54 protein-coding genes and 5 pseudogenes are annotated in these 56,175 nt (G+C 71.5%); 25 read left to right on the forward strand and 34 right to left on the reverse strand.

Annotated elements, in window-relative coordinates:
* Positions 1-139: 139 nt before the first annotated feature.
* Positions 140-391: an STAS domain-containing protein gene (locus ACA361_RS12215; RefSeq protein ID WP_375012017.1), complete on the forward strand. Its 252-nt coding sequence runs from the start codon at positions 140-142 to the stop codon at positions 389-391.
* Between the two features lie 39 nt (positions 392-430).
* On the opposite strand, the gene ACA361_RS12220 is transcribed toward ACA361_RS12215, so the two are convergent.
* From ACA361_RS12220 to ACA361_RS12230, 3 genes and pseudogenes are all read right to left on the reverse strand, one after another.
* The gene (locus tag ACA361_RS12220; protein WP_375012018.1) at positions 431-589 is read right to left on the reverse strand and encodes a hypothetical protein; all 159 of its coding nucleotides are present in this window, start codon (positions 587-589) and stop codon (positions 431-433) included.
* A gap of 55 nt (positions 590-644) precedes the next feature.
* Positions 645-779, reverse strand: a pseudogene (locus ACA361_RS12225) (STAS domain-containing protein); the annotation flags it as partial.
* Positions 780-1,386: 607 nt separating this feature from the next.
* The gene (locus tag ACA361_RS12230) at positions 1,387-1,794 is read right to left on the reverse strand and encodes a VOC family protein (protein WP_375012019.1); all 408 of its coding nucleotides are present in this window, start codon (positions 1,792-1,794) and stop codon (positions 1,387-1,389) included.
* 226 nt (positions 1,795-2,020) lie between these two features.
* Between ACA361_RS12230 and ACA361_RS12235 the strand changes: the two are divergent.
* The 4 genes and pseudogenes from ACA361_RS12235 to ACA361_RS12250 form a co-directional block, all read left to right on the forward strand.
* Positions 2,021-2,195, forward strand: a pseudogene (locus ACA361_RS12235) (HTH domain-containing protein); the annotation flags it as partial.
* Positions 2,196-2,365: 170 nt separating this feature from the next.
* The gene (locus tag ACA361_RS12240) at positions 2,366-2,620 is read left to right on the forward strand and encodes a hypothetical protein (protein ID WP_375012020.1); all 255 of its coding nucleotides are present in this window, start codon (positions 2,366-2,368) and stop codon (positions 2,618-2,620) included.
* A 210-nt stretch (positions 2,621-2,830) separates the two neighbouring features.
* A complete protein-coding gene (locus ACA361_RS12245; RefSeq protein ID WP_375012021.1) occupies positions 2,831-3,655 on the forward strand; it encodes a YihY/virulence factor BrkB family protein in 825 nt (274 codons plus the stop codon).
* Positions 3,656-4,248: 593 nt separating this feature from the next.
* The gene (locus tag ACA361_RS12250; RefSeq protein ID WP_375012022.1) at positions 4,249-5,901 is read left to right on the forward strand and encodes a SpoIIE family protein phosphatase; all 1,653 of its coding nucleotides are present in this window, start codon (positions 4,249-4,251) and stop codon (positions 5,899-5,901) included.
* 65 nt (positions 5,902-5,966) lie between these two features.
* Here ACA361_RS12250 and ACA361_RS12255 read toward each other — a convergent pair whose 3' ends face one another.
* Positions 5,967-6,284, reverse strand: coding sequence for a hypothetical protein (locus ACA361_RS12255; RefSeq protein ID WP_375012023.1), 318 nt, complete (start codon positions 6,282-6,284; stop codon positions 5,967-5,969).
* Between the two features lie 763 nt (positions 6,285-7,047).
* On the opposite strand from ACA361_RS12255, the gene ACA361_RS12260 reads away from it, so the two are divergent.
* Complete coding sequence (locus tag ACA361_RS12260) at positions 7,048-7,950, forward strand: hypothetical protein (protein ID WP_375012024.1); 903 nt, start codon at positions 7,048-7,050, stop codon at positions 7,948-7,950.
* Here ACA361_RS12260 and ACA361_RS12265 read toward each other — a convergent pair.
* On the reverse strand, positions 7,893-8,441 hold the full coding sequence (locus ACA361_RS12265) for a PadR family transcriptional regulator (protein WP_375012025.1): 549 nt from the start codon (positions 8,439-8,441) through the stop codon (positions 7,893-7,895). The two genes, ACA361_RS12260 and ACA361_RS12265, sit on opposite strands and share 58 nt — an antisense overlap.
* A 94-nt stretch (positions 8,442-8,535) precedes the next feature.
* Here ACA361_RS12265 and ACA361_RS12270 point away from each other — a divergent pair, with 94 nt between their 5' ends.
* On the forward strand, positions 8,536-8,979 hold the full coding sequence (locus ACA361_RS12270; protein WP_375012026.1) for a hypothetical protein: 444 nt from the start codon (positions 8,536-8,538) through the stop codon (positions 8,977-8,979).
* A 162-nt stretch (positions 8,980-9,141) separates the two neighbouring features.
* Here ACA361_RS12270 and ACA361_RS12275 read toward each other — a convergent pair whose 3' ends face one another.
* The 4 genes from ACA361_RS12275 to ACA361_RS12290 all read right to left on the reverse strand — a co-directional run bounded on the left by ACA361_RS12275 (position 9,142) and on the right by ACA361_RS12290 (position 15,391).
* Positions 9,142-10,506: an FtsX-like permease family protein gene (locus ACA361_RS12275; RefSeq protein WP_375012027.1), complete on the reverse strand. Its 1,365-nt coding sequence runs from the start codon at positions 10,504-10,506 to the stop codon at positions 9,142-9,144.
* 2 nt (positions 10,507-10,508) lie between these two features.
* Positions 10,509-11,348, reverse strand: coding sequence for an ABC transporter ATP-binding protein (locus ACA361_RS12280; protein WP_375012028.1), 840 nt, complete (start codon positions 11,346-11,348; stop codon positions 10,509-10,511).
* 34 nt (positions 11,349-11,382) lie between these two features.
* Positions 11,383-14,496: a BTAD domain-containing putative transcriptional regulator gene (locus tag ACA361_RS12285; RefSeq protein ID WP_375012029.1), complete on the reverse strand. Its 3,114-nt coding sequence runs from the start codon at positions 14,494-14,496 to the stop codon at positions 11,383-11,385.
* Between the two features lie 82 nt (positions 14,497-14,578).
* On the reverse strand, positions 14,579-15,391 hold the full coding sequence (locus ACA361_RS12290; protein WP_375012030.1) for a sensor histidine kinase: 813 nt from the start codon (positions 15,389-15,391) through the stop codon (positions 14,579-14,581).
* 292 nt (positions 15,392-15,683) lie between these two features.
* Between ACA361_RS12290 and ACA361_RS12295 the strand changes: the two genes are divergently transcribed.
* Positions 15,684-16,265: a TetR/AcrR family transcriptional regulator gene (locus ACA361_RS12295; RefSeq protein WP_375012031.1), complete on the forward strand. Its 582-nt coding sequence runs from the start codon at positions 15,684-15,686 to the stop codon at positions 16,263-16,265.
* A gap of 631 nt (positions 16,266-16,896) precedes the next feature.
* Here the strand turns inward: ACA361_RS12295 and ACA361_RS12300 are convergent.
* Together ACA361_RS12300 and ACA361_RS12305 are read right to left on the reverse strand one after the other, a co-directional pair.
* On the reverse strand, positions 16,897-17,274 hold the full coding sequence (locus ACA361_RS12300) for a hypothetical protein (protein WP_375012032.1): 378 nt from the start codon (positions 17,272-17,274) through the stop codon (positions 16,897-16,899).
* Between the two features lie 411 nt (positions 17,275-17,685).
* Positions 17,686-18,048 (reverse strand): MerR family transcriptional regulator, encoded by a 363-nt coding sequence (locus ACA361_RS12305; protein ID WP_375012033.1) that lies wholly within the window; start codon positions 18,046-18,048, stop codon positions 17,686-17,688.
* A 70-nt stretch (positions 18,049-18,118) separates the two neighbouring features.
* Between ACA361_RS12305 and ACA361_RS12310 the strand changes: the two genes are divergently transcribed.
* Positions 18,119-18,982 (forward strand): NAD(P)-dependent oxidoreductase, encoded by an 864-nt coding sequence (locus tag ACA361_RS12310; RefSeq protein ID WP_375012034.1) that lies wholly within the window; start codon positions 18,119-18,121, stop codon positions 18,980-18,982.
* A gap of 159 nt (positions 18,983-19,141) precedes the next feature.
* Here the strand turns inward: ACA361_RS12310 and ACA361_RS12315 are convergent, their stop codons facing one another.
* The 3 genes from ACA361_RS12315 to ACA361_RS12325 form a co-directional block, all read right to left on the reverse strand.
* Positions 19,142-19,834, reverse strand: a complete 693-nt coding sequence (locus ACA361_RS12315) for a hypothetical protein (RefSeq protein ID WP_375012035.1) — start codon at positions 19,832-19,834, stop codon at positions 19,142-19,144.
* Positions 19,835-19,898: 64 nt separating this feature from the next.
* On the reverse strand, positions 19,899-20,213 hold the full coding sequence (locus ACA361_RS12320) for an NAD(P)-binding domain-containing protein (protein WP_375012036.1): 315 nt from the start codon (positions 20,211-20,213) through the stop codon (positions 19,899-19,901).
* Between the two features lie 13 nt (positions 20,214-20,226).
* The gene (locus ACA361_RS12325; protein WP_375012037.1) at positions 20,227-21,396 is read right to left on the reverse strand and encodes a lactonase family protein; all 1,170 of its coding nucleotides are present in this window, start codon (positions 21,394-21,396) and stop codon (positions 20,227-20,229) included.
* 352 nt (positions 21,397-21,748) lie between these two features.
* Here ACA361_RS12325 and ACA361_RS12330 point away from each other — a divergent pair, with 352 nt between their 5' ends.
* Positions 21,749-21,994, forward strand: a complete 246-nt coding sequence (locus ACA361_RS12330; protein WP_375012038.1) for an SCO4226 family nickel-binding protein — start codon at positions 21,749-21,751, stop codon at positions 21,992-21,994.
* Between the two features lie 203 nt (positions 21,995-22,197).
* A complete protein-coding gene (locus ACA361_RS12335; RefSeq protein ID WP_375012039.1) occupies positions 22,198-22,383 on the forward strand; it encodes a hypothetical protein in 186 nt (61 codons plus the stop codon).
* Positions 22,384-22,835: 452 nt separating this feature from the next.
* On the opposite strand, the gene ACA361_RS12340 is transcribed toward ACA361_RS12335, so the two are convergent.
* Positions 22,836-23,762 (reverse strand): NAD-dependent epimerase/dehydratase family protein, encoded by a 927-nt coding sequence (locus ACA361_RS12340; protein ID WP_375012040.1) that lies wholly within the window; start codon positions 23,760-23,762, stop codon positions 22,836-22,838.
* A gap of 66 nt (positions 23,763-23,828) precedes the next feature.
* Here ACA361_RS12340 and ACA361_RS12345 point away from each other — a divergent pair, with 66 nt between their 5' ends.
* Positions 23,829-24,425, forward strand: a complete 597-nt coding sequence (locus ACA361_RS12345) for a TetR/AcrR family transcriptional regulator (RefSeq protein WP_375012041.1) — start codon at positions 23,829-23,831, stop codon at positions 24,423-24,425.
* A gap of 128 nt (positions 24,426-24,553) precedes the next feature.
* Here ACA361_RS12345 and ACA361_RS12350 read toward each other — a convergent pair whose 3' ends face one another.
* Together ACA361_RS12350 and ACA361_RS12355 are read right to left on the reverse strand one after the other, a co-directional pair.
* Positions 24,554-25,453 (reverse strand): zinc-binding dehydrogenase, encoded by a 900-nt coding sequence (locus tag ACA361_RS12350; RefSeq protein WP_375012042.1) that lies wholly within the window; start codon positions 25,451-25,453, stop codon positions 24,554-24,556.
* Between the two features lie 29 nt (positions 25,454-25,482).
* Complete coding sequence (locus tag ACA361_RS12355; RefSeq protein ID WP_375012043.1) at positions 25,483-25,914, reverse strand: pyridoxamine 5'-phosphate oxidase family protein; 432 nt, start codon at positions 25,912-25,914, stop codon at positions 25,483-25,485.
* Between the two features lie 139 nt (positions 25,915-26,053).
* Here ACA361_RS12355 and ACA361_RS12360 point away from each other — a divergent pair, with 139 nt between their 5' ends.
* Positions 26,054-26,914, forward strand: a complete 861-nt coding sequence (locus ACA361_RS12360) for a helix-turn-helix domain-containing protein (protein WP_375012044.1) — start codon at positions 26,054-26,056, stop codon at positions 26,912-26,914.
* A gap of 76 nt (positions 26,915-26,990) precedes the next feature.
* Here ACA361_RS12360 and ACA361_RS12365 read toward each other — a convergent pair whose 3' ends face one another.
* The 4 genes from ACA361_RS12365 to ACA361_RS12380 all read right to left on the reverse strand — a co-directional run bounded on the left by ACA361_RS12365 (position 26,991) and on the right by ACA361_RS12380 (position 31,358).
* A complete protein-coding gene (locus ACA361_RS12365; RefSeq protein WP_375012045.1) occupies positions 26,991-28,019 on the reverse strand; it encodes an NADP-dependent oxidoreductase in 1,029 nt (342 codons plus the stop codon).
* Positions 28,016-29,104, reverse strand: coding sequence for an alkene reductase (locus ACA361_RS12370; protein ID WP_375012046.1), 1,089 nt, complete (start codon positions 29,102-29,104; stop codon positions 28,016-28,018). The genes ACA361_RS12365 and ACA361_RS12370 overlap by 4 nt, the downstream gene beginning before the upstream one ends.
* A gap of 605 nt (positions 29,105-29,709) precedes the next feature.
* Positions 29,710-30,087, reverse strand: coding sequence for a hypothetical protein (locus ACA361_RS12375; protein ID WP_375012047.1), 378 nt, complete (start codon positions 30,085-30,087; stop codon positions 29,710-29,712).
* An 89-nt stretch (positions 30,088-30,176) separates the two neighbouring features.
* Positions 30,177-31,358: an NAD(P)/FAD-dependent oxidoreductase gene (locus ACA361_RS12380; protein ID WP_375012048.1), complete on the reverse strand. Its 1,182-nt coding sequence runs from the start codon at positions 31,356-31,358 to the stop codon at positions 30,177-30,179.
* A gap of 682 nt (positions 31,359-32,040) precedes the next feature.
* Here ACA361_RS12380 and ACA361_RS12385 point away from each other — a divergent pair.
* Positions 32,041-32,202: pseudogene (locus ACA361_RS12385) on the forward strand (IS3 family transposase); the annotation flags it as partial.
* Between the two features lie 194 nt (positions 32,203-32,396).
* Here ACA361_RS12385 and ACA361_RS12390 read toward each other — a convergent pair.
* Positions 32,397-32,885, reverse strand: coding sequence for a pyridoxamine 5'-phosphate oxidase family protein (locus ACA361_RS12390; RefSeq protein WP_375012049.1), 489 nt, complete (start codon positions 32,883-32,885; stop codon positions 32,397-32,399).
* Between the two features lie 267 nt (positions 32,886-33,152).
* On the opposite strand from ACA361_RS12390, the gene ACA361_RS12395 reads away from it, so the two are divergent.
* Positions 33,153-33,494, forward strand: coding sequence for a hypothetical protein (locus tag ACA361_RS12395; RefSeq protein ID WP_375012050.1), 342 nt, complete (start codon positions 33,153-33,155; stop codon positions 33,492-33,494).
* On the opposite strand, the gene ACA361_RS12400 is transcribed toward ACA361_RS12395, so the two are convergent.
* The 3 genes and pseudogenes from ACA361_RS12400 to ACA361_RS12410 form a co-directional block, all read right to left on the reverse strand.
* Positions 33,475-33,906, reverse strand: a complete 432-nt coding sequence (locus ACA361_RS12400; RefSeq protein WP_375012051.1) for a YybH family protein — start codon at positions 33,904-33,906, stop codon at positions 33,475-33,477. The two genes, ACA361_RS12395 and ACA361_RS12400, sit on opposite strands and share 20 nt — an antisense overlap.
* A gap of 217 nt (positions 33,907-34,123) precedes the next feature.
* Entirely contained in the window at positions 34,124-34,762 is a 639-nt protein-coding gene (locus ACA361_RS12405) for a CU044_5270 family protein (RefSeq protein ID WP_375012486.1), read from the reverse strand.
* Positions 34,763-34,767: 5 nt separating this feature from the next.
* Positions 34,768-34,989, reverse strand: a pseudogene (locus ACA361_RS12410) (RNA polymerase sigma factor); the annotation flags it as partial.
* A gap of 219 nt (positions 34,990-35,208) precedes the next feature.
* Here ACA361_RS12410 and ACA361_RS12415 point away from each other — a divergent pair.
* From ACA361_RS12415 to ACA361_RS12440, 6 genes and pseudogenes are all read left to right on the forward strand, one after another.
* A complete protein-coding gene (locus ACA361_RS12415) occupies positions 35,209-36,690 on the forward strand; it encodes a cytochrome ubiquinol oxidase subunit I (RefSeq protein WP_375012052.1) in 1,482 nt (493 codons plus the stop codon).
* A 20-nt stretch (positions 36,691-36,710) separates the two neighbouring features.
* Complete coding sequence (cydB, locus tag ACA361_RS12420; protein WP_375012053.1) at positions 36,711-37,709, forward strand: cytochrome d ubiquinol oxidase subunit II; 999 nt, start codon at positions 36,711-36,713, stop codon at positions 37,707-37,709.
* Entirely contained in the window at positions 37,706-41,107 is a 3,402-nt protein-coding gene (cydC, locus tag ACA361_RS12425; protein WP_375012054.1) for a thiol reductant ABC exporter subunit CydC, read from the forward strand. Before cydB ends, cydC begins: the two co-directional genes overlap by 4 nt.
* 88 nt (positions 41,108-41,195) lie before the next feature.
* Positions 41,196-41,867: an SUKH-4 family immunity protein gene (locus tag ACA361_RS12430; protein WP_375012055.1), complete on the forward strand. Its 672-nt coding sequence runs from the start codon at positions 41,196-41,198 to the stop codon at positions 41,865-41,867.
* 68 nt (positions 41,868-41,935) lie between these two features.
* A pseudogene (locus ACA361_RS12435) lies at positions 41,936-42,153 on the forward strand (response regulator transcription factor); the annotation flags it as partial.
* A gap of 22 nt (positions 42,154-42,175) precedes the next feature.
* Positions 42,176-43,279 (forward strand): sensor histidine kinase, encoded by a 1,104-nt coding sequence (locus ACA361_RS12440; protein ID WP_375012056.1) that lies wholly within the window; start codon positions 42,176-42,178, stop codon positions 43,277-43,279.
* A 57-nt stretch (positions 43,280-43,336) separates the two neighbouring features.
* Here the strand turns inward: ACA361_RS12440 and ACA361_RS12445 are convergent, their stop codons facing one another.
* The 9 genes from ACA361_RS12445 to ACA361_RS12485 form a co-directional block, all read right to left on the reverse strand.
* Positions 43,337-43,921: a hypothetical protein gene (locus ACA361_RS12445; RefSeq protein WP_375012057.1), complete on the reverse strand. Its 585-nt coding sequence runs from the start codon at positions 43,919-43,921 to the stop codon at positions 43,337-43,339.
* Between the two features lie 58 nt (positions 43,922-43,979).
* On the reverse strand, positions 43,980-44,588 hold the full coding sequence (vanX, locus tag ACA361_RS12450; protein WP_375012058.1) for a D-Ala-D-Ala dipeptidase VanX: 609 nt from the start codon (positions 44,586-44,588) through the stop codon (positions 43,980-43,982).
* The gene (vanA, locus tag ACA361_RS12455; RefSeq protein ID WP_375012059.1) at positions 44,585-45,625 is read right to left on the reverse strand and encodes a D-alanine--(R)-lactate ligase; all 1,041 of its coding nucleotides are present in this window, start codon (positions 45,623-45,625) and stop codon (positions 44,585-44,587) included. Before vanA ends, vanX begins: the two co-directional genes overlap by 4 nt.
* On the reverse strand, positions 45,622-46,674 hold the full coding sequence (locus ACA361_RS12460; RefSeq protein WP_375012060.1) for a D-isomer specific 2-hydroxyacid dehydrogenase family protein: 1,053 nt from the start codon (positions 46,672-46,674) through the stop codon (positions 45,622-45,624). The genes vanA and ACA361_RS12460 overlap by 4 nt, the downstream gene beginning before the upstream one ends.
* 178 nt (positions 46,675-46,852) lie before the next feature.
* Positions 46,853-47,245 (reverse strand): terpene synthase family protein, encoded by a 393-nt coding sequence (locus ACA361_RS12465; protein ID WP_375012487.1) that lies wholly within the window; start codon positions 47,243-47,245, stop codon positions 46,853-46,855.
* Positions 47,246-47,556: 311 nt separating this feature from the next.
* The gene (locus ACA361_RS12470; RefSeq protein WP_375012061.1) at positions 47,557-48,339 is read right to left on the reverse strand and encodes a hypothetical protein; all 783 of its coding nucleotides are present in this window, start codon (positions 48,337-48,339) and stop codon (positions 47,557-47,559) included.
* Positions 48,340-48,428: 89 nt separating this feature from the next.
* On the reverse strand, positions 48,429-49,316 hold the full coding sequence (locus ACA361_RS12475) for a family 16 glycosylhydrolase (RefSeq protein WP_375012062.1): 888 nt from the start codon (positions 49,314-49,316) through the stop codon (positions 48,429-48,431).
* A 179-nt stretch (positions 49,317-49,495) separates the two neighbouring features.
* Complete coding sequence (locus ACA361_RS12480; RefSeq protein ID WP_375012063.1) at positions 49,496-50,179, reverse strand: response regulator transcription factor; 684 nt, start codon at positions 50,177-50,179, stop codon at positions 49,496-49,498.
* Complete coding sequence (locus ACA361_RS12485) at positions 50,176-51,357, reverse strand: ATP-binding protein (RefSeq protein ID WP_375012064.1); 1,182 nt, start codon at positions 51,355-51,357, stop codon at positions 50,176-50,178. The genes ACA361_RS12480 and ACA361_RS12485 overlap by 4 nt, the downstream gene beginning before the upstream one ends.
* Positions 51,358-51,444: 87 nt before the next feature.
* On the opposite strand from ACA361_RS12485, the gene ACA361_RS12490 reads away from it, so the two are divergent.
* The 4 genes from ACA361_RS12490 to ACA361_RS12505 all read left to right on the forward strand — a co-directional run bounded on the left by ACA361_RS12490 (position 51,445) and on the right by ACA361_RS12505 (position 56,134).
* Positions 51,445-52,362 (forward strand): ATP-binding cassette domain-containing protein, encoded by a 918-nt coding sequence (locus ACA361_RS12490; RefSeq protein ID WP_375012065.1) that lies wholly within the window; start codon positions 51,445-51,447, stop codon positions 52,360-52,362.
* A complete protein-coding gene (locus ACA361_RS12495) occupies positions 52,359-53,921 on the forward strand; it encodes a hypothetical protein (protein ID WP_375012066.1) in 1,563 nt (520 codons plus the stop codon). Before ACA361_RS12490 ends, ACA361_RS12495 begins: the two co-directional genes overlap by 4 nt.
* A complete protein-coding gene (locus ACA361_RS12500) occupies positions 53,918-54,703 on the forward strand; it encodes an ABC transporter permease subunit (protein ID WP_375012067.1) in 786 nt (261 codons plus the stop codon). Before ACA361_RS12495 ends, ACA361_RS12500 begins: the two co-directional genes overlap by 4 nt.
* A gap of 357 nt (positions 54,704-55,060) precedes the next feature.
* Positions 55,061-56,134: a hypothetical protein gene (locus ACA361_RS12505; protein WP_375012068.1), complete on the forward strand. Its 1,074-nt coding sequence runs from the start codon at positions 55,061-55,063 to the stop codon at positions 56,132-56,134.
* Positions 56,135-56,175: the final 41 nt, after the last annotated feature.

Genomic DNA, 56,175 nt, shown 5'->3' on the forward strand with positions numbered 1-56,175 from the left:
ACAGGTACAACGCCACCGCGTCGGCCTTGAACTCCTCCGGATAGTGCTTCAGCGCCATCGATGACATCTCTTCCCCTGGACCTCAAGATCCAGTCTCCAAGGTGTCCACATCCAAGGGGGAAGGCCCCGGGTCGGTGGGTTGATCGATCAACGCAGCGAGCCGCGGATCGCGCTGGAGCTGGCGGAGCTGGTGTTCTGTGATTCCTCGGGGCTCAACGCGCTGGTGCGGTTGTGGAAGCGGGCCGCGGCCGCCGACGGGGAGCTGGTGCTGGTGGCGCCGCAGGCCCGGGTGACAGCGGCGCTGAGGCGCACCGGGCTGGACCGCTTCCTGCGTGTCTGCGCCGCCGTCCCCGGCAACGGCGGGACCGGTGCTTCACCGAACGCGCGGTGAGCGGCCCGGCGCCGCCGGGCGGCCGGGTCCGGGCGTGCGTTAGGCGGGTGCGCTGCGGGGCGGGTCGGTGTCCTGCTGCTGCGGGGAGGGTGTGCGGGGCTCGGTCAGCATGGCGGTGAGGGCCTCGGCCACGGGGATGTGGGCGTCCATTTGCAGCAGGTCGAACACCCGCATCGCGCGGGCCTGCAGGGCGGCCACCCGCAAGGCGCTGTGGTGGTGGGGCGGCGTAGGTGTGGGCGTTGACCACGCCGATGCCGGAGCTGTCGATGAAGCCGACCTCGGCCAGATCCAGCACCAGCCGGTCGGCGGGACTGCGGTGGGCGTGCTCGATGTAGGTGGCCAGCGCTGGGGAGGTGGTGGCGTCCACCGCGCCGCTGACGGCGATCACGGTGACGCCGCCGGGCAGGTTCTGATGCGATGCTCCCAGGCTCAAAACCGGACTCTACGGCTTTCCAGGCCGCGCGCCCAGGGTGATCGCGCGCCCGGCGCGATCATGGCCTGGACCAGGGACGGCAGGGCCGTTCCCCGCTTCGATCCGCCCACTGGGCGAGCCCGTCCGGTAGACCCGGGGTCCGGAGGGCGGCGCGGGGCTAGCGTGCCCGCCGCACCTGGAAGCGGGCGGCCGGCTGCCGTGACCCTGGGCATTCAGGGTGCTGCAGCCGGCCGCCGGGAGCGAGTTCGGTGTCAGGCCGGGGTGCGGCGGGCGCATCCACGATCGGCGCGGCATCGCCCCCGCGCCCCGATGCCCGCGCCCCGTTGCCCGCCGGAGTCGTGGCGGCGGCCCCGGGCGCGGGCGAGAATGCGGTCACCCCGCACGCCCGGTCCGGCGCTCGGTGGGGAAGCTCCGGGCCGGGCGGCGGCCAGCTCGGGCGTTGCGCTACGGGCCGTTCATGCCGCCATCGGGCTCGTGAGCAAACCCTGCGTCCGGCCGCGCCGGCGGCTAGGGAGATGAGTCCGGCACCCCACCACCGGCCCGGGGCTCCTTCCGTGGTCGATCAGGACTGCTCCTGGCTGATGTTGACCATCCAGGTGATGCCGAACTGGTCCACGAGCGAGCCGGCCTCATCACCCCACAACTGCTTCTCCAAGGGCAACGTCACGGTGCCGCCGACCGACAGCCTCTCGAAGTAGCCGCGGAGTTCGGCGCCGTCGCCGCCCAGGAAGACCGCAACGTTGTTGCCTGGGGCGTGGGGCATCTCTTGCCGGACGTCCCAACCCATCAGCGTGTAGCCGTCCCGGGTGCGGAGCGTGGCATGCATGATCTTGTCGGCGGATGCGTCCGGCGAGCCGAACTCGGCGTACGTGCCCATCTCCAGTTGGCCGCCCAAGACGTCGTGGTAGAACGTCATCGCCTGCCGCGCGTTCCCGTTGAAAGCCAGGCACGGGTTGAGTTGAGACCCCATCCGATGCTCCTTCGTGTGAGTGAATTGCGAACGGCCAGGACCGCGGCAGCGGGCACCGACGGTTTGTCCGAACCTGGCAGCGCTCGACCGCCGAGGTTCGGCCCGCGGGAACTGCTTGCGCGCCAGACCGTATGGAGTGACCGCTCAGAGGGTCTGAGGGAGTCACTCGTTAAGCCTCCCGGCAATACACGACACCCTGTGTCGTGTATTCCGCAGAACCTTTCGTATGCACTCCGACCGACTGGATTCGCTGGTCCTGTTGCTGCGGCGGCACGGTCGGCTGTCTGCGGTCGCGCCGGCCCGCGAACTGGAGGTATCCACTCGCACTGTGCTGCGCGACATCGAAGCGCTGTCAGCGGCCGGCGTCCCCGGTCTACGCCGAACGCGGCCGCCGGCGCGGCGCATCTCCGGATCGCCCTCCGGATCATCGGGTCGGCTGATCGCCCGGCAGCCACGTCACCCGCTGACAAACGATCACCGGCTCGGGAACCGGCCACCGGCCAGCACGAGCACCCCGGCCCCGCTCACACCAGGCCCATGAACTGCGACTTCAGGATGGACGACCGTCACCGTGACGATGCTTGCGGCGTCGGTGGTGGATGTCTCGCTGGTGCCCGCCATGCCGTCGGAGTCCTACTGTGCAGCGGTGCGTGCCCAGATTGAACGGATCCAGGCCCACAACAACCAGCCCGATACCGCGCCCCGTAGCGAGCGGATCCGGGCCGATGACAACTTGCCGCCCGGGGTGCGCGCACTCGTGCGCGCCCAGACCGAGGGGGACCGGAACGAGTGGGTTCAGGCCCATGGCGACCAGCCTGGCGCATGAAGTCACCGCGCCCGGGAATGCCCTTCGTGGATCCGCCCTTCGACGTCGGCGCACCTCGCCCATGGGGGTTTCATGCCGATCCCACGTCCGGCGGACATCTTCAGAGGGATCCTTCGACGCGCCTGGACAACGCCGCCGCCATCGTGTGAACGGCTGAGGTCGGTCTGGCGGTTGGTCCGCCGGACGGTCGCGCAGGCATGGTCGGACCGGGTGCTGGGGTTGGCGGCGGAGGCGGGATTCTGGGCACTGTTGTCGCTGACCCCGTTGCTGCTGGTGCTGGTGGCCGCCATCGGGTACCTCGCCCCGCTGTTCGGCACGGACGTCGTGGCCGAGGTGGAAGCCCGCATCCTGGCCGGCGCCGAACAGGTTCTCGCGCCGACGGCTGTCGAACATGTCGTCAAGCCGGTGCTGACCGACGTGCTGCGCCACGGTCGCGGCGGGATCGTCTCGATCGGGTTCGCGCTGGCGCTGTGGACCGGGTCCGCCGCAATGAGCACCTACGTCAACGCCATCGCCATCGCCTACGGAATGCGTGACATGCGATCGGCCGTGCGCGCCCGGGCCCTGTCGTTCGCGCTGTATCTGGGCGCACTGGCCACCGGCACGGTCATATTGCCGCTGCTGGTCGCCGCCCCTGGATGGATCACGGCAGCCGCGCCGGACACGGCCGCGCACACGGTCGGACCGGTGGTGCGGTACGGATACTGGCCCTTCCTCATCCTGGTGTGCACCGGGCTGCTGGTGACGCTGTACCACCTCGCCACACCGGTACGCCGCCGCTGGTACCAGGACCTGCCCGGCGCCGTCGTCGCGATGCTGCTGTGGCTTGGCGGCAGCATGGCACTGCGGTTCGTCTTGTCGATCGCCATAACCCACAACGCCACCTACGGAGTGCTGGCCGCGCCCGCCGCCGCTCTGCTGTTCCTGTACGTCACCGCGCTGGCGGTACTGCTCGGAGCCGAACTCAACGCCCAGATCAACGAACAAGATGAAGTGAGGCGACGGGAACCGGTTCCACAGCAGCACCCGCTATGAGCGGTAGAAGGCTGTCTGGAACAGACCGGGCGCCGGCACGGCGGCCTGTTACCTCGCGGCACGAGGCGGCACACGTGGTGGTGATTCTGCGCCGCTGCGTAAGGCCTAACGGTGTCGGTGACCAACCAGCCTCCACCCGCCGGCCCGCCGACGCCGACCGCAGGCGGCGGCCGCGGCCTGCCCGGCCTAACACGCACCCCATGCGAGCGGGTCCGATGACGGCGACGAGGCACCGCCGGCGCCCCCTCCCGTCCGTGACGCCCGATAGAAGCAGCACCGAAAGGGGAACGAACATAGCCGACACCGACCGCGTGATTGGCTTCAGTCATAACCGATCGGGCCCACCGATGCGGTCTCCGCGGGGAACGCCCGGCTCCTGGACGGCTGGGACCGCTCTCACCTCTCGCCGACGTTCCTTGCCCAATGATCAAAACTACTGCCCGAAGTGCCCCTGCACGTGCGGGTGGACCGCCACGTGCGGGAGTGGGTGTGGTGAGGCGTGGGAATGGACGTGGTGACGGCCCCGGAGGGACTGGATGGACGGTCTTGCGCACGATCGGCCGGGCACGGTGCACGCAGGTCTGGTCGAGGCGATGAACCCGGGGGTTCTGGCCACCGACGGGTCCGGCCGTATCACGGCGTGGAATCCGCGGGCCCAGGCCATCCTCGGGTACACCCGGGACGACGTGCTGGGGTGGCGGCTGCACAGGCTCCTGCACCCGGACGACGAGGGCGGCACCCCGCCGGAGCGGGAGCGCCGCCTCATGCGCGTGCTTCGCACCGGTGTCCCCGATCACGCGGACAGCGTGAGATTCCTCCATCAGGACGGTCGGCCGGTGATGTGCTCCTGGTCCTCGGCACCGATCTACGCCGGCGACCGGGATGGGAAGGGGCGCGATCCGGGACCGATGGCCGGGGCCGTCATCGTCTTCCAGGACACCGCCGACCTGCTGGCGGTCGAACGCGAACGCCGTGACCGGACGGCGCAGGTGCAGCGTGCCAACACCAGGCTGGCGCTGGTGGCCGAGATCACCACGGTGCTGTCGTCCACGCTGAACGAGACCGAGGCGCTGCGGCGGCTGGTCCGGCTCGTGGTACCCGCGCTCGGGGACTGGGCCGAGGTCGACCTGCTGCGTCCCGACGGCGGCCTGGAGCCGGTCGCCGGAACGCACCGTGACCTTTCCGCCGACGGCGCCGCATGCCTGGATGAACCGACGGCGGTACTTCCGCGCACACCCCGTGATCGGCTGGCCCAAGTGCTGCGCAGCGGTACGACCCTGGTCGTCAACGGCCGAGCCGACGTCCGTGGCGACGAGCCGGCGGCCGCGGCCAAGCGGGAGTTCCTGCGCGTCATGGACGCCCACAGCGCGATCGTCACCCCGCTGGCCGCCCGGGGTGAGGTCTACGGCGCGCTGGCGCTGGGGCGTTCCCGTCCCGGGCAGGATTACGGGCCCGAGGACAGGCTCGTGGTCGAGGACATCGCGCGCCGCACCGGCCTGGTCCTGGCCAACGCACGCCTGTTCGCCGCGCAGCGCAACACGGCCGAGGCGATGCAGCGCAGCCTGCTCACGCCCCTGCCGCAACCGGGTCTTCTGCAACTCCAGGCCCGCTACGTGCCGGCGGCGCGAGCCGGCTGGGTCGGCGGCGACTGGTATGACGCCTTCTCGCTGTCCAACGGCACCACCGGCCTGGTGATCGGTGACATCGTGGGCCATGACCTGCGCGCGGCGGCCCGGATGGCCCAGGTCCGCAACATGCTCAGAGCCCTGGCGTGGGACCTGGACGGGCCTCCCAGCAGTGTGCTGGAGCGTCTGGACGGTGTCATGGCGGCCGTCAGCGACGCGGAGATGGCCACCGCCGTGTTCGCCAGGATCGAGCGATCGGCCGCCGGGATCTGGAACCTGCGCTGGTGCAACGCCGGGCATCCCCCGCCACTGCTGATCACCCGCGCCGGCGGGACGCGGTTCCTGGACGAGCACGGGATGCTGCTCGGCAACCCCGAACTCACCGGCACAAGGCCCGACACCGTCCGAGCGCTCCCGCCGTACTCCACCGTCCTGCTCTATACCGACGGCCTCATCGAGACCCGCGGCACCGACCTGACCGACCGTCTCACCGGTCTGCGTCACCAGAGCGCCCGCCTCTCCCGGCTTCCCCTTCACCACCTGTGCGACCGGCTCCTTGAACGGATGGAGCCCAGCGGGGAGGACGATGTGGCCCTCCTCGCCGTCCGCATCCCCGGCTGACCGCGCCCAACGATCACCGCGCGGACCGCCGGGTCCTCCGGCCGCCGAGCACGAACGCCGGACGTCTACAGCGGTTCGCTGACCCAGCGCCAGGTGCCGTCTTCGTCGCGTGCGCTCACCAGGTGCGGATCGTTGGAGTCGGCGAGTTCGGCGATCGTCCGGACCAACCGGCGATGGAACTCGGCGGGCGGATGGTCGCCCGCCGAGCCCTCCAGGAGGGTCACGCTGAGCTTGGCGTCGTCGCGGAGCTGCGCGGTCAGCCGGCCGGTCCTGTCCACGCGCGGCATCACGATCGCGTCGGCGCGGACCAGGTCGCAGCCGCCGCCGGCCGCGACCCACACCTCGGGCACCGTTCCTGCCTCGGCACCACTGACGCCGACCATCTCTGGGAGGCGCAAACCCGCGGCGTCGCGCGCTGAACCGCAAGCCGGCCCCACGGCTTCGGGACCGGCCGAACCATGCGGCACCTGCGCGCGGTCGCCGAAGGCAAGGATCGCGTCGTTATGTCAGCTTGTCGTTCAACGTCTGGGCGGATCGCCCTTCAGCATCGACGTGACCACCAGCCATCCTCGCCTGGGGCCAACGGGTCGGGATGGCTTCCCGCGCGATAGCGATCATCGAGTGGCTCCACCAAGCGACGCAGCTCACGAGCTGGTCGCGCGGGAAGTGCATGGAGAGCAAGTTCCAGGGTCGCTCGCTGTTCGTTTCGGTGGACCGGAAGGCACAGTTCACACCCGCAGCCACCCGTCAGGGCCCGGCCGAGGCGATGGGCCGCCAACGACCACCAGCGCAGGGCATCGGCGATGGCGCCAGGCCACAGCCGATCGTGCTCCAGCCGGGCGATCGCCGCGGTCAATGCGTTGGAGGCGCGGGGAAGATTCGAGGTTGGAGCCAGAAGGTGTCCGCGCATATGTGAGGCGCTGGAGGCCCGGACACGGGAAGGCCGCCTACGCGGCATCGTCCTTTCGGAGCAGCTTCATGATCCTCATCATGCCATCCGGCACTGAACTGCGCATACATCGTGTTTTGCTTGATGGCGGACATTTTGGTGACAGTGGGCTGTGGCGGTCGAGGCATCTCGTCGCCGGACGGCCGTCGTCTCATTCTTGGGCTGGATGAGTCCATCGAGAACGGGAGACGACGGCCGTGGACTCCACTGTGACAGCCGTTCGCTCGGGCGCCACCGGTGTTCCTGTTGGAGGGCCTGCCGATCGAGGTACTGGGCAGGATGCGCTCGGACCGGGGCTGCGCCGCACCGCCCCTTCGCGCACCGAGTTCCTGCTGGCCAACCCGCTGGGCGGACGTCCGCCCAAGCACGGCGGCAAGTTCGTCTTCGGCGATCCCGCGACCTGGGGCGCCCCGCACGCCCAGACCACCACGCCCGGCACCGCCATCACCTGGGATCGGCTGCGTCCCCGGCTGACCCGAGGCTCGACCTGGGAACACCTGCCCGGCCGGCTACCGGTCATCTCCGGGACGGTGATCCGGCTCCAGGTCGAGCACCTGCCCACCGGCGGCGCCCAAGCCATCTGGCTGTGGTGGTCGGGGACCGACGCCACCGAGCACGACGTCGACCGGCTCTGGATTGCGTTCCTGGGCCGCTTCGGCCTGGAGCACGACTTCCGCCTGCTGAACCAGACGCTGGGCTGGAACAGCCCGCGCCTGCGCTCCTCGGCGGCCGCCGACCGCTGGACCTGGCTGATCCTGCCGCCCACGCCCACTGCGCCTGGCACGCAGGCTCGCCCGCGATCTGCGGCGGCCCTGGGAACGCCCGCTGCGACCCTACCGACTCACCCCCGCCCGCGTTCGCCGCGGGTTTCGGCACCCGCCCAAGGCGACCGCATTCCGCGCCCACTGGCGTCCCGGTGGACGGTCGGCCCGGTGCCCGTCCCGGTGGACGAGGGGCACGGTGCTGGAGGTGACCGGCAGCGGGCTGCGATCGGCGTTGTTTCTTGTGTCGTGAGGGCCGTTCGGCTTCGCGGTCGGGGTACTCAGTCGGCGTCGAGGCGGTCGGGGTCGGTGGCGAGTGATTCCCAGAAGTCGACGTAGGCCTGCTCGTGCATGATTCCGAGCTTGAGGATCCGGGCCCGCGACACCAGTCGCGCGTCGTCCGACGGGTCGAGCTCGGCGCGCAGCGAGCGGTAGACCTCAAGCCAGTAGCGGTGTTGTGTCGCCTGTTCGCGGGCGAGCGCCACCACGTCGGCGGGATCGCCGAGGTCGGCGAAGAACAGCTTGAGCTGCGAGGGATCACGGGTCTCCGGCTCGGAGGCGTGCGGGTCGCCCAGCCACTCGCGCAGCGCCGTCCGACCGGCGTCGGTGAGGTGAAAGACGCGACGGCGGCGCCCGGTCCGCTCGGCCTCCTCCCGCAGCAGTCCCAGCTCGGCCAGCCGCACCGGGATCCGATAGAGCTGCGCGTGCGGGATCGGCCAGAAGTACTCGACCGATTCCTCCACCCTGCCCTTCAGCTCGTAGGGCGTCATCGGGCCGTGACGCGCGATCAGCCCCAGCACCACGTACCCGGGTGAGTTCAGCTCGGTCACACCCACCATCCCTCCCTTGACACCGTCCCAATGAGACTATAGCGTCCATCTCATCGCGACCGTATCAGTGAGATGATCCGGAAAGGGTCAAGTGATGACCATCGACCTGCAGTCCACGGATGTACGGGAGATCGGCGCCCGGATGTTCGACCTCTGGTCCGCGATGTGGAACGGCGACCAGGGTCTGGCCGACCAGATCATGGCGCCGGAGTTCCGGCTCCGGTACGCCCAGCCGGGCGCCGATGAGTTCGACGGCATCCGGCGCCGCGATCAGCTGACCGAGAAGATCGAGGGGTTCCGCCGGGAACGTTCCGGGCTGAGTTTCGCCGCCGAAGGCGAGGCCGTCGTGGACCTGGAGCTGCGCGACGGGCTCCCGAACGGCAAGATCGCCCGCCCCTACCTGGCGTGCTTCACCGACGAGACCGGGCGTGATCTGCGCATTAGCGGGATCGACATGCTCCGCATCGAGAACGGTCTCATCGCCGAGGTCTGGTCGGTCTCCGGCGGCCGCTCTGGACGGGCCTTCTGGAGCGACTGACGGGCCGCGGCGACCCGGGCCGCTCGTCGAGGCCCGCTCCCGCTGATTCTTGCGAAGCCGCGGCCCGACGGCACGGGTGCGCGTCGGCGATGACCGGCTGGAGCGGCTGCGTGTCAGGAGTGGGCCGCCGGGGCGGTCCACTCCTGACACTTGCCAGGCCGGTTAAACCGTTGCCACCGATTGGATGGCGGGTGTCCGCAGGACGCGGTGTGCGGTGCCGAGCAGGGCGGTCAGGGTCACGGCCGCGGCCACGCCCGCGGTGCCGGCACAGATGCCCCATTGCGGATCGGGCAGCAGGGTGCTGTTCTTGGCGATGCTCATCGGCAGGACGGTGGTCATGGCGGCGATCGTGCCGAACGCCACGCCCGCGATGGTGAGCACCGTCCCCTCCAGGAGGATCATGCCGAGGACCTGCCGGTGAGTCGCGCCTGCCAGGCGCTGCTGGCCCAGTTCCCGGCGGCGGTGGGTGGTGGAGGCGATCAGTGTGTTGATCAGCATGATGCAGGCGAAGGCGACGATCGAGCCGATGACCACGAAGTTCAGTGTCCGGACGGCGTCGTCGTCGGCGGTCTTCATTCCGGCGGTGGTGTTGGCGTGGTTCTGGATGACCTGCATCCACAGGGTGCCCACCGCGATGCCGACGAACAGGATCACGGGGGTCAGCGCGGACGCCGACTGGGCGATGCGGCGGCGCAGGTTGAGGACCGCCAGGTAGCCGCCGGCGCCGCCGTAGCGCAGGACGGGCCGGGTCAGCAGCGCGTTGGACCAGCGCACCAGGACCGGGGCGAAGCAGGCCATGCCGATGGCGAACAGGACGTCCGCGGAGCCGGCGAACTGCATGGCGTTCAGTCCCTCGGGGCCGGCGAAGGAGCCCATCACGGCCAGTTGAACGCCCAGTCCCAGGAACACCACACCGACGATGGCGCGGATCTTGCCCATCCGCGCGCCGTCCTGTTTGGGGCCGGCCGCGCTGCCCAGGGCCTGCACCACCCGCATGTGGGCCACGCGGCGCGAGGTCAGCGCGGCGGCGGCCAGGGCGGCCAGGACGGTGACGCCAAGGCCCAGGAGCGGGGCCACCGGCCCGAAGGCGTAGTCCACGCCGGTGTCGACCTGGCCGCCGTTGCGCATCAGCGCCAGCAGTCCGTGGCCGGCCTGCGCTCCGACCGGGATCGCCAGCATTGCGCCTGTGAGCGCCACGAGTGCGGCCTCGGCAAGGATCATGCGGCGCAGCTGGGCGGGGGTGGCGCCGGCGCTCTTGAGCAGGGCCATCTCGGTGGTCCGCTGGTTCACCGACAGCGCCATCGTGGAGGTGACGGCGAAGGCGACCAGGAACAGCCCCCAGCCGCCGACCACGGTGGCCATGGTGATCAGTTTCTCCTGGTCGGTGCCGGACACGGTGCCGGCGGCCGCGGTGTCGGCCAGTGACCCGAAGGCGATCACCAGCACCGCGCCGAGGAAGACCGCCAGGAAGGTGGCGGCGAAGGCGCCGGTACGCCGCCGCAGCGACCGCAGGGCCAGCCCGAGCATGATCAGAACCCCTCTCCGCCGCGGCCGGCCGTGGCGAGGGCGCCGGCGATTTCGGTGTCACGGTGCTGCCGTGCCGTGGAGTCACCGAGGCGGGTCAGCCGTTCGGCCACCGCCTGGGCGGTCGGGTTGGACATGCGCCCGGCCAGCCGGCCGTCGGCCAGGAACACCACGGCGTCGGCGTAGGAGGCGGCCACCGGGTCGTGGGTCACCATCACCAGCGTTCGCCCGAAGGCGCGTACCGACTCCTGCAGCAGTTCCAGCACCTGGCGGGCGCTGTGGCTGTCGAGTGCACCGGTCGGTTCGTCGGCGAAGATCACGCTCGGTTCGCTGACCAGTGCCCGGGCGATGGCGACCCGCTGCTGCTGGCCGCCCGACAGCTGGCTGGGCAGGTGGTCGAGCCGCTGTCCCAGGCCCACCCGTTCCAGGACGGCGCGGGCACGCGCCCGGTCGGTCCGCCGTCCGGCCAGCTTCAGCGGGAGGGTGGTGTTCTCCATGACCGTGAGCGTGGGCAGCAGGTTGAACTGCTGGAAGATGAAGCCGATCCGCTGCCTGCGGAACCTGGTCAGCGCCGCCTCGCTCTTGCCGCCCAGCTCCAGGCCGTCCACGAAGACCCGGCCGGTATCGGGCTGATCCAGCCCGGCCGCGCAGTTGAGCAGGGTGCTCTTTCCCGATCCCGACGGGCCCATCACCGCGGTGAAGGTGCCGCGCGGCAGCGCCAGCGACACCGCGTCCAGCGCGGTCACCCGAGCGTCCTCATCGCCGTGTGCCTTGCCCACCTCCACCAGCCGCAGGGCCTCGACGCTCTCGTGGCCGATGCTGTGGGTGTTCAGTGTCTGTGTCATGTGAGCACTGTTCATGACGGCGCCTACCGCGGGCTTACAACGGGCTGACCGTCGCTGACGATGTGCCCAGTTCGGCCAGTGCCGCCTCGGCCGTCCTCGACGCGCCCCGCTGTCTGACCTCGGCGAACCTCAGGGCCCCGATCAGGTCCCGCACGCCGGCCGCCGTACGCGCCGCGCCCGCTTGCGCCGCCGGTTCCGCGCCGCGAACCGCATCGCTCAGCCCCAGCACGAACGCCGCCCGCTCACCGTCGCCGGCCAGCAGGGCCGCACCGGCCAGCCCCTCGACCGCATCGGCTGCCGCACCGAGGTCGCCGGCGCGCAGGGCCACCTCCAGCGCCTCGCGGTGCCTGGCCTGCGCCGCCTCCACGTCCTGCTCGGCCTCGGCCACCCGGCCCAGGCCCATCAGCGCACGCATCCGGGTGCCGGTCGCGGAGGCGTGTTCGGGTACCGCGTCGTACAAGGCCATCTCGAACAGCCGGCGGGCGGCGGTCAGGTCTCCCTCCAGGCGGGCGGCCTCACCGAGCCCGCAGCGGGCCGCGCCCAGTTCCTCGCGCAGTCCGTTGCGCCGGGCCACCGACTCGGCCCAGGCGAACTCGGCGCGTGCACCGTTGAGGTCCCCGGTGCGCAGCAAGGCGGCACCCCGGTTGCAGCGCATGGTCACCGCCGCCGGCATCGCGTCCAGTTCGCGGGCCGCCGCGATGCCCTCGGCCCACAGCTCCAACGCCTCCCCGTGCCGCCCGCGCCGTGCCGCCAGCATCGCCGCGGCATCGAGCGCCTTGGCCGCCCCGATCCGGTCCCCGAGGGTGCGGAAACCGCGCAGCGCGGCCTGGAACTCGCGTTCGGCCGCGTCCTGCGGCCCCCCGGTGCGCAAAGCCGCGTAGCCGCTTCCTATCCGTCGCAGTGCCTGCGACCACGGGTCGGTGCCGACCTGCGTGTGCGGGCGCCGGCGGCTGGCTTCGGTCGGCCCGGCGGTCATCGCCCACAGGAAGGTGAGGTACGGATATCGCGGCGGCTCGGTCCGGCCGTCCATGACGGTCATGGCCTGCCGCCACCATGCGGACCGCTCCGGGGTGTCGCCGCCCTGGCCGTGGGCGTTCAGCACGCACAGGACGTACTCATCGGCCAGCCCGTCGGGCACCTGCCGGCCGGCCGCACGCAGTATCTCCTCCGCCAGCGGCGCGACCTCCCCGCGCAGCCCGCGCAGAAACCAGTATCCGCTGAGCAGGCCGGCCAGGCGCAGTGCCCGGCGGGGTGCCGCGGGAAGGGAACGGCGAAGCGCGGCCAGAAGGTTGGGGTGCTCGGCATCCAGCAACCTCAGCCACTCCAACTGCCGAGAGCCGCGCAAGTGCGGCTCGGCTTCGGCCGCCAGCCGCAGACACCATCGCGCATGAGCGGCCTCCACCCGGGCCTGCTCGCCGGACTCGGCGAGCCGCTCCGCGCAGAAATCCCGGACGGTCTGCAGCATCCGGTACCGGCCGACGGCGTCCACCTCCACCAGCGACTTGTCGACCAGCCTGACCAGCGCGTCGGCCGGGTCGTCCAGGTCGTCGCAGGCGCAGACCTCCACCACCGCGCTCAGCGGGGCGCCGCCCACGAACACCGCCAGCCGCCGGGCCAGCGCGCGCTCCTGGTCCGCCAGCAGGTCCCAGCTCCACTCCACCACCGCGCGCAGCGTGCGGTGGCGGGGCGCCGCCGTCCGCTCCCCGCGCTCCAGCAGCCGGAACCGGTCGTCCAGGCGGGCCTCCACCTCGGCCAGCGGCAGCGAGCGCAGCCGCGCGGCGGCCAGTTCCAGCGCCAGCGGCAACCCGTCCAGCCTGGCGCAGATCCGCAGCACCGGCCCCAGTTCGGCCTCCCCCAGGCGGAAGGCGGGCTGGACCGCCGCCGCCCGGTCGGTGAACAGCCGGACCGCCGCGAAACCGAGCGCCTCCTGAGCAGAGAGCTCGTCGGCCTCACCGCCGGCCGGGGTCTCCAGCGGGGCCAGCGGCCACAGCATCTCCCCGGTGATGCCCAGCGCCTCCCGGCTGGTGACCAGGACCCGCACCTGCCGACATCCCTCCAGCAACCGCTGCACCACCACAGCCGCTTCGTCCACCACATGCTCGCAGTTGTCCAGGATCAGCAGCGCCTCCCGTTCGTCCAGGGCGGTGAGCAGCCGTCCGATCGGATCGGGCCGCGCTCTGTCGCCGTCCTTCAGGCGTCCCACGCCGTGCAGGTCCAAGGCGCCGGCCACCGCCTCGGCGACCCCGCCGCCGGTCCCGCCGGCGTCCACGACCGCGAGGTTGACGAACCGCGCCTCGGCGACGGTCCGCTGCACCGCCCGCTCGGCCAGTTCCAGCGCCAGCCGGGTCTTTCCCACCCCGCCCGGGCCCACCAGCGTCACCAGCCGTCTCGCGGCCAGCAGCTGATCCACCTGCGCCAACTCCGTCCGCCGGCCCACGAAGCCGCTCACGCGCGCGGGTAGCCCGGACAGAGCCGAGGCGCGCTCGGGTGCCGGGCGCACCTCTCCCCGCAACACCGCGAGGTGTGCCTGCGTCAGCTCCGCCGACGGGTCGGTCCCCAGTTCCTCGGCCAGCACACGCCGCGCATCCTCGAACTCCGCGAGCGCTTCGGCCTGACGTCCCGCCCCGGCCAGCGCCCGCATCAGCTGCCCCCGCAACCGCTCGCGCAGCGGATGCTCGGCCGCCGCCTCCTGCAGCCGTGCCACCACCGCCGCGTACCGGCCCAGCTTCAGCTCCGCCTCCGCCAGGTCCTCCAGCGCGGCCAGGCGCTGCTCGGCCATCCGCGCGGCCTGGGCGGCGGCGAACGGCGCCTCGGCCAGATCGGCGAGCGCGGCCCCCTGCCAGAGTCTGACCGCCTCGTGCAGCAGCGCCGCGGCGTGCGTGGGTTCTCCCGCGTCCAGCGATCGCCTGCCGTCGCGCGCCAAGCGCGCGAAGCGATGCACGTCCACCCGCTCCGGATCGACCGCCAGCCGGTAACCCGCGCCGCTCATCTCGATCGGCGCCGCGACCCCGGCCGCTCGCAGCCCGCGGCGCAGCCGCGACACCTGCGCCTGAAGGGCGTTGACGACGCCGTCGGGCGGCGCGGTGCCGTACACGCCGTCGATCAGCTGCCCGGTACCGACCACCCGGTCGGAGTTCAGCGCCAGCAAGGCGAGCAGTGATCGGGGGCGCAGCCCCCGACGTGCACCGCCGCGCCTTCACCGGACCGCACCTCAAGCGTGCCCAGCAGCCTTATCCACATGGCCGACCGCCCCCTACGGCACTGCTGCCGGCCCGGCGATCGATGCGGCGGTCGGCCACGAACTCGGAAGAGCGCGCCGACTGCCCGCTGGCAGGCGCGAGACCGGCGTACGGCAGCTCGGCCAGGACGGACCAGCCCGCCCCGTCCCCCGCCCGCCCTGCCCGAAGCGTGCCGCCGAGCAGCGTCACACGCTCGCGCATCCCGGCCAGGCCGTGGCCGCCGCCGCGCGGGGCTCGGAGCGCCATCCGGGCCCCATCGTCGACGACCGCCACCGTCAGCGCAGCGGGCCCGTAGGCGATCTCGACGGTGACACGTGCTCCAGGCGCGTACCGGACAGCGTTGCTCAAGGACTCCTGAACGACTCGGAACGCCGCCAGTTCCACGCCGACGTCCACAGGCCGCGGAGCCCCGACCACGGAGACGGACACCCGCAGGCCGACACCGCGGGCAGCGCCCACGAGCTCGGCCACATCGCCCAGCCCGGGCCCCGGGACGCCTTCGACGCCCTGGCCGCCGTCCCGCAGCGCCCCGACGATCCGGCGGGTCTCAGCGAGCGCCGCACGCGCGGCGTCCCGCACCACCTCCAGAACCTCACTGGCCGCATCCGGCAGTCCAGGCATTCCCACCAGTGCCGCCTCGGCGCGCACCGCCGTCAGCGACATGTGGTGCGCGAGGACGTCGTGCAGTTCCCGGGCGATACGGGCGCGCTCCTCCAGCACCGCCTGCCCGACCAGCTCACGGCAGTGCTCCTCGTACCCGCCCGGCCCCGGTGCCGATCTCGTGCACGCCTGAGAAACCTTCACAGCAGCCCTCTCCGCCTCAAGCGCGGAACCACCCGCAGGACCCCTCACCGCCCCGGCCCCCACAACGACGGAACGGGCCTGCAGCAGGTTTCAGGCAGAGCGCCACCGCGGTCGGCGACGGATCGACGGCATCTCATGACGATCGGAATCTCCTTTGTCGGCGACGCGGCCCAGGCCGTGCGTCATGCCGAACCGAACCAATGACACGGCACGGGCCGTGCCGCAGAGTCAGCGTCGCCGACGCACCCGGTCACTGTCAACACGGCCCGTGCCGTTCCATTAGGGTGCGCTCATGACCGACCATCGCGCCGCCAGGGCCGCCAACCGAACTGAAACGATCTTGCGAGCCACGCTCGACCTGGCCCAGGAGGGCGGCTACGCCAAGCTCAGCATCGAGGCGGTCGCCGCCCGGGCCGGCGTCGGCAAACACACCATCTACCGCCGCTGGCCCTCCAAAGGCCTGCTGTTCCTGGACGCGGTCCTCAGCCTCAACACCCAGAGCCTGGCGCACCCCGACACCGGCGACATCGTGGCCGACCTCCGCGAGGTCATCACCAGAGTCGTCGACCTCCTGGGCCGGCCACCCTGGGATTCCCTCTACCGCGACCTGATCGGCGAGGCACAGCACGATCCCGAAGTCGCCGACGCACACAAGCAGCGCTTCATCGAGCCCCAGACCGCCGACACCCGGGCCCGCCTCGAAGCCGCCAGGGACCAGGGGCAACTCGCGGCCGACTTCGACCTGGACCTGGCGATGGAGATCCTGTCGGGCCCGCTGTACTACAGATTCCTGATCACCGGGGAACCCCTCACGCACGCCTACGTCGACCGCGTACTCCAGATGCTCTTCACCGGTCTCGGCCCCAAACCGTAAGCCGCCGCGGGGCCGCGTTAGCCGGCGTGGACGCGGCGGGGCCGCTCGGGGGCGCGAGGCGGACAGGGTTGCGCCGCGCTGGACCGGGCAGTCTGTGCGGCATGTATCAGCAACCGGTCACCGCCGACGATGTGGCGGCGGCCCTTGCGGTCTCGGCCGGGCTGCGCGAGGCGACACGGGACACGTTGCGCCGCGCCGCCGAGGCCTGTGCGCAGAGCCGGCGGCTACGGCGGCAGGCGGCCCAGACCCGCGCCCTGGCCCGCCGACTCCGCTAGCGCCGTTCTCGGCGGGCCGAGGGCGAGCAGAGGCGGGGCCGGTCGCCCCAGGCAGGGGGCCGGTGCGAGGCGTCGCGTCAGGGGCACAACGCATGGGGCGACGCAGCGGACGCCACTCCTGATGCTGAGCGCCGGTCCAGTTCCATCAGCAGGTTGCGGGCTTGCTGGGCCGCCCACGCCCCCGACGGGTGCGCGGTCACGCCGGCCAGGTGGACGCGGCGATGATCGAGTGGGTGTGGGCTGTCAGGAACCGGCGTCGGCTCGGCCCGGCTCGCGCGGGCGCGGGGTCGATGCCGCCGTCCTTGAGGATTGCCCGTACCGTCGAGGGCGCCACCCGGTAGCCCACGCCGACCAGTTCACCCGTGGATGCGCCGATAGTCCCAGGTGGGATTATCACGCGCCTTCCAGCACCAGCCTGCGGACACCGGCCGCGGTGCGGGGGCGTCCCGGCCGCCGGTGCGGGAAGTCCAGCGGCGCTGCGCCAGGCGGGCGTGCCAGCGCAGCACCGTGCGCGGCGAGACAAACAATCGCAGCCACCGACGATCGCCAGCGGGCATCAGCCGGGCCAGCGCCGAGATCACCGCTCGATCCGCCCAGGAGGGGCGCGGCCACTTCACCTGCCGCCGCAGCACCGCCACCTGATGCCGCAACACCAGGATCTCAGCGTCCTTGGCCGCATCCGACCAGGCCAGCAGCATCAACCAGCCGAGCACCCGCACCACCACGAGATACACCAGACGTAGCACCACAACCACCCGTAGTACCCACCCTCGTGGAGCCCGCGGCCGACAACCAGACGAGCAGGGCCTTCGCAGGTCAAGCTCGATGACACAGTTCTCGGCACCGGCACGCGACCGGCGGCATGGATCCCGACCGACTGTCGTTCACCGACACTCTGCGCGCCGTGCGCCGCAGCGTCACCACCGCACCGGGGTCTTTTCCCCTGAGCTGCTGATCGGCGCCCTGACGCGGCTCCGCGACGACCTGCTGCCGCCACGGCGGCTGCGCAGCAGCCCCGCACGTCAAACGCAAGATGTCCAACTATCGACTCAACCGCGCCCAACGCCACCACTGGCCGCCCCAACCAACCTCGACCGAGCCCAACCTCATCCACCTGCCCTGACCAAAGACAACGGCATTTGGCCCTAGCCGGCCAGCCGCCGTTCTGTGGCCGTCAGGTACTCCCGCAGTGTCCGCCGGGACTGGACGAGCGTGTCGATCTGCTCGTCCAGTCCGGCGATGCGCGCCCGTAGCAGGTCCAGGGTCTCCGGGCAGGGCTTCAGGTCGGGGGCCGCGCCGGTGACGCACGGTTGGAGGTACCCGATCTCTTGGGTCGACAGCCCGGCGTCGAGCAGTCTTCTGATCTGGGCCACGGTCAGCACGGCGTCGTCGCCGTACTCGCGGTAGCCGTTGTCGCCGCGGTCGGGCGCCAGCAGGCCCTGCGCCTCGTAGTACCGCAGTTGGTGCGGGTTCACCCCGGTCCGCCGGCTCAGCTCCCCGATCAGCACGCCGATTCCCCCTTGACCTTCATACCGGTGTGAACGTTGACGATTGTGCCAGCGATCAGAGAAGGGGAACATGATGCACACCGGCACACCCGTCACGGTTCTGGGTCTCGGACTGATGGGCGGCGCCCTCGCCGGGGCGTTCCTGCGCGCGGGACATCCGACGACCGTGTGGAACCGCACGACGGCCAAGGCCGACGACCTCGTGGGTCGGGGCGCGACGCTCGCCGGGTCTCCGGCGGCCGCGATCGCGGCGGCCCCGCTCGTGGTGGTCTGCGTATCGGACTACGACGCCGTGGCCGAGGTCCTTGACGGGCCGCTCGATGGTCGGGTCGTGGTGAACCTGACCTCGGGCACGCCCTCGCGCGCCAGAGCGCTCGCCGGGGAGGTGGCGCGCCGCGGCGGCGGCTACCTCGACGGTGGGATCATGGCCGTCCCGGAGGCCGTCGGCACGGCCGGGGCCGTGCTCGCCTACAGCGGGCCGCGGCCGCTGTACGAGGCCCACGCGTCCACGCTGGGCAGTCTCGGTACGGGCCTCCACCTCGGTGAGGACCCCGGACTGTCGGCCACGCACGAAATGGCCACGCTCGTCCTCATGTGGGGCATGCTCAACGGCTTCCTCAACGGAGCCGCGATCCTCGGCGCGGCCGGTGTGTCCGCCTCGGCGTACCTGCCCATCGCACAGACGGCGATCGGCACGGTGGCCGGCTGGCTGCCGGGCTACGCGAGGCAGGCCGACGACGGCAGCTACCCGGCCGACGACGGCACCATCGACACCCACCTGGCGGCGATGACGCACGTAGTGGAGGAGAGCGAGTCGCTCGGCGTCAACGCCGAGCTGCCGAGGCTCGTCAAGGCACTGGCCGAGCGGGCGGCGACCGCCGGTCACGGCGCCAGCGGGTATGCGGCGCTGGTGGAGCAGTTCCGCAAGCCATGAGCCGCGCGGTGCCGGCCAGACCGAGCTGTAGCCGGTTTGCGCAGCTCTTAGCCTTATGAGTATGGGGAATTGATGGGTCTCCCCGGGCGCCTTTGGCGGGAACCAGGCAGGGAAGACCGCGCTCCGGGAGGCGGAAGCGGTCTTCCCGGCTGGGATCGATCAGCTCACCGTACGAGTGATCTTGATGCCTGGATCGACCTTGAACTCGGCGGTGAGGGTGACGATCTCGCTCGCGCTCACCCCCGGACAGCCGGTGGAGCCGTCCTGGTTGGCGTCGGTGAACGGCGTGGCGGCCGCGCTGGTGTATCTCAAAGTGTGGCTGCTGTTGTTGTAGCTCGCTGTGATGGAGTTGAGGGAGAACCTGCAGTCGGGCGCCAAGATCGAAACGCCGTACGGGGAGCTCTTGGTGCCCGTGAGGGTCGTGGTGCCGGTGGCGGAGTCGTGACCGGTGGCGGTGTAGTAGAAGCGGCCGACGCCGGTGCTCGTGGTCCCGGTCAGAAGAGCCGGAGTGCCGTCGGGACGGACGCAGGGCGGGCTGGCGCCTACGGACAGGGTTTCGCTTACCGCCAGTACCGGCTTGGGGTCGGTGGTGGTCTTGCTTGCCATATCGCCCCAGGTCTGGACTTTGGAACAGGTGAGCAGGACCATGCCCGCCTTGTTCTTGATGGTCACTGACCCCGTCGACAAGGCGTTGAACCGTCCGTCGGCCGCAGGGTTGACGACCTTCCAGGTGGTGGTGGCAGCGTGCGCGGGGAACGCCGGCACGGTGAGCGCCAAGGGCATCGCAGCGGTCGCGGTCGTCGCGGCGAGGGCAAGAGTCCGGGTGGGGGGACGGGAGAGGGAGAGACGCATGGGGGTGGCAGGCCTCCTTCTGCCCGCCGGACGCCGCCGGCGGAAGATTCACTTGTTCGCGGAGTCAACGTAACCCGCCGCCATCGCCAAGATCAACGATTGGACCGGACTGAACCATGCGCAGGTCGCCGCTCTCGCAGGCGGGAGTTGGGCGGCTCGCCGCAACGGCCTCGTCCACCGAACCGGCGAGCACCGCGCCCTCGGCGACGAGTCGGCCGGCCTTCGCCGCCGTACGGTTCCACACGGTCGTGGAGCGGCCGTCGCGCAGGAACGCTCCGGCGAGCGCCTGCCCCATCGGTCCCAGGCCGATGACCGTGAACGGTGCACGGCCGTCCTTGCGGTCGGGCATGTTCACTACGGAGAGTTCATCAACGTTCACCCCGGTATGAAGGTCAAGCCGAAGCCCGCGAGGGGCGCGGGGCGGGTGGAACGTTGACCGAGTGGAACGCCGGGCGCGGGCCCTGGGACGGCACTGTCTGGAGGAGCCTGAGCGCACCGCCCGGCCCGACCGCGAAGGTGTTGACGATGCTGTCGGTGAAGTCGCTGACGTACACGCGCCGTCCGCCGGGGGCGAACCCGATGCCGATGGGGCTGGACATGCTGGTCCGCGGCACGGTCTCGGTGAGGCCGCCGTCGTCCCCGATCGCGAACCCCAGCACCTGGCCGGGGACCGCGTCGGGACCGTCCCCGACCCCGACCGCGGCCACGTAGAGCCGGTGCCCGTCCGGGCTGATCGCGGCCCCCTCGGGAAAGTCGCCGCCGGGCATCGGCGAGCCGGGCACGGGCCTCAGAGCGCCGCTCGCGGCGATGCGGAACCCGTGAACGTCGTCCGACACCTGGTTGACCACGTACACGAACCTGCCGTCCGGGGTGATCACGGTCTCCGCCCCGGACACGCCGATCGCGGCCTTGGCCACCCGGCGCCCGGCCGAACCGTCGGCGCGCAGCGCGAAGCCGGTCAGCACGGTCCGCGCGGTGTCGGCGGGCGTGCCGTGGCTGACGTACAGGAACCGGCCGTCAGGGGTCACCGCGACCCCCTTGCTGTTCTCGGCACCGGTGTCCACCGCATCGCGCGGGAGCAGGCCGCCGCGGCGCCCCACGGCGAACACCGAGACCGCGCGGCTTCCCAGGTTGCTCGCGTAGAGCGTCCGGCCGTCCGGGGACATCGCCATCGCGAACGGGGCCCGCGTCGCGACCGTGCCGAGGCGGGTGAGGGCCCCGTCCGGCCCGATCCGCACCCGCAGGATCCGGTTCAGGAGGGTGTCGGCGACGTACCCGAAGCGCCCGTCCGGAGTGAAGGCCATGGCGCGCGTACCCGCCGTCTCGCCGGTCGGCAGCGCGTCCACCGGAGTGAGCGTGCCTGCTCCGGTGACCGCGAAGCGGGCGACGTTGCCGGTCCCGCCCGCGTTGGCGCTGTTGGTCACGTAGACCACCCGCCCACCGGACGATGCCGCCTCCCGGACCGGCGCCGCGCTCGCGGGCGCCGCGCTCGCCGCCGTGATCGTCGCCCCCGCCAGCAGGAGTCCGGCGGCCCCCGCCGCCATCCGGCCGAGTCTGCGCATCGGATCCTCCCGTCGGGTCGGCGCGGGCGACCGGACGCCGCCGCACCCACACCGAACCCCGGTCACGGTGATCCAGTCCAGGCCGTTCCCGAACTGACACGTACCGGCCAGAACGGAACCGCCCGCCCCGCGCGGCGCGTGATCGGGCCTCTCCGAGGCGGTACGCCACTCCGGACCGAGAGCGAAATGTCCAACTATGGGTCGGTCGCCGGCCAAACTCCGGCCAAGCACCCGCCGCGTGCACCGCCCCCGCCTGTACGCCCGGAACCTGCCGATGGAGCATGGAAAGCGAGGCAGGATCCGGCGACCGGCCGGCCAGGTGACGCGACATGCTCCTAGGGGGAAGAGCGAGATGAAGTTCATGGACGTCCACCACAACATGCAAGGGATCTCCGGCGACGATCTGTCGGCCGCCCATGAGGCGGACCTGGCGATCGAACGCGACGAGGGCGTGCACTTCGAGCGGGCCTGGGCGGACCCCGAGACCGGCACGGTGTACTGCCTGTCCGAGGGACCCTCGGCCGAGGCGGTCCAGCGGATCCACGAGCGCGCGGGCCACCCCGCCGACGAGATCCACCGGCTGACGTTGATCGTGTGACACCGGCCGGCGGGCCGGTCGCGGGTTCGTGGCGAGGGCGGTGGTCCCCGGCTCAATGGCCAAGGCGTCACGGCCTCGGCGGAATGGGGACGCGGGGCCGTTCGAGGTCCGTGCCGGGAGCCGGGCAGGCGCTACGAGCAGGGTCGGCGCCGGTGAGTTCGGCCCTGGCCGCGGGGTTGGAAGAGCACGTTGTCTGAGGCCCAGTGGTCCTCCTGGGCCAGCAGGCAGGCGAGCAGCGCGCGCTCCAGCCCAACGGGAACGACCTGCCCCAGTACCTGCTGGCCCGGCAGCCCAACGGCACCCTGGGCTTCAACATCCAGCCCAACGACAACGGCACGCCCGGCCCCTTCGGCGGCTACACCCCGATCCCCGGCGCCAGCGTCGGCTGAACCCCAACCCTGCCCCACCGCGCTCCGGCGGCGGGGCACGGGCCTGCGCTCGCCGAAGACCATGTCCGTGCTGATGCGTCCGGGGCAGCGAGGCGACGTCCCGGTCGACGCCATCAGCACGTCCCACGGCCAGCCAGCCGCCACCTAACTCACTCGCGCCCAAGGCCCCCGGCAACACTGTCCGGCGCGCGGCCGCCGCGGGCCGGGCAGCGGTGGGAGGAGATCGCCGAGGTCACCGTGCACGCGCCCTGCCCGGCTACCTGCCGGGCTGTTCAGGGTGCGCGCGGAACCAGGCCACGGCCGCCGAGCCGCCCGCCGAGCTGGACGTGCCGTCACTCGTCGCCGAGGACCTGCAGCATCGCGCCGCGCACGTGAAATTGGGCCATAGGCGGACGGAACGGCACGGCGCGGCATCGTGAGCACCGAACCATCCGGAAGCCTGCTCCACATGTTCAGTTCGCGTTCTGCCGGTACCAGTCGAGTGTCGCGGCGACACCCTCGGTGTGCGGGGTGACCTCGACCGGGCCGAACGTCTTCCGGAAGGAGGAGTCGTCGGAGACGAACGGGCGGTCGCGCTGATACCAGGTCTCGCCGAGTCCGCGGACGGTCGGGTCGAACAGCCCGATGAGGCGCTGCGCTCCCCGGCCGAGTGCGGCGATCTTAGGTTCGCCTCCCGCCGCGGCCCGTACGAGGCCGAGGAAGGCGCGGCCGGTGATCGCTTCGGCGGCCGGCAGGTGCCAGGCGCGTCCGTCGGCATCGGCGCGCTCGCCGAGGGTGACCAGCCCGGCGGCGATGTCGGGGAGGTAGGCGACGGTGTGCGATTGGTCGAGGTCGCCGATCCAGCGCACGGTCTTTCCGGCCAGGGCGGCGGCGAAGACGGTCGGGCCGAGGGTGGTGTTGACGCCTGCGGGGCCGTAGTAGTCGGAGGCGCGTCCGAGGGTCGCGCGGATCCGCCCGGACCGGTGGGCGGCAAGGATCAGCTCGTCCACTTCGGCGCGGACCCGCCCCTTGGGGCCGGTGGCGGTGTGGGGCAGGTCTTCGGTCATGGGGCCGTCGACGGGTCCGTACACGTAGAGGTTGTCGGCCATGACCAGCTTCGCCTGGGCGGCCTCCACTCCGGTGAGGATCGTGCGGGTGAGGGCGGGGAACTCCTCGGACCAGCGCTCGTACCTGGGCTGCGCGCACTGGTAGACGACGGCGGCGCCGTCGCAGGCGGCGGTGGCGCCCTCGACGGTGGTGACGTCGGCCCGGAAGTCTCGCGGGCCGGTGGTGGTGCTGCGGCTGACGGCGCGGACCCGGTGGCCGCGGGCGGTCAGTTCGGCGACGACGGCCGACCCGATCGCCCCCGTGGCGCCGAGGACTACATGCAGTTCCGACATGGCGGCCCGCTCCCCTACTAGTTTGGTAACGCTGTTACGTAACGACGTTACGATACGATGGCCTCCATGGCAAGACCGAGAAACCGGGACTATGGCGAACTTCGCCGCGCGCTCATCGACGCCGGCGGCCGGCTTCTGGCCGCCGAGGGGGCACCGGCGTTGAGCACCCGCCGCGTCGCCCAGCAGGCCGGCGTGTCCACCACGGCCGTTTACAGCCTTTTCGGTGACAAGGCGGGCCTGATCCGTGAGATGTTCCTCGCCGGGTTCGAACGCCTCGCCGGGGCGTTCGCCGCCGTTCCCCGTACCGACGACAGCGTCGCCGACCTGCTGGCACTCGGCCGCGCGTACCGTGCCAACGCCCTCGCCAACCCCCACCTGTACGAGCTCATGTTCGGGCGGCCGATCCCCGAGTTCCAACCCGACGCGGAGATCGGCGCACGGATTCAGCCGACCTTCGACGCCCTCGTCACCGCAGCCGCCCGCTGCGTGCAGGAGGGCGCTTTTGCGGCCGCCGACCCTAATGACCTCGCTGTCAGGGTCAACGCTCTCGCGCACGGGCTGTGCAGCCTCGAGTTGAGGGGCGCGCTCGGTGATACGGACGAGGCGTACCGCCACTGGAACGGCGCCTTCGATGCGATGGTGCGAGGACTGGCGCGTCCGTGACGAACCTGGGCTTCGCCCGGCACGATCACCGCGTTCCGCCTAGGAGCAGCGGTACCCAGCGCGTTGCCGCCCCCTCTCCGCGACGGAGAGTGGCGTGCCCGGAGGTCCGCTCAGCATCACCGGGTGCGTCACAGTTCGAGGACCGCCTTTCCGGCCACCTGGCGAGCGAGGAGGGCGGCCGCTGCCTCTTCGGCGCGCTCCCACGGCCCGCGCCAGCCGACCTGGGCGTCCAGTTCGCCGGCGGCCAGCAGGCCGAGGAGGTGGGCGAGGTCCCCGCCGAACGGCGTGGAGACGTTGAAGTTCTCGATCCGCCCGCGGGCGGACCGTGTGCCCGCCAGCTCGAAATCGATGACCGTGGTCTCCCGGGCGGCTCGTCCGACGGCCATGACCACGCCGTCGTCCTCCAGCCGGTAGAAGGCCTCCGCGAGCTGCCGTCCGCCCACGTTGTCCAGCACGCCGTGCAACCGGCCGTCCAGATTCTCCGGGCCGAAGACGATCTCGGCGGCGCCCAGCTCGCGCAGGCCGTCCGCGCGGGCCGGGCCTCCGACGGAGGCGATGACGTGGGCTCCGGCGCGGGCGGCGAGCTGCACGGCGAAGCGGCCGACGCCGCCGGACGCCCCGGTGACCAGCACACGGCGGCCGCTCACCGTCCCGAGACGACGCAATGCCTGCAGTGCCGTGACTCCGGCGACGGGCAGGGCGCTCGCCGTTCCCAGGTCGACGGATTCGGGGACGACGGCCAGGTCGGCGGTGTTCACGGCGCGCAGCTCAGCCCACGCCCCCGACCAGCCGAACGTGACCACACGGGCGCCGGCGGCGGGGCCGGAACCGTCGGCGGCGGCTTGGACGACCACACCGGCGGCGTCCCATCCCGGGACGTACCCGGGCCGGGCGCCGGCGCTTCTGTAGGCGATCTCGCCGAAATTGAGCGAGAAGGCCGCCACCCGGATCAGCGCCTGGGACTCGGTGGGGGCCGGGTCGGGTACGACGTTGACGGCAAGGTCTGGCGCGTAGGTCAGTGCTCGCATCGTTGCTCCTGCGTTAGTGGTGGTGGCTGTCAGGTGAACTGCTTGCCGAAGTCGAACGTGCGCCACCGGTCGGGACGGATGCTGATCGTGACCCAGCCGGCGAGCGAGTCCTTGATCAGGTCGTGGAATCGCGCGCCGCGGCCGGCGCCGAGGTACCGGATCGACCATTGCCGATATTCCTGGGGGTCGGTCGGCTCGTAGCCGACGACCGGGCCGTCGACGGAGACGAACCTGTAGGGCATCGCCTCCTGCTGCACGGCGAAGCCCACGTAGCCGGCCTCGCGGATCAGACCGAGCTTCGCGCTGCTGGACGGGGTGCTCACCTTGATCTCCGCGCCGGGAGAGTAGGCGTACCAGATCGGTACCAGCAGCGGGCCTCGGCCGTGGTTGACGCTCAGCATCCCGATGTGCGTGTCCGCCAGGAAGCGTTCCCGCTCGGTGACGGTCATGTGAGTGGACATGGCGATCCTCCTGGTGCCCGGACGGGCTGGGCCGTCCGGAGTCGGTGCGGTTCGTAGCCCCTGGGCCGCCACGGCCCGGGCACTTCTCAACACGCCAGAAATGGGTTGTTTCGGTCAGGTAGCTGTACTGTCCGTTTTCATGGATGCGCGTACCGAGCTCAGTCAGTTCCTCAGGTCTCGGCGCGCGCGGCTGCGTCCCGAGGATGTGGGGCTGGTCGGCTACGGCGCGCGGCGGCGGGTGCCCGGGCTGCGCCGCGAGGAACTGGCCCAGCTCGCCGGGGTCAGCGTCACCCACTACACCCGGCTGGAGCAGGGGCAGCGGCTGAACGTGTCGACGGAGATCCTCGACGCGATCGCCGACGCGCTGCGCCTGTCACAGAACGAGCGCGCTCACCTGCACCGGCTGGTCCGGCCCGGCGAGCCCGGCCTCTCCGGCGGTGCGGGCGAGGCCGCCCTCGTCCGTCCGAACCTGCTGGGACTGCTGGACTCCATGGTGCTGACCGCCGCGGTGCTGATCGGGCGCTACACCGAGATACTGGCCTGGAACCGGTTGGCGGACGAGCTCACCGGCGGCCTGGACGACTCTCCCGGCCGACGGACGGCGTCGCACTGGCTGTTCCTGGGTCCGAACGCGCGACCGTGGCTCGGGGACTCCTGGAAGCAGCACGCCCGCGCGAACGTTGCACTCCTGCGCTCGCACCTGGCCCGGTATCCCGGCGACGAGCGTCTGCGGGGACATATCGCGGTGATGCGGGTGCAGAGTCCGCAGTTCGAACGAATGTGGCAGGAGCACGAGGTGGAGGAGTGGTCCATCGGCGACGAGAGCTTCGTCATGGACCATCCGGTGGTGGGCGTGCTGGAGCTCGACTATCAGCGTGTGCTCCTTCCAGACGAGCCCGGGCTTGGGCTTCTGCTGTATTCGGCGAGGCCCGGGACAGCGGCACGGGAACGGCTCCAGCGCCTCGCCGCCCGGGCCACGCCGGACATCTCGTTCGGCTGACCCCGTGGCGGGCGCTTGGCGTGGGGGCGGCGTCTGCGTCCCGTACCGCTCCGGGAGGCGTCCGCCGGCGCCTGGATCAACCTCGACCGCCCAGGTGGACGAGCATCTTGCCGACGTTGGCACCGCGGAGGACGCCCAAGAGTGCGGCCGGCGCCTGCTCCAGCCCGTCCACCACGGTCTGCGCCGTGCGCAGCGAGCCGTCGGCGAGCCAGGCGCCCGCCTGCCCGATCCATTCGGGGAACAGCGGGAAGTAGGAGTTGACCAGCAGGCCGCGCAGCGTCAGCTCCTTGCTGTAGGCGGTGTAGAGGTTGCGCGGGCCGGTGACCGGGCCGGTGGCGTTGTACTGGTCGATCGCGCCGACCAGGGCGAACCGGCCGCCCGGCCGCGCGGCGGCGATGGCGGCCTCCAGGTGGTCGCCGCCGACGTTGTCCAGGTAGATGTCGATGCCGTTGGGGACGGCCCGGGCCAGCTGGGCGCCGATGGGGCGGACGCGGCGGTCCAGGCCGATGTCGAAGCCGAAGTCGTCCACCAGCCGGGCCGCCTTCTCCGGGCCGCCCGCCGAGCCGATCACCGTGGCCGCGCCGAGCCGGCGAGCGAGCTGCCCGGCCACGATGCCGACCGCGCCGGCCGCCGCCGAGATGAACACCGTGTCGCCGCGCCGCACGGGCGCGACGCGGGTCAGTGCGGCGTAGGCGGTCAGGCCCGTGGTGCCCAGCACCCCCAGGTACGCCGCGGGCGGAGCGAGCTCGGTGTCGACGATCGTGGCGGCCGAGCCCTCCAGCACGGCGTAGTCCCGCCACCCCAAGAAATGCGAGACGGTCGCGCCGACCGGGACGGCCGGGTCGCGGGACCGGACCACCTCACCGACCGCGCCGCCGTCCAGGGCCTCTCCGAGCCGGAACGGGGCGATGTAGGACGGGGCGTCGTTCATCCGTCCGCGCATGTACGGGTCGACCGACATCCAGGTGTTGCGCACCAGAATCCGGCCGTCGCCGAGTTCGGGAACGTCGGCTGTCACCAGCTCGAACTGGTCCAGCCGCGGCTCACCGTTCGGGCGCGCGGCCAGCCGTATCACCCGGTTCCTGAGTCCGCGGTCATGGGTCATGCCGTGCCGTCCAGGGCGGGATAGTCGGTGTAGCCGCGGTGGTCGCCGCCATAGAAGGTGTCCGGGTCCGCCTCGTTGTACGGGCCGCCGGCGCGGACCCTGGCGGGCAGGTCGGGGTTGGCCAGCCACATCGTGGCCAGCGCGACGGCGTCGGCCAGGCCCTCGCGCAGCGCCGCCGCCCCGGTCTCCGGCGTGGCGGGGAAGGCATCCGTGGTGGCGTGCGGGCACAGGATGAGGCCCCCGGGCCACTCGTCCCGGACGAGCCGGGTGACATCGCGGGTGAGGATCTCGAAGATGTGCAGGTAGGCCAGCGGTGTCGGGGCCAGCGCCCGCACCAGGGCGCGGTAGAGGTCGGCGGTGTCGCTCTCGGCCATCCCGTTGAAGGTGATCCCTGGCGACAGCCGCAGCCCGACTCGCTCTGGACCGATCGCCGCGCTGACGGCTTCGACCACCTCCACGGTGAACCGGATCCGGCCCGCGATCGAGCCGCCGTAGCCGTCGGTGCGCCGGTTGGTGGCATCGCACAGGAACTGGTGCAGCAGGAAGCCGTTCGCGCCGTGCACCTCCACCCCGTCGAATCCGGCTTCCACCGCGTTGCGCGCCGCGGCGGCGAAGTCGGCGACGGTGCCGGCGATGTCGTCGGCCGTCATCTCGCGCGGCACCGGATGGTCCAGCATGCCGCCGGGCGTGAACAGCTGCTCGCCGGACGGGACCGCCGAGGGCGCGACCGGCAGGGCACCGTCGTCGTACAGGACCGGATGCCCGATCCGGCCGCAGTGCACCAGCTGCGCCGCGATCGTCCCGCCGGCGGAGTGCACGGCGTCGGTGACCTTCCGCCATGCCCGGACCTGCTCGGCGGTGTGCAGGCCGGGCGTCTGGACGTAGCCTTGGCCGATCTCGCTGATCTGGATGGCCTCGGTGACGATCAGGCCGGCCGATGCGCGTTGCGCGTAGTACTGCACGGTCAGGTCGTCCACCCGCCCGCCGGCCGCCCGGCTGCGCGTCATCGGCGCCATCACCAGACGGTTCGGCATTTCCAGCTTGCCGAGAGAGAGCGGTGCGAGGAGTTCCGCAAATCGGTCCACCACGTTCTCCAATGCTCAAGGGAACCGGGATACGGCCTCAAGCCTGCGAGACGGCGAGCGGCGGGCCCAGCCCCCGCTCGTGACCACTCACCCCGTGACCAGGCAACCAACGACCACCATGGCCCTGCCGACGCCGGATGCTCGTGCCGGTGACGCACTGATGTGGCGAGTGCGGTCAGCGGTGTCGACGAGCGGGGTCTTGCCTGGCCAGGGCGGCGCCGGCCGCTTCGGCGGTGACATGAGGACCTGGCCCCCTCCATCCGCGAGCAGTTGCGCGCCTATGCCGCCTCCCTGGGCCGCGACCTGCTCATCGAGGCGCAGCCGGGCGTCCCCACCCAGACCCAGGCTGCTCTCCCCAAAAGGGCGCACGTGGACGTCCGCCGAGGGACCGGGGCGCTGTTCAATCAGGCGGTGGCACGTGCACGACGTCCCGACAACGGGGACGAGGTGAAGCGCTACCAGGGGGCGGCACGAGTCATGGTCGGCAAGGCGAATACACCAGATGCGCTCTCGTCATGCGACTTCTCGGTGAGACTCCGGCCAGTTGGAGGACGGTGCCTTGCGATCCCCGGTGGCGGGGGCGGTGGTCTTCACCGTTGTCGTCGTCACCGTGTCCCTTTGGTGTTGAGGGTAGGACCGTCGGTGCCGCCCTCCGTTTGAATGCCGTTCAGCTTGTTGGGATTGACCTGGAAGCGGATGTTCTCGATGCGGCCATCGTGAATGTCGTAGGTGAGTGCGCCGACGAGGTCGTCGCCGATCATGCCGACGACGCTCAGCTCGCCGTTGACGACGGCCGGTTCGAGGCGGATGCCGGCGGAGACCGGTTTGCCCATGACGCCCAGGAGCCAGCGCGCCACATGGTCAGGGCCGTGCAGCGGGCGGCGGGCTGCGGTGACGATGCCGCCGCCGTCGTTCCACAGCGTCACTTCCGGGGCGAGCAGTTCCATGAGTGCGTTGAGGTCACCGCCGTGGCAGGCGGCCATGAACCTCTCGGAATCATGCCAAGTGGTCGGAAGCTCGGGATTTCAGCGGGCCGGGGATCCGGTGGGTCCCTGACCCGAGTCTTGGAACATCATGCGGTCTTTCGGGTGGCGCGGCCGCCCTTCGACAGCTGCACCGGTACCTTCACGTAGCGGGACATCTTGGCGGCCATCGGCGGGGTGCCGCTGACCTGCTCCTTGTAGATGACCGCGGCCTTGCCCTTGAGGTACCACCGCCTCGGGGTGTCATCGGCTTTGGTGAACTGGACGACCGCGTCCTTGCGGCCCAGGCTCACCGGCTGGTGGAAGTAGCCGAACCGCAGGGGCTTCACCGGCTTCCCTCGCAGTAGCCGGGCGATGATGTCGGCGGTGTAGTCGGCGGTGACCACCCCGCTCTGGCAGGTGCCGTGGAGCTGCCCCCAGGCCTGCCGCACCAGGGCTGCGTCTCCGATGGCGTGGATCTCCGGGTGCGAAACCGAGCGCAGGGTGGGGTCGGTGATGATGAGCCCCTTCCTGTCGGTGGCGATTCCGGCGTGGGCAGCGAGCTGCGGCACCCGCACACCGGTGGTCCACAGGGTCAGATCCGAGGAGACGAGCTCACCGGTGTCCAGCTCCACCGCGTCGGGCAGCACCTTGGTGACCTTCACCCCGACCATGCGCACCACGCCCAGCCGGTCTAGCACGCGGTTGAGGTGGGCTCGGGCCTTCTCGCCCATCATCGAACCGGGTTCGGTGGCGCAGACCAGGTTGACGGTCAGCGCAGGGTACGCCTCGGCGATCTCGGCGGCCGCCTCGATGCCGGTGAGCCCGCCACCGCAGACGGTGACCGCGCCGCCCGCGGCGGCGATCCCGGGCAGCCGCCGCGACAGGCGGTGCGCCAGACGGGGGTCGTCCAGGGTCCATGCGTGGTCCGCCGCACCGGGGACGATGCTCGCGTCGGTGGCGCTGCCGAGGGCGTAGACCAGCGTGTCGTAGTGAAGGAGGGCGCCATCGTCGAGGGCGACGGTCCGGTCAGCGGTATCGATGCCGGTGGCGGCGGCCTGATGGAATCGCACGCCGGTGCCCTTCAGCAGGTCGGGGATCTGGAAGTCGGTCAGTTCCTGGCCCGCGGCGACCTGGTGCATGCGCAGACGCTCGGTGAAGCGGGGCGAGGGGTTCACCAGGGTGATGCGGGTGTGCAGCCTGCGGGTGTAGCGGGCCAGCCGAGCTGTGGCGATCAGGCCGGTGTAGCCGGCGCCGAGGACGACGATCTGATTGGCGGTGCTTGTGGTCATCGCTCGCTCCCTGTGGGGCTCGTTCGTTCGGGACGGCTATGGGACAGGACGCCTCCGGAGAACGTGACACTCCGGCATTGTGACCTGCGCCACAGGGAATCCCTGCCCAAGCTGTAGTCGCACGTTCCGAAGTGCCTCGCTGGCCAGAGAAGTAGGTGCCCAAGCCCGAAGCCCCTTCGCCTCAGCACGCGGAGTGCTACCGCCGCCGGTTGGGAGACATGGCCCGCCACTACGGGGTCGCTGTAGTACGGGTGCCGTTAACGGGTGTGTCACCGGTTCCGTCGCAGGGTGCTGGACCTGGAGAAGGCCGGGCAACCGGTGCGCGAGGTTGCTGCGGACCTGCAGATGCCCGGTCAGACGATCTATGTGTGACTGCCGCAGGACCGGATCGATGCCGGCCTGGAGGCCGGGTTGACATCGGCCGATCAGATCGAGCTGGTTGCCGCGCGGCGCAGGATCGTCCAGCTGGAGACCGAACTGGCCGTCACCCCCCGGCGGGCGGTCGAGCTGGCGAGAGAGGCAGTGCCCCCAACGACGCTTCCAAGCCATCGCGGTGATGGCCGGCGAGGGCCTGCCGATCAAGGTCTGCTGCCGCGTCCCTGAGCGCGTCCGACTCGGGGTTCCATATGTGGCGCAAGCGGCCGCCGCGCCGGCCTCAAAGGGCTACTGGGACCCGGCGGCGGCGATGATCGAGTCGTTCTGGGCACGGATGCAGGTCGAGCTCCGCAACCGGCAACGGTGGCGCACCCGCATCGAACCAGCCAACGCGATCTTCGAATACCTGGAGATCTTCCACAACCGCCGACGCCGCCACAGCGCGCTCGGCATGCTCAGCCCCGTCGACCCCACATTCGATGGGATGGCTCACCGAGACCCACTGACCCCACACCGAGGACTGGCCCCTCACCGAGGAGCGTTGGCGGCGGTGAACTCTCCCTGTGCGGTTCTCCGTCCGGTCATCCGCACTCGCTCCGTCAGTGGTGCAGTCACGACGGGGTCTGGGCACCTGGTCACCCGGGTCGATGATCAAAAGTTTCCTCAGTCGACTGGGTTTTCCAGCCATCGGCCGTCCCGCATGACCGTGCGCCCGACGAATTCGTGAAGGCCGTTCCAGACCTGAACGCGCCTGGGCTGCAGGCGTAGGTAGACGAACGTGCCCTCCGGGTAGGTACGAGGGTCTGTGGAGACCTTGGCGTAGTGCTCGGCGATATCAGCGTCGATGTCAGCGACGTCCGCGAGCGACGCACTGGTGTCGATCATGATGACGTCGGCGGTGTCACCGAGAGCGACCCTGGCCTGTGGGTGGGCCTTGATGTTGACGGCAGTGCGGCTCTTGGCGAAGGTCGCTGTATAGAGAGCCGAGCCGTCCCAGACATAGGCCACGGGGATCAGATGCGCACCATGGCCGTCGCTGCCGGTGGCCAGCCACATCTGGAAACCGGTTTCGAGCCGGTTGCGAGCGTGGGCCCGCCGCTCGGCCAGGTCCCGCGGGACCGGGGTCGAGGCGAATTCTTCGTCGGCGTTCACGACGGTTCCCCCTTCACTTGGGTGTGAGGTCTCCTCCGCTGCCAGGAGGCTGCACCTCTAGACGAACGGCGCTGCGCGCATACCGACACATCGCCGAACCATTCGCCAGCGGGCGCTGTGAACGGCTCGTTTCCCCCCGACGTTAGAACCCTGCACATCCGGCTCCTGACCAGCAGAGACCGCGGCCTCGCCCTCTGAACGGCCGGTGACTCCGGTTACCTGCCACCGCGCGTCAGGTGACGGCCACGACGACGAGCACGGCCAAGCTTGACCTGCTGCCTGACCTCCTCGTTCGCCGCCGTCGGCTACAGCCCCAAGCCGGGCGGAGGCGCCTACGACGAGACCGACTGGACCGCTCCCGCCGAAGACAACACCGCCTACATCCGCTCCAAGGCCATCGCCGAGGGCGGCTGCCTGGAACTGGCGGTCGTCAACCCCACCGGGATCTTCGGCCCCGTACTCGGCCCGCGCCTGTCCGCCTCGACCGCCCTGGTCAAGGCGATGCTGGAGGGCGCCGTGGCCGCCGTCCCGCCCGTGTACTTCGGCGTGGCGGGCAATGGCCCAGCGCGGCGACCTCGGATGTCACCGGCTACTGGCTCTTGGCGGTGAAGTCGTCTAGCCCGTTCACGCGGGTGTTGTGGACGGCACGGATCTTCCACGTGCCGCTGACTTTCACCAGCACCATGGTGATCAGGCCACAGCGATCCTGGCCCGCCGCGGCACCGGGCAGGCGGTGCTCGGGCCAATTCCAGGTCGTGTGCACCAGCGCAACGCCCGGCGCGATGCCATCGATGTTCGCGATCTCCTGCTTGTAACTCTTCTTCTGCGCGACAACGGACTCCGGGACGTCCTGGTGGCCCTCGACGTTCTCCGCCCGAGATCGCCACCAGAGACCTCGATGGGTGATGAAGTCACAGTCGTCGGTGAAGAAGGCTCCCCACGCGTCCATCTCATGGCGCTCCCAGTGCCCCGCCTGGACGGTCAGCATGGCCCTGATCTCGCTGGCATCGTTCGGTTCCATGCTGCAACCTTCTGACCTCAACTTGAGTTGAGGTCAAGCCGGCCGCGGGTTCGCGTCCGAGCCGGTCTCCAATCCGGCCGTGGAGCGAATCGTCGAGAGTGCGGGCCACCGTTCGCGGTGCGAGGCGACGCCGTAGTCGTTGTGCGGGGGCCGGTCCGGTGGATCGCGGTCTGGTCCACCGGACCGGCCTGACCTGGGATGATCCCGGCGGGATGGATCAGTCCAGGCAGCGGTCGCGCTCAGGGCACGCCGGGGCGCGGTCGGCGACGGTGACCTTGAGCAGGGCCGTGGAGCTCAGCACGCTGCCCACCGGGGCCTGGGCCTTCTCCGCGTTGACGACCACACTGCGCTTGCCCAGGTAGCGGTAGGTCTTCCGGTCGAAGATGTACTCCTCCCGCAGTCCGCCGGGGCCGGTCATCGCCACGGCGGTACCGGTGCGTCCCGCCGCGTCCACGGCGTCGCCGACGGGAGCGGCGCCGCGGATCGACGCGGCGGCGCGGAACAGGGCGGCCCGTTGCGGTGCGGGCACGTACGTCGCTTGGAGGAGTTCGCCGACGTTCGTCCACGCCTCGTAGTCGGCGAGGGCGTCGTTCCCGAGTCCCCGGTAGAGGTGCCGGTACATCTGCTCCGGGTCGGCGGGCAGCCGGCTGACGTAGGCGTAGTCGGTGCGCCGGTGCTCCGTCGGAGCGCGCCGGCCAGGGCCTTGCCGTGGGCCTGTGCGCTGACCCGTTCGTCGCTGCGGTCGGTGAACGCCTCGGTGACGGGGTCGACGCCGGTGCGTTCCCAGGCGCGCAGATGGCGCACCTCGGTCCGTGCATGGCGACCGATCAGCTTCGTCGCGATCCCGTAGAGCCAGGGCCGCGCGCTGGAGTACGACAGGTCGTAGCGGCCACGCCGCCGGAACGCGACCAGGAAGGTCTCGGCCACCACGTCTTCGGCGGCGTCGACGCCCGGCCGGCGGACGACGAAGCGCTTGATGTCGGGTGCGTGTCTGCGGAAGATCTCGGCGAAGACCTCGGGATCCTGCCGGGAGCGTTCGATGACGGCTGCGTCATCGCGCTCCGCCGGCCCCGTTTCGCTCATGGACGGCCTCTCGACGTTTGATCAGAACACCTGTTGTTGCCACGCCACCCGGAATCGGTTCCCTCGCCGTTCTCGCGCGTGACCGCGCGCGCAAGCTCGTCCTCTTCGTACGAGACGTACGTCTCCCTGAAGTACGGCGCCAGAAGTACTACAGCGTGTAATACTTAAGATCACGTACTACAGCGTGTAGTACATCGACTGAGCCGGTGGGAGGTCGGGATGGATACGCTGGATCTGTCGCGCCTGCAGTTCGCGGTGGTGACGATCTACCACTACTTCTTCGTCCCGCTGTCGATATCGCTCGCCGCCCTCACCGCCGGTCTGCAGACCGCCTGGCATCGCACCGGCAAGCAGCACTACCGCGACCTGACCATGCTCGTCGGAAAGCTGCTGATGGTGACCTTCGCCGTCGGCGTCGTCACCGGGCTGGTGCAGGAGTTCCAGTTCGGACTCGCCTGGAGCGACTTCGCCCGGTTCTACGGCGACGTGTTCGGGCCCACCCTGGCCATCGAGGGCATGCTCGCCTTCTTCCTGGAGGCCACCTTCCTCGGGCTGTGGTTCTTCGGCTGGGACCGCCTGCCCCGCCGCGCGCACCTGGCCACGATCTGGGTCGTCGCGGTCGGCACGCTGATCTCCGCGTACGTGATCCTGGCCGCCAACTCCTTCATGCAGAACCCGATCGCCTACGGCGTCGACCCCGAGACCGGGCGCGCACGGCTGGACGACTTCTTCGAGTTGATGGTCAACGAGGTCAACCTCGCCGCGTTCCCGCACACGATGTCCGGTGCCGCGATGACCGGCGGCGCCCTCCTGCTCGCGATCGGCGCGTGGCGCGCCTGGGGCCGCCGCGGCCGCGTCCGCACCGACGACGCCGCGATCGAGCACCGCGACCACGCCGCCTGGCAGCGGCTCGCGCGGCTCGGCGCCTGGGTCACCGCGTTCGGCGGTGTCGCCGTCGCCGTCACCGGCGACATCCTCGGCAAGATCATCACCACCGTCCAGCCGATGAAGATGGCCGCCGCGGAAGCGCTCTACGCGTCCCAGTCCGGGGCCCCCTTCTCGATCCTCGCGGTCGGCGGCTCGCGCGGCGGCGAACCGTTCTTCTCCATCGACATCCCGTTCCTGCTGTCGATCCTCGCCAAGGGCGACCCGACCGCCACCGTCCAGGGAATGGACGACCTGCAGGCGCAGTACACGGAGCTCTACGGGCCGGGCGACTACATGCCCTATGTACCGGTGGCGTACTGGACGTTCCGCCTGATGATCGGCGCGGGGATGGCGGCCGCCGCCCTGGCGGTGGTCTTCCTGGTGCTGACCCGCAAGGGCAACCCGCCGATCCGGCCGGGTCGCGTCCGCACACTCGCCGGTCGCGCGGTGCTCTGGGCGCTGCCGCTGATCCCCACCCTGCCGATCCTGGCGAACACCTTCGGCTGGATCTTCACCGAGACCGCCCGCCAGCCCTGGCTCGTGTTCGGCATGTTCAAGACCGAGGACGGCGTCTCCCCCGGCCTCACCGCCGGCGAGGTACTCGCCTCGCTCATCGGATTCGGCATCGTCTACGGGATCCTCGCCGTCGTCTGGCTCCGGCTCGTCCTGCACCTGTCCCGTCTCGACCTGAGCCCCGACCCGGACCGGCCCGACGACGGCGACGACTCCTCCCCCTCCGCCCGCTCGCTCGCCGCCGCCGCGCCCACGTACTGACGGACCACGGAGGAATCACCATGGATCTCGCTCTCGTCTGGTTCGGTCTGATCATCCTCTGCTGGGTGCTGTTCCTGGTACTCGAAGGGTTCGACTTCGGCGTCGGCATGCTCGCCCCGGTGCTCGGCCGCGACGCCGCCCAACGCGGCGCCGCACTGCGCACCATCGCGCCGGTGTGGGACGGCAACGAGGTGTGGCTGGTCGCCGCGATCGGCGTCATGTTCGCCGCGTTCCCCGGCTGGTACGCCTCGTTCCTCTCCGGGCTGTACCTGCCGATGGTGCTGCTGCTGCTCGCGCTCGCCGTCCGCGGGGTCGCCCTGGAGTTCCGCGGCAAGAAGGACTCGGCGGCCTGGCGGCGCCGGTGCGATGCCGCCCTGGCCGCCGGCTCCGCCGTCACCGCCGCGGTCCTCGGCGCCACCCTGGGAGTCCTCTCCGGTGGACTCCCCCTCGGTGCCGACGGCGAAGTGGCCGCGGGCGGCGGGGCGCCGGCCCGGTCGCTGGCCGTGTTCACCGAACCGGCGGCGATCCTCGGCGCGGTGATCGGCGTCGTCGCCGCGGTGGTGCTCGGTGCCGCCTATCTCGGGTTGCGCACCACGGGGCCGGTGCGCGACCGGGCGAGGCGGTGGGCGGCGGCACCGGCGATCGGCCTGGCGGTCGCCGCGCTCGCCGCCGGCCTGAGCGGTGCCTGGCCGTGGTGGCTGGGAGCGGCGGTCGCGGCCGCGCTCGCCGGTGTCGCCGCCGCCGCCCGGCGGCGCCGCGAAGGGTGGGCGTTCGGGCTGGCGGTGGCCGCCGTCGCCGTGACGGTGGTGGCGGTGCTGGTGCAGCACTACCCCGTGCTGATGCCGAGCACGATCGATCCGGCGCACTCGCTCACGATCGACGACGCCGCCGCGAGCCCGTACGCGCTGCGCACGATCACGTGGGCCGGGGCGCTGATCCTGCCCGCCGTGGTCGTCTACCAGGCGTTCGCCTACTGGGTGTTCCGGAAGCGGGTGGCGAGCGAGCCGGTGCCGACATGAGCGTCATCGAGGCCGGTGCCGCGCCGGCGACCACCGGCGCCCCGCCCCCCGCCGTCGAGATCGCCCGGAAGACCGGGCCGCGCGGGCCGCTCGACCCCAGGCTGCTCTCCCTGTCGCGGCTCGCCCTCGGCCCGCTGGCATGGCTCGTCACGCTCTCGGTCGCGCATGCGCTCGCCGTCGTCGGGATCGCGCTGACCGCGGCCGCGCTCGTCGTCGCCGTGCTGTCCGGCGACCAGTGGCGCACGCCGCTCGCCGGGCTCGCTCTCGCGCTGCTGGTCCGGGCGGCCGCGGCCGCCCTGCTGCCGGGTGCCGCGCACCGGGTGTCCGCCCCGGTGATCGCCGCCGTCCGCCGGGAAGGGCTCGCCGCCGTCGCCCGCCGGGGCCAGGCGTGGGCGGCGCACCGTGGCGCGCGTTCCGAAGCCGTCGACGTCGCGACGCTTCTCTCGACCGGGCTGGATCCGTTGCGCCCGTGGTTCGCCTCCTACCTGCCCTCCCTGGTGGTGGCCGCCGTGCTTCCGCCCGTCGTGGTGGCTCTGCTCGCGTTCGTCGATCCGCCATCGGCGCTCACCGTGCTGGTGACACTGCCGCTGGTGCCGCTGTTCGCCGCCCTGGTGGGGTGGGCGACGCAGCGGCGCTCCGACCAGCAGTACGCGCGCGGTGGCGCCCTGGCGGGGCACTTCCTCGACGCCGTCCGCGGCCTAGTCACGCTGCGCCTGTTCGACCGCGCCGAGCGGCAGGAAGGCGCCGTCCGCGAGTCCAGCCACCGCTACGCCCGGGCCACCACCCGGGTGCTGTCGGTGGCGTTCCTGTCCTCGACGGCGCTGGACCTGGTCGCGACCGTCTCGGTCGGGCTCGTCGCGGTCGGTGCCGGGACACGGCTCGCCGGAGGCGAGATGATGCTGTGGCCGGCGCTCGCCGCCATCCTGCTCGCCCCGGAGGCCTACCGCCCGCTCCGCGAGGCCGGCGCCCGGTTCCATGAGTCCGCACAGGCGAGCGCGGTGATGGACCGCTGGCAGCAGATCACCGATGTCCCGGTGGTCGAGGCCGCCGACGGCGCGACGACCTCGGCGGTCGCGGGGGCCCGCGGGCTGCGGGTGCGGTTCCCGGGCCGCCGCGCCGAACTCTCGCTACCGGAGGTGGACGTCCGCGCCGGTGAGATCGTCGCGATCAGCGGGCCGTCCGGGTCGGGCAAGACGACGCTGCTGCGGGCCATGGCGGGGCTGCTCGACGCCGACCGCGGCCATGCGTGGGCGCACGACGCCGAGTACGTGCCGCAGCGGCCGGCGCTGCCGCTGGCCGGGACGGTGCGTGACGCTCTCCAGCACGGATCGGACACCGCCGTCGACGACGCCGAGCTGACCGGCCTGCTCGCGTCGCTCGCGCTGCCGGTCTCGTCACTGGCCCGCGGGCTGGACACCCCGCTCGGCGACGACGGCCGCGGGCTCTCGACCGGGCAGCGGCACCGGGTCGCGCTGGCACGGGCGATCCTCGCCGTCACCCGCGGCGGTCGCGCCACCCTGCTCCTCGACGAGCCGACGGCCCACCTGGATCGTGCCGCCGAGACAGCGGTGATCGAGGCCGTCACGACCGTCGCGCGGGCAGGGGTCGCCGTCGTCGTCGCCAGCCACCGGCCGGCCGTGATCGCCGCCGCGGACCGGCGGGTCGACGTCATCGCCGGTTCGCCGCCCGGCACCGAGGCCGGGGACGTGCGGCCACGAGGTGAGGTCCACCCGCCGACCCCGGCACCTGCCGCCGGCCTCGGCGAGCGGTCCCGGCGCCGTCCGCTGCTCGCGGGTCCGCGGCGCCGCTGGTCGCGAGCGCCCGCCTCCACCCGCTTCGCGCTCGCGGCGGCGGCGGGGGCGGCATCGCTGCTCTCCGGATTCGGGCTGACGGTCGCGGCCGCCTGGATGATCATCCGCGCCGATGCCCGGCCGCCGATCCTGACGCTCTCGGTCGCCGTCGTCGCCGTCCGGGCGTTCGCGATCGCCCGTCCGCTGTGGCGGTACCTGGAGCGGCTCGCCTCCCACGATGCCGGGCTCGGACTGCTCGCCGACTGGCGGGCGAAGGTGATCGGCGATCTGGTCCCGCAGGTGCCGGGGCGGCTCACCGCCCGGCGCGGGGCGCTGCTGGTCAGGGTGGTCGACGACGTCGACACGCGCCTCTCCGGCCGGGTGCGCGGCCGCGTGCCGCTGGCCGCGGCGGCCGTGACGCTCGTGGTGGTCGCCGGTGCGACCGCCTGGCTGCTGCCCGGCGCGCTGGTCCCGCTGCTGCTGGGCATCGCGATCGCGGGTGTGGCGGCACCCTGGTGGACGATCCGGGCCGACCGGCGAGCGGCCCGGCCGGCCGACGAGGCGCGGACCGGCCTCCAGGACGCGATCGTCGGCGCGGTCGAGAACACCGAGGAACTGGGGCTGGCCCGCGGCCGGGTGCTGATGCGGGAAGTGCACACGCGCGGTCAGCGGGCGGACGACGCCGAGAGGGCGGCGGCGCGGGCCGACGGCCAGGGGCGTGGCATCGCCGAGTTCGGCGCGGCCGTACTGGTGGTCGGAGCGGCGGTCGTGGCGGCGCGGGCGTGGGCGGGCCGGACGATCCCGGCCGAGACGGTCGGGATCGTCGTCCTGGCGGCGCTGGCGGTGACCGAGGCACTGCTCTCGATGCTCCCCGCGGCGCGGGCGCTCGCGGACGGCCGGGCCGCCGGTGCCCGGCTGGACGCGTTGCGGCAGGACTCCGTCCCGCCCGAGACCGCGCCGGCTCCGATCGAGGACGTGGCGGTCGTGCCGGGAGTCCAGGTCGCGGGACTGAGCGTCGGGTGGCGGCCGGAGGCGCCGGTGCTGCGCGACGTCGATCTGCGCATCGCTCCCGGGGACGTGCACGAGCTCCGCTGGCCGTCCGGTTCGGGCAAGTCGACGCTCGCGATGGCGCTGGCCGGGCTGCTCTCCCCGTCGGCGGGCGAGATCCGGGCCGGTGGTGCGCGTTTCGGCGCCGGCGCCTCGACGTCGGGCATGGACGCGCGCGCGTTGCGGCGCCGCGTCGCCGTCGCAGGGGACGCCGATCACATCTTCGCGACGACCGTGCGCGCGAACCTGCTGCTCGCGGACCCCGGCGCCGACGACGACCGGTTGCGGGCGGCGCTGCGGGCGGCGCTTCTCGACGGCTGGCTCGATGGGCTCACCGATGGTCTGGACACCTGGCTCGACTCCGGAGGCCGCACCCTCTCCGGAGGAGAGCGCCGCCGGTTCGTGCTCGCGCGGGCGTTGCTGCGGGACCCGGACGTGCTGGTACTCGATGAACCCACGGCCGGGCTGGACGACGACACCGCCGGCGCACTGCTGGCCGCCCTTCGCCGCGACGCCGCCGACCACTCCCGCGCCGTCCTCCTCCTCACCCACCGCCCCTGACACCGATCAACGACCGTCACTTCGCGCCGATTCGCGATGTATCTCTCCCGGGCCTGCACAATGTGGCTCTGTCTGGAGGAGGACGAAGGTGCCGTCGATCGAAGAACGTCTGGAGGCCGTGCTGGCCGCCCCGATCGGTGACATCGTCAGCCGGGAGCACCAGGCGCTGCCCCCTGCCGCGGCGATCCGGGAATGGGACGTCCCGCCCGCAGATCGCCAGGCCCTCAGCCGATGGGGGCTGCCGGTGGACCTGCTGATGACGCCCGATTTCCAGACGGTCTCAGAACCGGTACTGACGCCCAACGTGGCCGGCGACATCGAAGGCCGCCTGATCACAGCGGACCAGCGGCTTTACCGGCTCGGCCGCTGGGGGTCGCACGAGCTCACACCGATCATGGGAGCCGTCGCCGGAACCGGCCGTGTTCTCGGCCTCCGCAAGGCACCGTTGACCACGGAGGATCTCCATCCTGATCTGCGCGACCACTACGCCGGCTACTACGGGCCGTCGGTCATCTTCATCAACTCCACCGTGTCCTGCCTCGTGGAACTGGCCTGGCGATGGCGAGCCGCCGTCCGACTCCTACGCGAACTCGACGAGCAGGAACCGGTCGATGCCCGGTCCCTCGAAGAGTACGAGGCCCACTTCGACCGCATCCAGCGCTGCGAACGAGCCGTCATCAGAGCGGCGGCGATCATCGACCCCGCGATCGACCCCGACGACCCCGGGAACACCTGGGTAGAACTGATCACAGACCTTTGAACACCCAGCAGCCCCCCGAGCAGGTTTCGATACGCCGGCGATATCCCCCCGCTCCTACGATCGAGAGCATGCGTGTGCTGGATGTCGAGGAGATGAGCCCTACATGGCCGAGGCCATCCGCAATGGACTGCGCCTGGAGGCGATCGCAGCCGACATCGCCGTCCTCGACCGCGACATCCCCGGGCCCTCCGGCGACGAGGTCGCCGGACGCATCGTCGCGTCGGGCAGCGGCATGCCGATCCTGATGCTCACCGCTGCGGACCGGCTGGACGGCACAGGGCCGGGAGCCGCGGGCGAGGGAGGCGGACGTGGATAGGACGCCCGGGTTGAGCGTCCGCCTCAAGCTCACTCTCAGCTATGCCGGATTCCTCATGATCGCGGGCACCCTGCTGCTCGCCGCCGTGTGGGCGTTCCTCCTGCGAGGAAGGTCGAACGGCCTGTACGTCCCCGCGCTGTCCGACTTCCTCCGCGTCTTCCACCCGAGCAACTTCGGCCCGACCGTCTTCGTCCCGGCCGCGATGCTGGTGCTCGCGTTCCTGCTGGTGTTCGGTCTCGCCGGAGGGTGGCTTCTCGCCGGGCGGATGCTGGTCCCGCTGAACCGCATCACCGATGCCGCGCGCACGGCCGCGGGAGGGTCGCTCTCTCACCGGATCGAGCTGGAGGGGCGCAAGGACGAGTTCCGGGAGCTCGCCGACGCCTTCGACGGCATGCTCGCGCGGCTCGAAGCGCATGTCGCCGAACAGCGGCGCTTCGCCGCCAACGCTTCCCATGAGCTGCGCACTCCACTTGCGATCATGCAGACCATGCTCGACGTCGCCCGCAACGATCCGAGCCGGGAAAGCAGCGAGTTCGATGAACGCCTCCGCGTCGTCAACGCCCGAGCGATCGACCTCACCGAGGCACTGCTGCTGCTCAGCCGCGCCGACCGGGGCTCCTTCGCCCGAGATGACGTCGATCTGTCGCTCATCGCGGAGGAGGCCACCGAAACGCTCCTCCCGCTCGCCGAGAAGCACGGCGTCGTCGTCGAGACCTCCGGGGACGTCACCCCGGCCGTCGGGTCCCACGCGCTTCTGCTGCAGCTGACCACGAATCTCCTGCACAACGCGATCGTCCACAACCTGCCCGAGAACGGCACCGTTCGGGTCGGCACCACCGCCGGTCCCCAGGCCGCCGTGCTCACGGTCGAGAACACCGGCGACAAGCTCAACCCGCACATGGTCTCCACCCTCACCGAGCCGTTCCAGCGCGGCACGGAACGCATCCGCGGCGACCACGTGGGCGCCGGCCTCGGCCTGGCGATCGCCAAGAGCATCACCCAGGCGCACGACGGAACGCTCTCGCTCACCCCACGCGCGGACGGCGGGCTCCGCGTCACGGTACGGCTACCCGCGACGGCTCGGCAGGTCCCGTAGGAAGCGGGACGAGATTCCAGCCTGGCCGGCGAAGCCGCGGTGGCGGCTCGCCCGGCATCAGGACGTCGCTCTGATCAGGATTCCGCGGTTCGCGTGAAATTGCTCGAATACCTGCATGGGCAATGACGCAGAGTCTGAATTGTGTGAATAGCCCGACGGGTTATGGAACCGCACCACACCGTCATCGGCCGCATAGACCAGCACGAGGTGGCCTCCACGGCGGGGCGCGCGGGTGTTCGGGTCGCGGATCTCGGGTGACACCGACGCGATCAGGACCTGCCCGGGCCGCACCTCTCGGCTGGATACGTGAATGGGCGTGTGCTCGACCAGTTCGCAGTGGAAACCGAACTGTGAGCCGGCCCAGGCCATGAACGGCCGGTAGATGAGTCCGTGGACCTTGCTGGAGGGCTCCACCACGTAGCAGCCCCAGTCGAGGGCCAGCGCGAGCAGCTCGCCCATCGACAGCCGGATGTCGGTCCAGCCCTGGAGCAGCGACTGCAGGCACGCCAGGCCGCAGACCTTGCGGGACCAGAACAGGTACTCCTCGCTTGAGCGGTATCCGTCGGAGGCCCAGTCGTGCAGTCGCGATGGGACGGCGCCGCCCAAGAAGACCTCCAGCCCCGACAGGCCGGTGCGCCGCATGACGACGTCGTCGTTGCGTTCCAGATGTCCCCACTGCGAGACGCACCGGAGACTCCGGTCATGTGATGGGGAAGTCGAAGTAGGCATCGGGATGGGGCTCGTTCCTCAGCGTGTAGTGCCACCATTCGCAGTCGTACCGATCGAATCCGCAGCTCTCCATGACGGAGCGGAGATGCTCACGGTTCCGGGCCTCGGTCGGCGTGATCCCGCGGGCTCGATGACGTGAGATCGGGTCCATGAGGTCGTGACCGCCGCCCATGGGGGCGAGCTCACCGGTGGCAAGGTGATAGAGGGTCAGGTCGACGGCGCCGCCCCTGCTGTGGCCCGACCTCGCGGCCACATATCCGTGCTCGAACATCTCGCCGCGGTCGATGTTCGGGTAGTGCCGCGGTTTGGTCCGGCCGTCCTCGGGCTGTTCCGACCAGCGCAGGAAGCAGTCGACGGCGCGCTGGGGGCGATACCCGTCCCAGAGAAGCAGCCCGAAGCCGAGGGAGGCCGCCTTCTCGCGTGCCTGCTCCAGGGCCGCGCACAGGGACCGGGTGCCGACGATGCGATTCGCGAGATAGCCGTCCACCGGTTTGCCGGTGAAGTTGTCCCAGGTGGCGTACTTGGCGTCCCAGCGGACGCCCGGCACCCATTCGTCGACGTAGACGAAGTCGTCGTTCATCGCTGCTTTCCGTGCAATGTCACCGAGATAAGCCGGTCGATCACGTCGGACAGCGGCAATCCCGCGGCGGCCATCATCCGTGGGTAGCGGCTGTAGGACGTCAGGCCGGGCATGGTGTTGACCTCGTTGAGCACCACCTGTCCGTCGTCGGTGAGGAACATGTCGACGCGGGCGAGTCCCTTGCAGCCCAGGGCGCGGTAGATGGTCTCGGCGGCCTCCTGGACAAGCCAGCGCGAGTCGCCGGAGATGTCGGCGGGAACGATGAACGTCGAGTTCTCCGATCCGGTCTCGGGCGAGTCCTCCTGGTGGATCCTGAAGAATCCGTGCGCGAGGTCGACGCGGTCCACCTCGCCGGTGACCAGGCCGAACGGCTCTTCGAGGACCGCGCAGCCGATCTCGCTCCCGGCCACGGCCTCCTCGATCAAGACCTTCGAGTCGTACTGCCGCGCCGCGCTCAGCGCGCTCGCCAGCTCGTTCTCGTCGGTGACTCGGCTGACGCCGAACGAGGAGCCCGAACGGGCCGGCTTCACGAAAACGGGATACCGAAGGCCGCCGGGATCGACCTTCTCGTTCTCCGCGACGACCCGGAAGTTGGGCGTGGCGATCCCCATGCTTCTGGCGACGGTGTAAGCCAGGGATTTGTCCATGCACACGGCCGAGCCCTGGATGCCGCAGCCGACATAGGGGATGCCGGAGAGCTCCAGCAGGCCCTGGATCGCGCCGTCTTCGCCGAGCTTGCCGTGAAGTACGGGGAAGACGAGGTCGAGGCGCACCGTCTCGTAGCCCTCCTGCCCCATGACCAGCAGACCGTGCACGCTTCGGTCGGGAGACAGCGTGACGGGACGGGCGCTGCCGTTCTCCCAGTCCGCCGCGGGGCCATCGCACAGTTTCCAAACGCCGCCGGCCGTGATGCCGATCCACAGCGGCTCGTACTTCTCGGTGTCGAGGTTCCTCGCCACCTCGCGCGCCGACTTGATGGAGACGGGATGTTCCTCGCCCGCGCCTCCGAAGATGACGCCGACCTTCAATCTGCTCATGCTGTTCTCCCGCTCTCGAAGTTCAGGCAGTTGGTGAGGGTGTTCTCGACGATGTCTTTCAGTGCGTGGTCGGTGTCGTAGGCGGAGTGGGGACTGATCAGCACATTCGGCAGGCGCTGCAGTCGCACCAGGGCCTCGTTCCCGAGATGCCTGTTCCGGCAGTCGGCGTAGAAGACGCCTTCCTCGCCTTCGAGGACGTCCAGTGCCGCGCCGCCCAGCCGGCCGCTCTCCAGCGCGGCGAGGAGGGCCTGGGTGTCGAGCAGCGGTCCGCGACCCGTGTTGACGATGTACGCCCCGGGCTTCATCCGCTCGATGCGACGGCGATCGAGGAGATGGCGGGTGTCCGCCGTGAGCGGGGTGTGGAGCGTCACGATGTCGCTCAGTTCGATCAGTTCGTCGAGCGGCACGTGGCCGGCTGAGGCGTGGGCTCGGTTGTCGTGGGTCAGCACGTGGCAGCCGAAGCCTCGCAGCCGGTCGATGACCGCTGTGCCGATGCGGCCCGTTCCGACCACCCCGACGGTCAGGTCCCGCAGTTCCTTGCCGCGAGCGTCGCTCAGCCGGTAGTCATGAGCGTCGGCGCGGCGGATGGTGGATTTCGCGTGGCGCACCGCCATGAGCATCAGCATCAGCGTGTAGTCGGCCACGCTGTCCGGTGAGTAGGCGACGTTGCCGACCGAGATGCCGACGCGCTCGGCGTACTCCAGGTCGATGTGGTCGTAGCCGACGCTTCTGGTGCAGATGTATTCCACACCGGTCTCGCTGAGCGACAGAAGCGTGGGATTGGTGACCCGGGTCTTGTGGTTCACGCTGACGCACCGGTTGCCGCGTGCCAGTTCAGCGTTGGTCTCGCAGGCGGCCGCCTCGGTGATGGTGAGCGACAATCCGAGGCGCGCCCCCGTCTCCTGGAACAAGCCGGCTTCGTCCTGGCCGCATCCGAAGACCGCGAGTCCCGTCGTCGGGACGGCCGAGGAAAACGGCTCGGCCACCGTTCGGGCGGGACGGTCCGTGGTCGCTTCGCTGTAGGTCGAACCCAATTCGCTGGAGGGCATGACTCAAGTCAAGACAGCGCCGTGTTGTCAGCACGTATGCGATTTTCGATACGCGGACGATATGCCGCCCTGAGCCGACCGCCCTTCCGGGTGATCATCGCCTGTGGCGCCTGGGGCCGGCCTGTGGCGCTCTCAGGCCGGCCGGGCAACCGAACCTCGTTGCCGAGGCTGAGACCTGTCAGGCCCACCACCAGTCGATCGTGGGGATGCCGGGCGGGCCGGTGGCGGCAGGGCTGTCGGTGATGGCGCCGATGGTGCGGACGGCGCCGGCCATTTCGGTGAGGGCGCGGACGGGGCGGCTGGTGATCTCGGTGTCGTCGATGACGTCGGGTTCGCTGACCTGCACCCAGGTCAGCACGGCGGCGGAGGCGACGTACATCATCCGGGTGAGCAGGTAGTCGTTGACGCTGGGACGGGGGCGGCGGACGGTGGCCGGGATCTCCCAGGCGGCGCCCATCAGCCAGTGCAGGTGGGCGTCCACCATGCGGCGCCGCTGGCGCGGATCGGCAAGCTCCCGCAGCCGCGTGGCCAACTCCAGCACCGTGCCGCTGAGGGGATGCCCCGGGTCCAGGACAGCCCAGCAATGCCCGACTCACGTACATACGCGCAGCTCATAGCCTTATGCGCATGGAGAAAGGGTGGGTCGCCCCGGGGGCTGGGCCATCGAGCTGATCGGCTCTGGCCTCGATCAGGAGCGTTGCGACGTTTTCGCTGGGGCGACCGTCCGGCGCGTCCCCAGGCAGTACGCCAACGGTCGCAGCGATCAGGGCCCTCCGCAGGAACCAACGACGGCCGCGCGAGTTGGCTGCCCGCTGCTGTTGTCCATATCGCCCAGCACGAGTCGGGCCTGGCCCGGCCGTACCGGCCGGTCCGGCATCGCCCTCAGTGCACCCGCCGGCCGCAGGCCCCTGGGAAGAGAGCAGCGCCGGTCCGGACCCGGTCCGCGGGGATGCCGGCGAGCCGCAGGAACGCCTCGCCGGTGGCATCGTCCGGCGGGTACTCCAGGACCGCCCCGTCCAGCGGGACGATCCGGCGGCCGTCGTGCAGCTCGACCGGGTGCCGGCCGGTGGGGAACGCGCCGTCGAGCACACCGGAAGCGATCATGTCGGTGCCGTCGGCGGCCAGCTCCCGGACGGTGAAGCGCCAATGCTCGCCGGCCATGGCCAGCAGGTCCCGGGCGTCCCTCCCGAGAGCCGCCGGCGCGCCGATGCGCGCGCGGACGTGCCCGGCGACGGCACAGCACAGCGGGACGCCGCACGCCTGCGGCGTGTCGATCCTGGTGTAGCCGTCGAACGGGTCGTAGGCCAGCGATTCCTCCAGCAACCCGACGGCGGCCCGCCGCGCCGCCGGCCCGCCGTGCTCGGCGATGCCGAGCAGGAACGGCGCCGCCACCGCCGCCGCGGGCAGCACCGCTCCGCTGTGGCCGTGCAGGATCCCGCCACCCTCCAGGAGGGAGAACGCCTTGGCGGCCGCGAGGCCGCCGGTCGCGGCGGCCAGGTCGCGCAGTCCGGCCACGGCGCGTTCGGGCTCGTACCAGCCGGCCCGGCCGGGGACCGTCGCCCAGTCCACCGCCTCGATCTCCCGGACGAGCGCGGCCAGCGGCCCGTGGGCGTTCTCGGCGCCCGGCCCGGGCCGGCTCGGCGCGCCCGGGTCGTCATGACGCATGCCACCCTCCACCGATCCGCCGCCAGGATAGGCGCGGGAGGACCGGGGTGAGCCGCGTGCCGGTCAGGCGTTCCGCTGCGATGGAATCCCTACCAGTTCCGCGTCCGGCCGAACCACACGTTGCGTGCCTGGAACGTGGTGTCGCCGGAAGGGCCCGGCTGCCGCTCGAAGTCGGGGTGGTCCTTGCCGATGCCCGAGGCCCAGCCCCCCATCTGCAAGTTGATGATCAGGCGCTGCGGTACGCCGGCCCAGCCGACGCCCACGTGGGAAGCCTGGAAGTCTCCGTCGAAGTAGTAGTCGAGCAGGACGTCCTCGCCCTGCTTCTCCATCCAGACGCGGTAGGTGTGCCACTCGCCGGGGTCGTGACCGCTGAGTTCGTAGCGGTCCGCGGGCTCCTCCGTACCGGCCTCCTTGGTCCAGGTGTTGAACAGGTTCGTGGAGTCGCCGACGTATTCGAGGATGTCGCTCTCCGGGGGCCAGTCGTCCCCGATGCCGGTGGTCCAGAAGGCGGGCCAGATGCCCAGCCCGGTCCGGGTGCGGAACTCGCCCTCGATGTCGTACTCCGGGAACTGGTCGTTGACGAGGATCGACTCTTTGGCGTGGACGGCGCCGGAGTGGTACCAGAGCGGCGCGAGCGGCTCGCTCTCGCTCCTTCCGTCGGGCTGGCTCAGCCGGGTCGACGTCAGGGTCAGCACGCCACCGGAGACCGAGACCTTGCCGTCGCGCATCCGGGCGGCGCCATTGTGGGTGTCGCCCCAGGGGTAGCCGTACTCCCATTCCCGGCTGAAAGCCGTGGTGCTGCTGAAGGAGGACTTCTCGATGATGTTCTCCCACGTGGCCGCGTCACGGCGGGCGGAGGCGCGGGCCGGGGACGCGGCCCTGGCCTCGGACCGGCCGAGAGGAAGCGCCAGAACGCCTCCGGCGGCCACCGCGCCCATGGTGAGGAGCTTGCGGCGGTTGATCAGGTTCTCCGACATACGGTCCCTTCCGGATGGAGGAGCGTGCGAGGGGCGCCGGAAGGATCCGGCGAGTACCGCTCCCGCATGACGGACAGTCCCGGTGGGCACCGTGTCGGCAACGCGATTCTCATCTCGGCGACCATCCTGGGCACGGCCGCCCTGCGGGGAACGTCACCGAGCCCGGCCGCCGTTCGCTCTCAGGTTTCCGGGGGCGGGGACGGGGGCGGCGTGATCCGGTAGCCGGCTCCGGGGGTGGTGGTGATGATCGGCGGGTCGCCCAGTTTGCGGCGGAGGCGGCCGATGGTGACCGTGACGGTGTTGGTCATCGGGTTCGCGTGCTCGTCCCAGACCCGTTCGAGCAGGTCCTCGGTGCTGAGGAAGGCGGGGGCGGCGTGGAGGAGGGCTTCGAGCAGGGCGAACTCCTTGACCGACAGGTCCAGGTGGCGGCCGTCGCGGGTGGCGGTACGGCGCGCCGGGTCGAGTTCGATGCCCGCCGCGCGCAGCGTCCGGGGCCGGGCGGAGGGGCGGCGGCGGGCCAGGGAGCGGACGCGCAGCACCAGTTCGGGGAAATGGAACGGTTTCGCCAGGTAGTCGTCGGCGCCCAGGGTCAGGCCCGTGACCCGGTCGACCGGTGAACCGGCGGCGGTGAGCATGATCACCATGGGACGGTCATCGCGGTCGGTGATCATCTGGCACAGCGTGTCGCCGTGGATGCCGGGCAGGTCCCGGTCGAGGACGACCACCTCGTAGGCGTTGAGGTCGAGCTTGGCGGCGGCTTCGAGGCCGTCGTACGCCACGTCCACGGCCATGCCCTGATCGCTCAGCCCTTCGGCCAGCACGCCGGCCAGGGAACGGGCGTCCTCGACCACCAGCACCCTCACGCCGGCACCCCGGCCCCGGCCGTGGGCAGGGCGATGGCGACGGTGAGGCCCCCTTCCGGCCGGGCCCGCAGCCGCAGGGCGCCGCCGTGCGCCGTGGCGACGGCCGCGACGATCGACAGGCCCAGCCCGGACCCGTCGGCGGAACCGGTACGGTCGGCGGCGAGCCGCTGGAAGGGCATGGCCAGCCGGTCCACCTGCTCCTGGTCCAGGACGCGCCCGCCGGTCTCCACGACGAGTTCGGCCGTCGCGCCGTCGCTGGTGGCGGCGAGCCGGATCCAGCCGCCGCCGTCGTTGTGGACGACGGCGTTGTCGATCACGTTGCCGACCATGCGGGCCAGGAGGGTGCCGTCCCCCCGCGTCCACGCGCCGCCGCCGGTGAGGCCCGCGGAGTCGACGGTGAGTCCCTTGGCGGCGATGGCGGCCGCCCTGGCGTCCAGCGCCTCGGCCGCCAGGTCCCCGAGCGCGAGCGGCGCGCGGCCGGCCGGAGAGGCGTGCTGCGCGCGGGCGAGGGAGAGCAGCCCTTCGAGGAGGCGGTCGATCTGGTCGAGTTCGGTACGGAGCCGGCCGGCCAGCGCGCTGGTCTGCGCCGGTACGGGCCCGGGCTTGGCCAGGGCCACGTCCAGCGAGGCCCGCATGGTGGCCAGCGGGGTGCGCAGCTCGTGGGAGGCGTCGGCCACGAACCGGCGCTGCGCGGAGAAGGAGTCCTCCAGCCGTTCCAGCAGGCCGTCGATGGTATCGGCGAGGTCCTTGACCTCGTCGTCGGGGCCCGGCACGGCCAGCCGCTCGTTCAGGTTGTCGGCGGTGATCCGGCGGGTCGCCGCGGTGATCGTCCGCAGCGGGCGCAGCACCCGTCCGGCGACGACCCGGCCCTGCACGATCGCCACCAGGCCCATGACCGCCAGCGCCACCGCCGAGGCGATCAGGAGCTGGCGCGACTGCGCGGCCTGGGCGTCGGACAGCTGGGCCTGAAGCGCCGCGATGCGGTGGGCGGTGGCGGCCGGCATGGCCGGTCCGGCAGGCGGTACGGCGGCGGGCGCGGACTCGCTCGTTCTCGTCCCGCTCAACCCGATGGCGTTGGTGATGACCAGCAGCCCGGCGGCCGACAGCAGGAACATGCCCCCGTACAGGACGGTGAGGCGCACTCGTACGGTGTGCCTCCGGCGTCGCCACGTTCTCATGGCTCCAAGGATGCCGCGCCGGACCTAACAGCCATGTGACGGCCTCCGTTCGGGCTGTTTTAGCGGCGGGCCCGTAGAACCGACCGCATGCGAGAGATCATCGAAGTCGGCGGGCTGCGGAAACGGTTCGGGGCGACCACGGCGCTGGACGGGATGTCGTTCACCGTCAGGGCAGGCCGGGTCACCGGGCTGGTCGGGCCGAACGGGGCGGGCAAGTCCACCGCGATGCGAGTGATCCTGGGCCTCGACGCGGCCGACGAGGGACATGCGCTGATCGGCGGCCGGCCGTACGGGAGCCTGCGCGCGCCGCTGCGTCATGTCGGGGCGCTCCTGGACGCCGGGGCGCTGCAGCCGAGCCGTACCGCGCGGAACCACCTGCTGTGGCTGGCCCATTCTCAAGGGCTGCCGTCCAGGAGGGTGGACGAGGTGCTCGACCAGGTCGGGATGCGGGCGGCGGCCCGGCGCAGAGCGGGCGGCTTCTCCCTGGGCATGCGGCAGCGGCTCGGCATCGCCGCCGCCCTCCTCGGGGACCCGCCCGCACTGATCCTGGACGAGCCCGTCAACGGCCTCGACCCCGAAGGCATCGTGTGGATGCGCCGCCTGCTGCGGTCGCTGGCCGCCGAGGGGCGCGCCGTGCTGCTGTCCAGCCATCTGATGCGGGAACTGGAGGGCACCGCCGACCATCTCGTGGTTATCGGCAGGGGCCGCGTGATCGCCGACACCGGCGTCGACGAGCTGATCGCGGCCGCCTCCCGCGGCCGGGTCACGCTGCGGACGCCCGCGCCCGCCGCGGCGATGCCGGTGCTGGACCGCGCCGGCGCCACCGCGCGGCCGTCCGGTCACGGCACCCTCGTCGTCACCGGGCTGCCCGCCGAACGGATCGTGGCCGCGCTCAACTCCGGCGCGGTGCCGTTCTCCGAGGTGGCGACGCACCGGGCGACCCTGGAGCAGGCGTACATGGACCTCACCGGCGACGCCGTCGAGTACCGGGGAGCGGAACGATGAGCACCGTTCCGCACGGGACCGGCGCCAAGGCCGGACGCGAGTTCGGCCGGCTCCTGCACGCCGAGTGGACCAAGTTCCGGACGGTGCGCGGCTGGGTGGCCGCCGTCATCGCGGCGGCGCTGGTCACCGTGGGGCTCGGGCTGTTCTCGGCGTCCGGCAGCCACTCCTCCTGCGGCGCCGGCCCCGTCGAGGTCGCCTGCCCGCCGCCGCCGACCACGCCGACCGGCGAGGCGGTGAACGACAAGTTCTACTTCGTGCACCGCGCGCTCACCGGCGACGGCGCCATCACCGTACGCCTCACCTCCATGACCGGCCGGATACGCAGACCCGACGTCAACGCCGGCGAACGCAACGTGGAGGCCGGGCTGGTGCCGTGGGCCAAGGCCGGCGTCATGATCAAGGAGAGCACCCGGCAGGGCGCGCCGTACGCGGCGGTGATGATGACCGGCGAGCACGGCGTGCGCATGCAGTACGACTTCACCCACGACATGGCCGGCGGTCACCGCGACGCCTCCGACCGGTCGCCGCTGTGGCTGCGGCTGGCCCGCTCCGGCGACACGCTCACCGGGTACGAGTCCGCCGACGGCCGCACCTGGAGCCGGATCGGCACCGCGTCCCTGGCCGGGCTGCCGCGCAGCGTCCGCATCGGCCTGTTCGCGACCTCCCCCGGCGACCTGACCGTCACGCGGGGGGACCTCGGCGGGACCGTCGCCGCTGAGCGCTTCACCGAGACCACCGGCACGTTCGACCGGGTCGCGGTGGCGGGTACCGCACCGGGCACCTGGCGCGACGACGACATCGGCGTCACGATCGGACCCGGCGGGGCGCCCCACCATCCCGGCCGCGCCGTACGGTCCGGCGGCGCCGTCGCCGTGACCGGGGTCGGCGACATCGCGCCGGCCACGGAGGGGATGACGGTCGAGGCCCCGCTCGGCGGCGCGCCGATCGGGCTGATCCTGGTGATCGTCGTGGCGGTCGTGTTCGCCGCCGCCGAGTACCGGCACGGCCTCGTCCGCACCACGCTGCTGGCCGCTCCCCGGCGCGGCCGGGCGCTGGCGGCCAAGGCCCTCGCGCTCGGCCTGGTCACCTTCGCGGCCACGCTGCCCGCCACCGCGGTCACCCTCGTGGCCGGCGGACGGATCCTGCGCGCCAACGGCAACGCCGTCCTGCCCGCGCCCCTGCTCACCCAGGTGCGCATCGTGGTCGGCATGGCGGCACTGTTCGCGCTGGCCGCGGTGCTGGCCCTGGCCCTGGGCGCGCTGCTGCGGCACGCCATCGCGGCCGTCGTCACCGCCATCGCGGCGATCGTCGTGCCGCACGTCCTCGCGACCACCTCGATCCTGCCCGACGGCGCGGCGCAGTGGCTGCTGCGCGTGACCCCGGCGGCCGCCTTCGCCGTCCAGCAGAGCATCCCCGAGTACCCCCACGTACTCGGCCACTACTCGCCGATCGCCGGTTTCTACCCGCTGCCACCCGCGGCCGGGCTCGCCGTCCTGGCCGCCTACGCCGCCCTCGCCGCCGGCCTGGCCGCCGCGCGCCTCCGCCGGAGGGACGCATGAGCCCGCCCCGGCCCGCACGCCCGGCGAGGGCGACGCTGCACGCCGAATGGACGAAACTGCGCACGCTGCCGGCGACCGGTCGGCTGCTTCTCGCGATCGTCGCGCTGACCGTCCTCACCGGCTGCGCCGCGTCCGCCCTCGTCTCCTGCGACACCGGGACCTGCGGCTACGACCCCGCGGAGATCAGCCTCTTCGGCGTGCAGGCCGGCCAGTCGCTCGTCGCCGTCCTGGCGGTACTGGCGATCACCGGCGAGTACGGCTCCGGCATGATCCGCCTCACCCTGGCGGCCATGCCGGACCGTACCGGCGTACTGGCCGCCAAGGCGGCCCTCCTGGCCGCCCTCATCCTGGGCGCCGCGAGCGTCGCCGTGCTCGCCTCCGTACTGGCCACCCGCCCCATCCTGCTGCACAACGGCTTCCCTGCCGATGTGCTCACCAGCGGCTCCATGCTCCGCGCCGCCATCGGCTCGATCCTGTACCTGGCGCTCATCGCCCTGCTGAGCCTGGGCGTCGCCACCGCGATACGGGACTCCGCCACCGCCATCGCCGCCGTCCTGGGACTGCTCTACCTCTTCCCCGGACTCATCCTCCTCGTCTCCGACGACGGCTGGCGGCGCCTGCTGTGGCAGGTCTCCCCCATGAACGCCGGCCTCGCCGTCCAGGCCACCACCGACCTCGCCGCCCTCCCGCTCTCCCCCTGGGAAGGACTGGGCGTACTGAGCGCCTGGGCACTCGCGGCCCTGCTGCTCGGCGGCCTGCTCCTGCGGAAACGCGATGCCTGAGAGGCCGCCCACCTCGCTGTCGCCCCGGTTCCGCTCACTAGCCCTGGTGAGGCGCGGCGGAGGGCTGGGCGAGGGTGTCATCTCGAAGGCGCCGCCGGTGCTGTGGCGTGTTCGGCGGCTTGGGCGTCCGGGTGGCGGGGGTCCCGCAGGGCGGCCCGGCCGGCCACAACGAGGGCGGCCCGCGAACACGTCCCAGGTGAAACCGCGCGAGGCTCGACGAGAATCCGCCGACGTGCGAGGGCGGTCGAGCGATCACACGGCGGCCCTTCCGGATGGGGACAACCGCAGAGGTCAACCGGGTTCTGATCGGCCCCGTCCCACCATGTGTACGTTCCGCATCGGGGAAAGGGCCATATCTTGAACTTCCGATGGACGGCATCCGTCTCGATGCTCGCCCTGTCCGCGTCGATCGCCGCGCCCGGCACCGCCGCGGCCGCGCCGCCGCCGGTCCAGAAGTGGAGCATCACCTCCCAGACCCGCATCCCGGTCTTCGACCTGATGAACGACGTGGTGGCCACCAGGGCGGGCAGCGCCTGGGCGGTCGGCGGGCACTCCGACCACGCCACCGGCGCCATGCCCGGACTCGTCTACCGCTGGAACGGCGGCACGTGGCAGCGCCTCGCCGTCCCCGGCGCGCTCGACGTGACCCTGGAGCACGTGGACGCGTCCTCCGACACCGACGTGTGGGCGTTCGGGCGGGACTGGGCGGGGCCCTCGGGCAAGGCGTTCCACTGGAACGGCACGAGCTGGCGCGCCTTCACCGTCCTGGACGGCGACGAGCTGAACGCCGTCGACGCCGTATCGCCGACGGACGTGTGGGCCACCGGCGGGGACCGGCTCCAGCACTTCGACGGCACCGCCTGGCGCGCCGTCGACGTCCCCGGAATGCGGCGCATCGGTTCCCTGCACGTCACCTCGGCCACCAGCGGCTGGGCCACCGGCATCGACACCGAGTTCCGGCCGCGGATCTGGCGCTGGAACGGCAAAGTGTGGAACGCCTCGCCCCTGCCGTTCTCGGCGCCCGGCCACTTCGGCGGCATCGTGCAGCTCGGCCCCGGCAACGTGTGGGCCGTCGGCGCCGAGGTCTACAAGGACGACCCGGACGGCGACGACCTCTACCGCTCGTTCGCCCTGCGCTGGAACGGCAAGGCATGGAGCCGGGTCGCCATGCCCGCCTACGGCCTCTGGCTCGACCGGCCCGCTCCCGACGGGCACGGCGGCGTCTGGATGGTGGCCGGCGAGAAGCTGGTCAACCACCGGGCCGGAAAGTGGACCGCCGTCGTCCAGCCCTCCACCCCGGAGAACCGCACCACGCTCGCGAACATCGCCAACGTCCCGGGCACCGGCACCATGCTCGGCGTCGGCTCGATCCACGATGACGGCACCTCCGGCGACGACCCCCAGGACGGCCTCTTCATCACCGCCCGCTGACGCCGTCCGTGGAGTACGGGCCGCGCCACCCGCATCGGAAC

The organism is Actinomadura sp. 21ATH (assembly GCF_041951345.1).
GTDB lineage: Bacteria > Actinomycetota > Actinomycetes > Streptosporangiales > Streptosporangiaceae > Spirillospora.

Coding starts and splice junctions, on each gene's coding strand:
- ACA361_RS12490 (WP_375012065.1), top strand. CDS start 51,445: ATGCGAGAGATCATCGAAGTCGGCGGGCTGCGGAAACGGTTCGGGGCG.
- ACA361_RS12275 (WP_375012027.1), bottom strand. CDS start 10,506: ATGCTCGGGCTGGCCCTGCGGTCGCTGCGGCGGCGTACCGGCGCCTTC.
- ACA361_RS12445 (WP_375012057.1), bottom strand. CDS start 43,921: ATGCGGCGCACCGGCCTGTCGGGGCTGGAGGTCTTCTTGGGCGGCGCC.
- cydB (WP_375012053.1), top strand. CDS start 36,711: ATGGATCTCGCTCTCGTCTGGTTCGGTCTGATCATCCTCTGCTGGGTG.
- ACA361_RS12350 (WP_375012042.1), bottom strand. CDS start 25,453: ATGCGAGCACTGACCTACGCGCCAGACCTTGCCGTCAACGTCGTACCC.
- ACA361_RS12270 (WP_375012026.1), top strand. CDS start 8,536: ATGACCATCGACCTGCAGTCCACGGATGTACGGGAGATCGGCGCCCGG.
- ACA361_RS12360 (WP_375012044.1), top strand. CDS start 26,054: ATGGATGCGCGTACCGAGCTCAGTCAGTTCCTCAGGTCTCGGCGCGCG.
- ACA361_RS12325 (WP_375012037.1), bottom strand. CDS start 21,396: ATGCGCAGACTCGGCCGGATGGCGGCGGGGGCCGCCGGACTCCTGCTG.
- ACA361_RS12250 (WP_375012022.1), top strand. CDS start 4,249: ATGAACCCGGGGGTTCTGGCCACCGACGGGTCCGGCCGTATCACGGCG.
- ACA361_RS12280 (WP_375012028.1), bottom strand. CDS start 11,348: ATGACACAGACACTGAACACCCACAGCATCGGCCACGAGAGCGTCGAG.
- vanA (WP_375012059.1), bottom strand. CDS start 45,625: ATGAGCAGATTGAAGGTCGGCGTCATCTTCGGAGGCGCGGGCGAGGAA.
- ACA361_RS12415 (WP_375012052.1), top strand. CDS start 35,209: ATGGATACGCTGGATCTGTCGCGCCTGCAGTTCGCGGTGGTGACGATC.
- ACA361_RS12255 (WP_375012023.1), bottom strand. CDS start 6,284: ATGGTCGGCGTCAGTGGTGCCGAGGCAGGAACGGTGCCCGAGGTGTGG.
- ACA361_RS12365 (WP_375012045.1), bottom strand. CDS start 28,019: ATGACCCATGACCGCGGACTCAGGAACCGGGTGATACGGCTGGCCGCG.
- ACA361_RS12400 (WP_375012051.1), bottom strand. CDS start 33,906: ATGGAACCGAACGATGCCAGCGAGATCAGGGCCATGCTGACCGTCCAG.
- ACA361_RS12330 (WP_375012038.1), top strand. CDS start 21,749: ATGAAGTTCATGGACGTCCACCACAACATGCAAGGGATCTCCGGCGAC.
- ACA361_RS12460 (WP_375012060.1), bottom strand. CDS start 46,674: ATGCCCTCCAGCGAATTGGGTTCGACCTACAGCGAAGCGACCACGGAC.
- ACA361_RS12295 (WP_375012031.1), top strand. CDS start 15,684: ATGACCGACCATCGCGCCGCCAGGGCCGCCAACCGAACTGAAACGATC.
- ACA361_RS12475 (WP_375012062.1), bottom strand. CDS start 49,316: ATGTCGGAGAACCTGATCAACCGCCGCAAGCTCCTCACCATGGGCGCG.
- ACA361_RS12345 (WP_375012041.1), top strand. CDS start 23,829: ATGGCAAGACCGAGAAACCGGGACTATGGCGAACTTCGCCGCGCGCTC.
- ACA361_RS12355 (WP_375012043.1), bottom strand. CDS start 25,914: ATGTCCACTCACATGACCGTCACCGAGCGGGAACGCTTCCTGGCGGAC.
- vanX (WP_375012058.1), bottom strand. CDS start 44,588: ATGAACGACGACTTCGTCTACGTCGACGAATGGGTGCCGGGCGTCCGC.
- ACA361_RS12495 (WP_375012066.1), top strand. CDS start 52,359: ATGAGCACCGTTCCGCACGGGACCGGCGCCAAGGCCGGACGCGAGTTC.
- ACA361_RS12315 (WP_375012035.1), bottom strand. CDS start 19,834: ATGCGTCTCTCCCTCTCCCGTCCCCCCACCCGGACTCTTGCCCTCGCC.
- cydC (WP_375012054.1), top strand. CDS start 37,706: ATGAGCGTCATCGAGGCCGGTGCCGCGCCGGCGACCACCGGCGCCCCG.
- ACA361_RS12470 (WP_375012061.1), bottom strand. CDS start 48,339: ATGCGTCATGACGACCCGGGCGCGCCGAGCCGGCCCGGGCCGGGCGCC.
- ACA361_RS12380 (WP_375012048.1), bottom strand. CDS start 31,358: ATGACCACAAGCACCGCCAATCAGATCGTCGTCCTCGGCGCCGGCTAC.
- ACA361_RS12485 (WP_375012064.1), bottom strand. CDS start 51,357: ATGAGAACGTGGCGACGCCGGAGGCACACCGTACGAGTGCGCCTCACC.
- ACA361_RS12340 (WP_375012040.1), bottom strand. CDS start 23,762: ATGTCGGAACTGCATGTAGTCCTCGGCGCCACGGGGGCGATCGGGTCG.
- ACA361_RS12500 (WP_375012067.1), top strand. CDS start 53,918: ATGAGCCCGCCCCGGCCCGCACGCCCGGCGAGGGCGACGCTGCACGCC.
- ACA361_RS12310 (WP_375012034.1), top strand. CDS start 18,119: ATGATGCACACCGGCACACCCGTCACGGTTCTGGGTCTCGGACTGATG.
- ACA361_RS12375 (WP_375012047.1), bottom strand. CDS start 30,087: ATGGCCGCCTGCCACGGCGGTGACCTCAACGCACTCATGGAACTGCTC.
- ACA361_RS12230 (WP_375012019.1), bottom strand. CDS start 1,794: ATGGGGTCTCAACTCAACCCGTGCCTGGCTTTCAACGGGAACGCGCGG.